We start from the raw sequence: 55,445 nt of genomic DNA, 5'->3' as shown, positions 1-55,445 counted from the left end.
GCGTTCATAGGGTTGATTCCGCCGTCAAGCGGCGTGCGCGGGCCGCTGCCGCCAACGTCGTCCTCATGCCGCCTCGCGAACCGGTCCCGAGACCGTTGCGCTGAGCTATCGGGCCTGTCGGCCTAGATCTCTCGTATAGACAAGCGGCTCAGCAGAAGGCTCCGCCCGAGCCTGTGCCGCCATCTCGCGACTGCAAGACTGGCGCAGGCTATCCAGCCTGCTCCGGGCCCAGGAAGGAACCGGGTCATTCCCCGAGCGCACTGACACGGCCCGCTCCAGAACATCGATCTTTTCAGGTCGCAATGCGTGCAGCAGCCTGGACGATTTGCCAGCAGGCAAAGACTGAAGGTAGTCGTCCAGCCTGGACGCCTTATTCGGAAGCAACAACAATGTGTCGTAGACTTCTTCCATATCCGCTGACTCTTCGCTAAGCAATACAGCCAGTCGCCATAGAGGCTCACGTACGGATTCCCGGTCCACGGCTTGACGAATTTGCTCCAGAACGGAGGATGCCTGGACGCGTAGCTCAGACGAAATCTCATCCAGGACTTTCGTGCGCTTCCTCTCGTTGTTCAACATGTCCTCACGCAAGATATAAAGATCGAGTCGCGTCAATTCCTGCAAATAGACGGACAGGAATTCCTGTCCGCCGCGCAGACTGGCGAGATCGCCTCCGGACAATTTGCTGACCGCCGCCAGGCTCCTGGCCATTTTGGTCGAACCCTGCATATCGGTGAACGGCGTCATCAGGCTGTCCAACAAATTGCCGATGTGGCGGTTGTTTTCGCATATCTTGCGCGCATTCCTGCGCGAGTCCCGCGCCTCCCTAGTCTCCAGGCTGACGGCAAACAGCAGTTCGCTGATGAAATGTTCCACCTGCGGCCACCTTCCAGGGCGGCTCGCGCCTGCCATGCTGCCGTGCTTTGGCTTGAACTGCAGGTTGCCGACGCCTCCCAGAGGCCCGGGTTCCCGGTTCCGCAATTGCAGGTCCGAATTACCTGACCGGCCATAATTGTGAATCTGCATGGTATCCCTTGATAAGTTCAGGTTCGGACGTCGAAACACGCCATGATTGTGCTTCAGTAACACATAGCCGCCGAGTGTTCCTTCCCCCTCGCTTTTCATGGACCAATGCAGCGCCGTCAAGGCAAGATTCCGGTTTTAGCGAGCGTCCGCATCCTTGATGATGCCTGACTCAGGGAGACGTGATGCGTGCGAGCCTGAAGGGGCGCAGAGCGCAGGAAAAACCCATCTGGGCTTATCCCCAAGGTCCGCAATGAAGCCGGCGCGAATACGCATGCTTGCGATAGGGGCAATTGAAAGATGTGAGCCTTCACGCATGCCTCACTTTACGCCACGAACTTCCGCATGGCGGCTCCGCGGAATTCGGCGTACATCCAAAGGCTCAGCCTGGACTTAATGCGGCGTGCTGTCGTGCTCGTCCCTGGCCTGGAACTCAATGCTCTCCAGCAGCCTGGCGCGTAGACAATCCAGGGTTTGGCGGGCGCGCACTTCGTTGACCTCCCGTAGAACCGTCAATCCGTTCTCAAGACGCCCCCGCATCACCAGGCTCTGCAAATCCTTCAGCGCATCCTTCGGCAGCCAATCCAGATAGAGGTGCAGCGGGTGCTCACCCGGCGTCACATCGGATCCCCTGCTTCTGCTGTTCGCGTACTGGTCCAGGCCCTTGGCCAGCCGCAGCAATGGATGCTTCAACTTATTCGCCTCGATTGAAGGGTCGGCCAGTAGTTCGTAAACGTCACCCAACGGCTCCTGTACGACTTTTTCCACAAAGCGCGACTGCACGGCGTCTGCAATCTGACCCCACATCGCTCCCGCCCGTTCACGCCTCACACCTGGGGGAATCTCGTTCAGCACGTTCCAGCGATCGAAGTCACTGCCAAGACTCCCATTGCGCAAGGCGATGAGAAATGAATCACTTGATTTTTTCAGGGCGTCGTCCAGATAGCTCAAGCTGCTTTTTTCATTGTCCGACTTTACCTTCGTCAGCTCGGCCAAACGCTCGAGTTGCGCACGAACTTTGTGAAAGCCTTCATGGTCGCCCTTCGCGGCCGTCAGGCTGCCCAGCAAATTGTCGATGGCGTCCTTGATCTTACGGGGTGGTTCCTGTTCTCCGCTTTGCGCCCGCGCGGTGAGCGACGCCAGACCGAAACAAAATTTCAGGTCGGCCGCAAAATTGCGCATACGGTGCGTGCGCGAGACGCCGCGCACCTCATCTTGCCCAATGGATGAGGAGAGAAGGCTCGTGGACGGATGCGGCGCTCCCAAAGTCGCCTGTTGAGTTTCCGCCAAGGCCGCAGGCGCAGTCCGCTTCTGAACCTGAAGAGCCTGAATTGGAATCTCGCGCTGCGCATGAGCTTGCGATACAGACGCCCAATTTCTCTGCTCCTCGCCGTGGACGTCTGCGTGGCCGGGGGGCCGAATATCCATAGCGATCATCCTCGAATTTGACTCTGTACGCCCCTACCGCGACCGGCCGAGCCGGCGCGGGGATTCATGCTCCAGCATGGCGCGAAGAGCCGCCGGCTCTTCGCAACTTGCCATCTGCCTGTACATTCAACTTTGACTTCTGGTGACGTTTAAGAAGGCTTCTCTTCTCTGATACGAAATATTCTCCATCAGCGTATTGCGCAGGCGATCCAGCGTTTGATGAGCGCGCAGTTCATCGGCTTCCCGTAGCGCCGACAGTCCTCTGTCAAGGTTGCCCGGCGTCACCAGGCTCTGCAGATCCTTCAACGCGCTCTCGGGCAAGCAATTAAGGTAGAGGTGCAGCGGGTCATCTCCCGACGACGCGCTAGTCCCCCTCGCTTTGCTGGCCGCATACTGATCCAGGCCTATGCCCAGCCGGAGCAGGGGTTCCTTCAGCTTATTCGCATCGATTGACGGGCCGACCAGCAGCTCATGAATTTCACCCAGCGGCTCCTGTACGACTTGCTCCACAAAGCGCGACTCTACGGCTTTCGCAATTTGGTCCCATAGTTTACCCGCCGCATGCCCGGCATCAGATGGAATCGTCTTCAGCACGTTCCAACGGTCCAAGCCATTGCCAAGGCTGCCATTGCGCAAGGCGATGAGGTCCGCATCACTTGACTGATTCAAAATATTGTGCAGACACTTCAGCCCGCCCTGCTCCTCGCCCAAGGCACCCCTCGACAAGCCGGCCAGTTGCACCAGTTGTGAACGAATTTTCGGAAAGCCGTCGGCATGGCCGCTCGCCGCTGTGAGCTTGCCCAGCAAATTGCCGATGGCGCTCTTGATCTTGCGGGATGGCTCCAGCTCCCCGCTTTGCGCCCTGGGAGCCGGCGATGCAAGACCGAGGCGAAACTTCAGATCGACGATCAAATTGCGTATATGCGAGGCCACGTTCTTGAGGCGCCCGATACGCGCCATACCGCCCTCCGCCGGGGAGAACTGCAGGTTTCCGGAGGTTCCATAAAGTTGCTTGGGAGCCTGTGCGGTCGGCTGCCGACTGGCGATCGGTATGTGGTTATAGTTTTGAATCTGCATAATGGCGTTCCTTGCGAAGAACAGGTTCGAAAGCAGAAACCCACAGGAAAACAGGCACCGATGTGGTACAGCATCAGTAACCCCTGGTTGCCGCAGGTTCCTTGTTTCTTGGTATCAGTCCCGCACCGGCCTGGTCTGGACCTGCACGGCCGCTCCCTCGGACATCACCCGGGAGGACGCGTCGCTGGGCAAATCCGCCTTGCCCAGGGCGGTGGATTGTATATAGGTCGGCCCGACGCGGACCGGGCCGGACATCTTCGCCTCGATCACGGCATCGAAGCGCACGCGCGTTTGCTGATCCCGGATGAGGTCCAGGTACTGGCCGGCCGACATGGGCCTGCCGTCCGAAGGCCAGGTGGCGCTGATGGCGGGCCCGGTATCGGCCGACTGCAGCCGCGGCAGCGTGACCGGTTCCCCCTGGATCGAGACGATTCGCGGACGCAGCAGGAACAGGCGCTCCCGGCGCTGCACCGTCTTGTTCTTGTTCGAGAAAAGAGCTCCCAGAAGCGGGATGTCTCCCAGCACCGGCACTTTATCCACGCGCTGACTGTCCTGGCTGCTGTTGTAGCCGCCGATCAGCAGCGTCTGGCCGTCGCCCACGATGGCCAGCGTGCTGATATTGCTCTTGCGCACGGTGGGCAAATTGTTGATGGAACGTTCATCCTGGATACGCCCGTCCTCGATGTCGACGGTCAGCTCAACCCGGCGCTGGTCATGATCGCCCTCGATGTAACGAGGCGTCACCCGCAGCGAGGTGCCCACGGTGATGGGGGTCACCTCGGCGACGCGTTCACCCGAGATCGGGATGAAAAAAGTGTCGGAAAGATCGATCAGCGCTCCCATATTGTCCGCCGTCAGAATCGACGGCTGCGACAGGATGTTGGCGGCGCCCTTGGTCTCCAGGGCCTGCAGGCGCGCTGCAAGCACATTGCTGACGGACAGCGCAAACGTCCCCGGAGACAAGGTGCCCGCCGACGTGCCGCCCAGCGGCAAGCCGTCGCTGGGGCTCAGATTGAAGTCGCCATAGCCGAAAGACGTCGTGCCGGCCCTCGCCCCCCAGGTGACGCCCAGCGCGCTGACGTCGTCGGAATTCACGTCCACGATCATGGCCTCGATCTCGATCAGCGTATTGGGCACGTCCAGTTGCTCGATCAATTCCTTGTAGATAGGGATCCGATCCGGAATGTCCTGCACGATGATGGCATTGAGGCGTGGATCCGCTTCCACGGTCGGCTCGCGAAACCGCAGGCCGGGGCGCGATCCGCGCTGCGGGGCCGGGCCGCCGGCATCCGCCGTCGCTCCGGATTCCTGGCCATTGGCGGCGCCGTCTGACGCGGCGGTAAACGTCGGCGGATTCTGGCGCAGCGGCGCCGCCACCGCCGACAAGGTTTCATTGCTTGCCCCTGAACCCAGAATCAGGTTGCGCAGCACGGTCGCCAGGCCCGGCGTCACGACGCTCTGGGACCGGTAGCTGACTTCCCGGTCGTTGACGGATGCATGTTTGAGACGAAACACGGCCACCTGCTGGTTGCCGCTTCCCAGAGGCAAGGCCTCGATCATCTTCTGGATCAAAGAAACATAGGCCGGCGGCCCCGAAACCAGGGCAATCCCTTGGTCGGCCAACTCGCCCCAGCCGAAACGGGGATCCAGCACTCCCAACTGCAGCAGGGCCTCGCGCAGGGCGCTGATGGACCCGCCCGATGCGCTGACGGATTTCGTCACCATGGCGCTGGCCGGGCTGACGAACAGCGTGCCGGCGTGGACGAACCAGTTGAATCCGTAAACCCCGCCCAAACGGTCCAGGAACTCGGAGGGCGTGGCCGTATTGAACTTGCCATTCACTGTGCCGGACACGCCCGGCGCCAGCTGCAACGCCAGGCTGAAGCCCCCGGCGAACTGCCGCAGAACATTCTGCAGGCTTTCGTCCTGGGCGTAATAACTATAAGGGGCGGCCGGCCAATTGGGCGCAGCCTGCGCCGTACCCGCCAGGCATAGCGCCAGCGCGCATGCCGGAATCAAATGCTTCACAATCCTCTCCCCCGCGCCAACGGCACGGCTTGTTCTCATTATCAATAAGCTCATACGGCGCGGCGCACGACATGCATCCAGAACGAGAGCGCGTTGGCGAAGCGTCCCACGGCCTCGTCCACGTCACCGGCGCCGGCGTCCGGGCGAACCATTTGCTGCAGCCACAGGGCATCGTCATCCGGGTCGACCACGCAGGTCGAGGCTTGCCGGCTGAGCATGCCGGCCGCGTGACCGCCGATCCTGACCAGGAAGCGATCGCGCTCCATGCCGGGCGGAGGCAAAGGACACAGGCGCGAACTGATCGCCAGCCAGCCATTGCTGGCGCCGCGCAAGTGGATGCGATACTTGTCATCCACCAGAAGGGTGGCGCGGCCGTCCGGGCGCATGGCGTCCTGAAGGCCATGCGAACTCAGGTATCGGGTAATCAAAGGATGAGCAGCGGCAGCCATGGGCTTACTCCGGTAGGTCGCCTGCGAGTTTGCGCACCAGCCGCAGCACTTCGGCGACGGGCTCGACAAGTTCGCTCGGGATGTACTGATCGGGCTCGCCATGGGCCATGAGGGCCCGGGCCAGCGGTATATTCTGCATGACGGGAACGCCTGCTTCACGAGCGGCCTGGACCATCTCCGCGGCCAGCGCGCCTTCGCCCTTGGCCAGCACCACCGGCAGCGGGGTTTCGTCCTGCTCGTAATACAGTGCGATGGCCAGATGGGTGGGGTTGGTCACCAGCACGGTGGCCTTGCGAGCGCTCTGCACCGCCCCCTGCATGGCCATTTCCTGGTGCAGGTGCTTGCGCTTGCCCTTGATATGAGGATCGCCTTCCATTTCCTTGTATTCCTGCTTGACTTCCTGCTTGCTCATCATGAGCTGCTTGCGATGCTGAAAACGCTGCCACACAAGGTCGGCCAGGGATATGATGACGTAGGCAACGGCCACGTTCGCGATCATGGTATACAGCATGCCTCCCACCCCGATCTGCAGCCCCGCCAGCCCGCTGTGCGGCACCGACATCAGTTGCGGCAGGGCGTCGCGCACCACCAGGGTCACGAGAACGGACAAGAACGAAATCTTGAGCACGGATTTCAGAAATTCGACCAGATTGCGTTTGGAAAAGATGTTTTTCAGGTTGCTGATCGGGTTCAGCTTCTTACCGGACGGGATCAGCTTTTTGAAAGCCAGCAGGATGCCCACCTGCAGGAATTCACTGAACATGCCTATCCCCAGCACGATCAGGACAATGGGCAGCAGCAGATAGAGCGCTTCACGCAGGGAAGCCTCCAGAGCCGTCTTGAGCGCAAGCTCGAACGGCATGCCGGACAGTCCCGCCGGCACCAGCAGAAGCCGCCCGAACGTCTCGATGATGTTGGATGCATTGCCCAGCAGATAGCCGAACAGGGCCAGAATCAACAGCGTCTGGGTGAAATCCTTGCTATGGGCGACGTCGCCCTTTTGGCGGGCGTCGCGCAGCTTCTTGGCGGTCGGTTGTTCGGTCTTTTCCCCGCTCACGGCTGTCTCCATTGATCGTTCAGAAAGGGCAGAATGCCCGGGATTGCCCGCACCGTCTCACCGGCATACTCGAACAGCGTGCTCATGTACAGGACCAGCACCAGCAGGGCCAGCGCGCTCTTGATCGGCATGGCCAGGAAAAACACCTGCAATTGCGGCGCAAAGCGGCTGATCAGCGCCAGGCCCAGTTCCGCCAGAAACATGGCGACAATGGCCGGAGCGGCAAAGAGCAGCACCAGGCGCATGAAGCGGCTGAGCTGGTCGAGCATGAGCGGCACGCTGTCCATGCGCAGCGCGGGCGACCACGACCACAGGTCCCAGAGCCGGAAGCTGTCGTACAGCATGGTCAGCATCAGCGTGAAGCCGCCCCCGACCAGAAAAAATACCATGAAGGCTTGATTGAACAGGATGCCCAGCGGCGAAGAGTCGTTGCCCGTCGCCGGGTTGATCACGGCGCCCAGGCTGGCGCCGCGCTGGTTGTCCACCACGAAGCCGACCGCTTCGAAAAGCCAGAACGGAATCGCCACCAGAAAGCCCAGCACCAGGCCGACAAAGACTTCCTTGGCCATCAGCAGCAGCAGGTCGATCGCCCCCAGGTCCAGCGCCGCATAGCTCGGAGCCAGCATGGGGACCAGCACCAGGCCCAGCGCGGCGCACAGGCTATAGCGCACGAGCCCGGGCAGCAACTGTCTGTTGAAAAGCGGCAGCATGCTGCACATCGCCAGGATGCGCGGCTGCGACAAGGCGAGAGTCCCCAGGAATGTCTGCACTTCTGCGTAAGTCGCGCCATTGACCATGATGACTATCCCGTCCCTATCGGATCTTGGGGAACAGTTCGAACACCGCAATGGCGTAGTTGTAAAGCTCTCCGCTGAGCCACCGGGCCGTCAACAGCAGCGTGATGAACACCGCGATCAGTTTGACGGTGAACGACAAAGTCTGCTCCTGGATCTGCGTCAAGGCCTGGAAAAGCGAAAACAGGGTCCCCACGATGGCCGCCACGGCAATCGGCGGCAGGGACAGCCACAGCGTCAGGTAGAGGGCCTGAGTCATGTACGAGACGATATCGACGGTTCCCATGGGCGCTCCAGGTCAGGAATACGACAGGACCAGGCCCTGGATCAAGCGGGTCCAGCCGTCGATCATGACGAACAGGAACAGCTTCAGCGGCATCGAGATCGTCACCGGGGACACCATCATCATGCCCATGGCAAGCAGGATGTTGGATACGATCAGGTCGATGATGACAAAGGGCAGATACAACAGAAAACCGATCTGAAAGGCGGAGGTCAGTTCCGAAACGAGGAAAGCGGGAATCAAGACGATCAGATTGTCCTGCTGGAGATCGCGGGCCTGGGCTTCGCCCCATAGCTGACGGGCGGTGCGCACGAAGAAATCCCGTTGCTCGGGCTTGCTGTTCTTGAGCATGAAGGCTCGCAAAGGCTCCGCCCCCCGCATCACCGCGTCAAGGACAGCGCCGATCTGGTCTCCCGCAGCCGGCGCGGCCGTCTGCGCGGAAGGGACCTGAACGGTACGCAATTCCTGCCCCACCTGCATCACCACCGGCCCCATGACATAGACCGATAAAATAATGGCCAAACCATAAAGCGCCATATTGGGCGGCACCTGCTGGACGCCCAGCGCATTGCGCACCAGAGCGAATACGACGGCCAGTTTCAGAAACGAGGTCGTCATTACCGCCATCAAAGGCAGCAATGCCAGCAAAGCCAGTATGACGGCCAGGCTGATGGGATCGAAATTGCCGCTCATGTGCCGTCCTTGCCGAGCGTGGCGATGCACACGCCGATGCGCCCGTCGATATCGACCAATGTCCCCGTTCCCAGCAAGGCGCCGTTGACCCGGATCATGACAGGGCCGTCGGTCAAGGGCCGCTGCAAGTCAAAGACGGCCCCCGGCTGCAATTGCCGCAGCTCGGACAAAGGCAACGTGCGATCGCCCAGATCGAAGGTGAGCTTTATCGGGATGGCGTCCAGCGCCAGCGGTTCCGCGGACGGAGCATCCGTCTCCGTGGGAATGGGGTCGAGGGAAGCGGGGGAATCCTGAGTCATGAGCGTGGTCCAGCCTTGGGTCACTATATAAGAAGAATGTTCGGCGCGCACACGCACCCCTTGCCCCTGGGGAATGCACAGCCAGAGTTCGCCGCGCGCATCCACCCAGTACTCATCCAGCAGGACCACGTCGCCGCCGGCCAGGGACCGCAGTTCGGACAAGGGCAGGACGGCCCGGCCCAGTTCCGCGCGCAAGGTCACCGGCAGGTCGGCATCGCCCAGTACGCCCGTCCCTCCCGGATTCGCCTGCTTCAGCATACGCGCCAGCAGCATCAGCCCCAGGTCATCGGCCTCCAGCACCATCAGGGCCAGTCCGCCGTCGGGCAAGGATCGGGCGCTGAAAGTCCAGGCATGCGGCAACGAAACCTCCGTCGCATCCACGGCCATCCGCAAAGGATCGGCGGCGGCCAGCGGCGCCAGCGCCGCCAACGCTTCACCGAGCGCAGCCTCCAGGGCCGCCTCCTGCAGGGCGGCGGGCAACGCGTCCAGGCTCAGATCCGGCGTCCTCGCATTCGCCCAGGCCAACAGGGCCCCCGGCGTCGCACGGACGCGCAGGGAAGCGCCCGCCCAGGTCAGATCGATCTTATGGCTCGCGGCCTGCCGCAAGGCGTCGGGCACGCCGGGAGTCAAGTCCAGCAGCCACTCTCCCGGTGCGGACTCGCCATCCCGCGCCTCGGGCAGCGACACCCGCATACCGGCGCCGTGCACCGCGACCAAGGTCAAAGCCTGCGCCTTGCTCGCACTCAGGCGCGGCAGGGCTGCAGGCAGGGGAAGTGGCAAACTCATTGCATCCATGAATCAGGTTTCATCCCGCGGCGCCAGCCGCTTCAAACGGGCGCAAATCGTCCGGATCATCCATATGCACCCGTACCATCGTCATACGATGGAGCGAATCGGCGAGCTGGTCGGCCAGCGGCTGTGCACAGCGGCAAAGTGTATCGCGCGAGGCGTCCAGCACACACGTGAACTCAACCACCAGGCGGGCGGCCTCTTCATAAATGGACATCGACACTCCCGGCAGGACCTCCGCCTTCAAATCAATACGGACTTCCCGCCGGCCGCTGCTGCCGTCCCCCACCAGCAGGCGATCCGCGATATCCGACAGTTGCCTGGCCAGCCCATGAGGGACGTCGCCGCACGCCTCTCCCGAGCGCAACGGCTCCGAGAAAAAAGCGAACGGTCTGGGCAGGTCCGGCGGGAGGCCGGATGCGGCGACAGGCGCGGTCGGAGCCTGGTCGGCCCCGGCGGCCTCCTCGTGAGCGAATCCCACCAGCCCCGGCAGGACCCCTGACTTCAAGTCAGCGCGGGTTTCCCGGCGTCCGCTGCCGCCGTCGCTCGTCAGCGGACGATCCGCCGCATCCGGCGATTGCTCATCCATGTCCCGGGCTGCTCCGGTACAAGCGTCGTCCGGGCGGGCCGTATCCGAAAAAAAGGTAAATGGCTTGGGCAGACGCGGCAGGCCCGGCAAGACGGCGGACTCGGCAAACTGGTCGGACTCGGCGGCCTCCTCGGCAGGACCCGACAGCGCCTGCTCGAAGGCCTGCCGATCGGCATCGGATGCTTGCCGCCGGGCTTGCGGCCTTTCCTTTTCGGGCAATTCGGATGCACCGGATCCAAGGCCTATGTTCAGGTTCGTGCGAGATTCGGCCATGGTCACGCGGGCTCATAGTCATCATGAAGCTGCCAATCATCGCGATCTCTGGCCATGGAGGCAGCCTCTTCCATTTCCAGGTCTTCCTTGCGTTCCAGTTCGCGCAGATGTTCCGCCGCGTGCACGCTGGTCAGCTCGACAAACTTCTGAACCACGCGAGATGCTTCGCGGTGCATGTCGCGGCATTGGTTCAGCGCGGCGGTCGCCTCGCGCTCCTGCTCGGCGGCCTGCTCGACACCGGCTTCCCGTTCGCGTTCGCCCTGGCGCAGCTCTGCCACGCCGTCCAGGACGTCTTCGATCTCGCCGACGCGGACCAGGCGACTGCACAAATCCTGGTACATGTCTTGCTCCCGCTGCAGGGAAAGCTCGCGGAACCGGGCCAGTTGCTCTCGCGCTTCAGCGCTGCGCTGCTGCATCTGAAGAAGCGACTGGCGCTGACGCATGACCGCCAATTCAGCCTGTCCCTCCCGAAAACGCTTGATTGCCAGCAAATCTTGAAAAATGCTCATGGATCACCTCCTCGTGCCAACGATGGCGGCCATGCGCTCCAGCGCCTGGTCCAAGGTCGAGTGCTCGTCAGTACCCTGCTTCAGAAATCGGTTGATGGCCTCGATCTTCTCGATAGCCTCGTCAGTGACGACATCTCCCCCTTGCCTGTATTCGCCGATCTTGACCAGCAGCTCGACCTCCTGGTACTTGGCCATCAGTTCCCGGATGCGCCCCGCCAGAAGCCGATGCTCCGGCGTGACGACCGCATTCATGACCCGGCTGGCCGAAGCCAGCACGTCGATCGCCGGATAATGGTTGGCGGCGCCCAGCCTGCGCGACAGCACGATGTGACCGTCCAGAATCGAACGGGTCTCGTCCGCGATCGGCTCTGTCATGTCATCGCCTTCCACCAGTACGGTATAGAGCGCCGTGATGGAACCGTACTGATTCATGCCCACTCGTTCCATCAGCTTGGGCAAGGTCGCGAAGACCGAGGGCGGAAATCCGCGGCGGGTGGGCGGCTCGCCGGCCGCCAGCCCGATCTCGCGCTGCGCACGGGCGAAACGCGTCACCGAATCCATCAGGAACAGAACCCGTTTGCCCTGGTCGCGAAAATATTCCGCGATGGCCGTGGCCACATAAGCGGCCTTGGCGCGCTCCATGGACGATCTATCGCTCGTCGCACAGACGATGACGCTCTTGCGCCGACCTTCCGGGCCCAGCTCGTGTTCCAGAAATTCACGCACTTCCCGGCCACGCTCGCCAATCAAGGCAACGACGGTGACATCGACATCGGCTCCTTTGACCAGCATGCCCATCAAGGTGGATTTGCCGCCGCCCGCGGCCGCAAAAATGCCCATGCGCTGCCCTTCGCCGCAGGTCAGCATCCCATCCAGCGCCCTCACGCCCAGCTCCAGGGGCCTGTCGATGATGCGACGCGTCAGGGGATCCGGGGCGTCCGCGAAGACGGGATAGAACTTGCTGGCCTCCAGGGGGCCCCGTTCGTCCTCGTCGAGCGGACGGCCCAGGCCGTCGAGCACCCGGCCCAGCAGGCCCTCGCCCACCGGAACCAGGTGGGCGCGGCCGGTCGGAACGACTTCGGTGGCGGAGGAAATGCCGTACATGTCTCCCAAGGGCGTCAGCAGGGCCGCATCGCGCGCAAAGCCGACCACCTCCGCCTTCATTTCAAAGTCTTCCCCGGGGTTGCGCAAAACGCAGACCTCCCCGACCTTGACGGTGGGCACCACCGCCTTGATGATGGTCCCGATGACCTGCGTCACCCGCCCCTTGATGCACAAGGTGGACGCATCATGCAAGGCCATTTCCATCATTTCGGTGATGTAATCGAACTGGCGCACCATTTCCGCTCCCTAGACCCGGCTGCCCAGCGTGCGCTCGAAGGCGGACCGCAGGGCGGCGATCTGGCCTTCCAGGCTGGCCTCGACCATGCCGATCTCGCTTTCCAGTATGCAGGCTCCCCGCTCCAGGCGGGCGTCGGGCACCAGATCCAGATAGCCGACCCCCGGATAAGCGGCCAGGATGTCGTTGATCCGCCCCCGCACCAGCTCGAGGTCTTCGGGATGCAGGCGCAGCGTTATCTGTTTCTGGTTGCGTACGACCGCCAAGGCATTGCGCACGACGATCATGACTTTATCCTGGTCATCGAAACCATCCACGACTTTGCGGACGGACGCCATGACCAGATCCACCATGCGATTTTCCACGTTGGCAAAATAATCCACTGTCCGACCGACGGTTTCAATCATTTTCTCGGCCTGACTCAGCAAAGCATCCTGCCTGCCATCTTCGTAGCCGCGCTGACACTCGGCCTCGAACGCCGCCTGCGCTCCGGAGAGAATCTGGTCAGCCTGGGCCTGGGCATGATTGATCAAGGCCTGCGCCTCAACCCAAGCGGCATATTCCCCGGCCCGCAGCACGCGAGTCGAGGGGGCCAGGGTGGCGGCCAGTCTCCAGGGCGTCACCGCAGAGCGGGAAATGAGGAATGCCATAAAGGTTCGAGATACTTGAGAATGTCGAGCGCCCTGCCCAGCAGCGCCTGCGGCCCGATCGCCACCCCTTGGGGAGGCTCGTCAGCCAGTTTGAGCTCGGCGCGCAGGCTGAGTTCCGGGCCTGCGCCCCGCAGAATCGTCAGCATGGCCGCCCGCCCCAGAGAATCCACATTGTCCGCCGAAATGCGTCGTTCCTCCTCGCCTGCCTTGCTGAACGAATCGACATCAGCGTCCATATCCTGCTTGCGGGCAAAATCCAGGACATCCGGGCCTAGAAGAGTCATCAAGCGCCGGATCTCGTCTCCTTCGATCACCTGACGCAGGCGTCGTCCATACAGGACCGCTCCCAGGTAACGCCCCACGCGAGCCAGCCCGTCAGGCGGCAACAAGGCCAGAGCCAGCTCGGGACGACGTGCATCCAGAACAGGCCGCTCGAACAGGTCCAGCCGACGCAAGATCAGCCGCGACCAATGTCTATGCCATACCGCTGCGGGGATAGCCTCCGGCACGGCTACCGTCGGCGCGTCAAAGAAAGCGTGCCGGCTGGGATGCAAGGTGACGCTGGGCAGGAAATTGAATTCCATCATACGCGTCGTGAACAGTTCCCGCACCGTCATTCAGCCCTCCGGGGCGCGGACGGCGCCAGGCTCGGCTCCTGGCGCATCCGGGAAATGAGACGTCCGGGCAGCCAGCCAGCACGCCACGACAGATACGCCAGAGCGACCGCCAGGGCCAGAATCGTCAGTACCAGCAAGCCCAGAAGCGTCGTCAAGCCGCCCGCCGAGCCCTGCGCCACCTGCAAACCGAACACGGGGGTCAGGACCGGCGCGGAATGGACCGCATCCGTCCGGGGCTGTGCCGACACCAGTACGATGGACACCCGATCCTCGGTCAGCCCCGGAATGGAGTGCGTCACCAACTGCCGGATCTGGGGCTTGAGCGCATCGAAGGAGACCCCGACCTGGTGCTTGATGAAGACCGCCGCGGTCGATGGCGAGGCCGCCTCGCCGATCTCGCCGCGCTCGGGCAGCACCACATGCACCCGCGCCGCCAGCACGCCGTCCATCTGGGACAAGGTGCTGGTCAGTTCCTGCGACAGGGCATAGACGTACCGTGCGCGTTCCTCCACGGGAGAGGACACCAGGCCTTCTTTCCGGAAAACCTGTCCCATGCCCGCAAACTGTTCCCGGGGCAGCCCGCGCGAACGCAGGATGTCCAGTGCACGCGCCACCTGGGCGCCATCGACCGACACCGACACCCCGCTCTTGTCGGCGACTTTTTCAGCCTTGATTCCCGAATCCAGCAGGACGGACAGCAGTTCATTGGCTTCGCCTTCGCTGACTGCCGAATACAGTGTCACGTTGGACCCGCATGCGGCCAACATCGACAGGAACATGACCATTAAGACGCGGCGCACAAGCCATACGCCGCCAGTCCTGGAAGAAAATAGCCGCATCAAGACATCCTGACCAGGGTATCGATATTCTGCGTGGACCTCGCCACGGCCTTGCCCACCAATTCATACTGCACGGACACCTGCAGCAATTCAGTCTGCAGGCGCAACATGTCGCTGATGGCCGGCTGCGCGCCCAGGCCGTCCAGGCTGTGGGAAATGTCTTTCCACTTGTCGGAAAAATCGCCCGCCACCCCGCGCAGCCCCGACAGGATCTGGCTGCCCAGCGTCGGCGCCGCCTCGGGCGGCGCTGCTGCGATGGCGGGCTGCAAAACCGCGCTCGCGCCGTTGAGTCCGGGCTCCTGGATTCCGTTCATGATGGCATTGAAGCGTTCGGTCGCCAGGCTGGAAGGCTCGGCCCTGACGCCTCCCCCGCTATTGTTGAGCGCCTGCGCTGCCAGTGCAGTCGAGAGAGCGGCGATTTCCATTATCAGTTTCCTTGCTCAGCTATTTTTCGGACACATCAGAAGCCAGCCCCAACAGTTGCCGGGCCAGCACAGCCCCGTCGCCGCGGCCCTGCGCGGCCTCGTGCAGCACATGCCGGCTTTCCGCGGAACGACCCGCCAACTGCAGAGCCAGGCCGCACCAGGACTGAACGACACCCTGCTCGTCCGCGTCAGGCAGGCGGATATCCTGCAGCAGCCGGACCGCTTCGGCCGGCGTGCCGGCGTTCAGGCGCGCCACCGCCAGCCCGATCAGAGGAAAGGCCCGGTCGGGGCGCTGGTGGCGCAAGAATGTAAAGACCTTGTCGGCGCGCGTGACGTCCCCGCGGCCGGCAGCCAGCATGCCCACCTCGGTCAGGAAGCGGGCTTCACGCGCGTCAAGCACAAAAGCCACCTCGGTGGAGGCGGCTTCGGATCCGGATATCGCAGTTCCGGGCGGAGGATGTCGACCCATTCCCATCAAGTAACCTGCTTCTGCGCCAAATCCCGGAGCACCTGAGCGCGCGGCCGCAGCGCATCAAACCGCCCCTGAGATTCAGCAATAATGGCCAGCACCTGATCCAGTTCCTGTAGAGCCTCCGCATGCTGGCCCAGCTTGAGCCGGCACTCCGCCACCTGCATGGCGGGCTCCAGGCCATCGGGATACAACAGCGTCAGCACGGAGTACATATGTATCGCCTCGTCGTAGCGCCCGCACATCTCCAGACAGAGCGCCAAGCCCGCCAGATAGTGCCGGCGAGTCGGCCCATAGACAGCCAGGATGGAAAAGATCGGCAGCGCCTGGGCGTACTGCTCCTGCATCACATGGGCATACGCCAGGGCGTAGATGACTTCAAGCTGCTCGTCCGTCAGGCGGGAACTGCCCGGCAGAGCCTGCAATTCGTCGTACAGCTCCTGGGCAAACTGACTGCGAGAAACTTCGGCTGCTATCGTGCGGGACATTGAACTCTCCTTTCGAGCAGAATCAAACCGATCTGCCGCTCATGTTCTTCGTGACCTGCTCCATACTGTCCGTCGCGGAGGCCAGCATCTGGGTGACCAACCGGGCGCCTTCTTCCATATCCTGGATGATTCTCTTGATGTCATCCATAAATCCGTCCATTGCCTTCTTCAACTTGGTCATCTGGACTTCCAGCTCTTTCTTGTTCGAGAGGGCGATCTGGGACTTCTGTTCCAGCCTGGCCTTGGCTATGCCGAGCCCCCCGGTGGTGATCTGAGTCGACCCCGTCATGACGGCCGAAGCGCCGTTGACAGTCGAACTGAAGATCTTCAGGCCGGAAGTCAACATGCTGCTGCCGGCTTGAGTAACGCTACTGGCCAGAGAAGTTCCAGCCGTCAGAACAATCATGGCGATCGCCACCCCGATGGCTGACAAGATGGATGCGGTAAGACCGAGCGCATTGGCCGCCTTTTCACTCGTACCCGCCTCCAAAGCGAGCGCCTGAACCATATCGCCCATCAGGGAAGGCTCGATGAGCAAGGCGACGGGCATATTGATCGCCAGGAATCCCCCGCAGATCTTGGTGATGTTCTCGGCTTTCTTGGCGTCCACTCCGCACGCACCCGTCAAAAACCATCCCAAGGTGTTTCGAAGCAGATTGGCGATGGAGAACTCAGGCCCGCCCTTTTCCGCGGAGATTGCATTGATCAAGGATAGGGAAGCGCCGGCGAAACCCACGACGGCCACTGCCAGCAAAGGCACCGCCGCCCCGCCGGTCACCACGGCAGCCACCCCGGCAGCCAGCACGGTCACAGCAGATGCCACGAATGCCACGGCCCGGCCGATCCAACTGAAGACCTTGGCTACCGTGCCCCTCTTGGCAGCGCTCTTGCATTTGCTGATCCATTCCTTGATCAACTTCTGGGATTCTTGGTTTCCCGTCTTGAGCTTGATGCCGACCGACCGCACGCCTTCCTGGGCGGTCTTGAGCATCTCATCCTGCACTTTGCTGCGCAGGCTGCGCAGCAAATCGACGATATCGTTGACGCTGAATACCCGCGCGGGAGCCTCGAGCTTTGGCGCCCCGAACGACCCCACCCGCGAGGCTTCATTTTCCGACCGCCCCGCGCCATCAAATTGACTGACGTATTTTACGCTTTCGGCATGCAGCTTCTCAAGGCCGCCGATCAGGTCGTCAGCCGACATTTTGCCAGCCGGCCGGCTTTCAGGCTGACCCGCCGGCGCCGGATTATATCCGGGCCCCGTTGAAGAAATCGTCGTACTCATGAAAACCCCTTTATCTGAAAGTCAATCAGAGGTTGCGATAGATGGCGCGGTTGGTATCGCTGTTTGACTGCTGCACGCTGGCGTACTTTTCGCGCAAGTCGCGGATGATATCCATCATTTGCTGCATCAGTTCATTCGCATGCTGCACGCCCTGGTCGCGCACTTTGGCATCAGCCTCGCGCTCGGCCCTCTTGGCGTCGTGGCCCGCCGCGGCTTGCTCCACACCCGCCGAGGTCGTCGTCCCGATACCGGACACGGCCTGGCCGCCTCCCTGACCCACACTGGACAATATGGCACCCACGCCGTCCCACCGTTTTCCCAAGGCCGTAGTCGGCCCGTCCGCCAAGCCACTCTTCACGCCGAACACGCCGCTGGCAACGCCGAAGCCCGCAACGACGATCCCGGCCGTCATCTGCAAGACACCTTGAGCTGTGCCAGCAGCAGCACGGTCTTTGGCGGCAGCCCGTATTTCCTTTGCGGAAGCCATCAAGCTGGACACCTGCCCCTGCATTTCGGAATTGCGCATTTCACGGGCCTGATCACGCATCAGCTGGGCAAGCTGCTGAAACACAGCCATGAGCGCGTAGATATCGCCCAGAACAACGGCCGAATCACTCAGCTTGTCCAGCGCATCCCCCAGCGAGCCGCCCTTGGCGGGCTCGGGCAGCAGAGCCCCTATCAGCGTCTTGCGATGCCCCGCCAAGGGATTGTCGCCGCCCACTCCCATGTACTTGGACAACTCCTCCAGGGCGACTCCCGCTTTCGCCCCTTTCTTCGTCGTCGCATGCAAGCGCTCGGAATCCGCTCCGGCGGAAGCAGGACCAGGAGGTAAATTGGTTTTCAGTGAAATGTTCATTGTGAGCTCCGGTATTCGTGTCCAGGTTTGCCTGCATCCATTCCGACACTGGAAGGTTACTTATGTGTTAAGTGGCGGAGTGCGGCAAAATCGTTCCATGCCAGGGCGCGCTACTTCGCCTTGGCCTCCAGGGTCTTGAGCAGCGCCTGAGCACGGGCCTTGATCCCGTCATGCACCCCTGGCTGACACAGGGCATCTATCAGCAACTCCAAGGAATCGCGGGCCTTTTCCGGCTGACCCAGAGCCAGTTGGCATTCCGCGCTATGGAAGACGGGCACAGGATCGTCCAAGCGCATGACGGTCACCACGATGTACTGCTGCAGGGCCTCCTGGTAGCGGCCGGTCATCTGCATGGCCGAGGCCAGCGCCATCTGATAGCGCGACTCCATGTGGTTATAAGTCACCAGCCGCGCGAATATCTTGAAGGCGTCTTCATACTTGCCCTGACCATATAGCGAATGGCCAAAGGTATACATCGCCTCGCATTCATCGGCGGTAATGCCTTTGGCCTGAGCCACCGTGGCGCCCGACGTCCACATATCGACGACAGCCGCGGCCAACGCATCCGTATCCTCTTCGGTAAATCCCGAATCGATTTGTTCGCTCATGACGACTCCTGCACAAAGGCGGTCAAATCATATTGCGCAGCTTGCGCGGAACACTGGCCCGGGGGCTGGCGGCCGCGAAGCTGAGCCGCGCGACTTCTTGCGCGACCTCGCGCTCGACATCCTCCATGTCCTTGCGAAACAAAGCCTGGGATTCAGCCCAAATCCGCTCCTGCACATCGGCAGGCAGCTTCTCGGGATCCAGGCCTTGATCGCGGAAGGCCTCAACCGTTGATTCCAGGCTGCGCTGCACCTGCTCGATCAAAGCCTCGGCCTCACGCATGACCTCGTCAGTCGTCTTGCCCATGGTGTCGCACCCCGGTCTATCAATAGTTGCGGATGATGTTAGACGAAACATCCGAGTATTTCTTCACCGAAGAAGTCTGCATATCGAGGGCTTCGTTCTTCTTGTTGTTCAGGCTTTGCATGCGGATCATGTCCATCTGCTGGTTGTTGCTTTCGCCGTCGATCAAACCCTTGATCTTGGCAAGAGCCGCATCGACTTGACCTTTGGTGGTGCCCGAGTTGGCCACCCCGTCCGTCATATGCCCGCCCGCCGGACCGTCCGCAGCCTCGCCCGGCCTTGGCGTGACCTGCCCCCTGCCGGTAAAGCCAAGATCTCCGATGCCTGCTTCGCGGATCGCATCATTCAACGGAATCTCCAGGCGCTTCTGCTTTTCGACATCCCAGTCCTTGGGTTTGCTGCCGGGATCGGTGCCGCTGATGGCGCCCTGAAAAGCGGTCAGCTTGGCCAATACATCGTTCAGCTTGGCAAGCTGCTGGTTGCGGTCCTGCATGGCCTTGACCTGAACCTCCAGTTGCCCGTCCATCAGCCTGACCTTCTGGGCCAGCACCAATTGCAGGAAGGTATGAACATCAATAGGGCCCTGGGGAATCTGCACGAGCGAGGAAGCACCGGAGTTGTTGACTGTCATATTCATGATGAATCGTCCTATGTCTGAGTCTGGGTACGATGCGCGGCCGGAATTTCGCCTCGCACCTTGCTGAATAGGTGACAAACAAGGCTCAACAGTTCCATCGCCGCGCCACGAATCAGGGCGAGCGCTGAAACTGACAAAATTGCGGCCCGCCCCCCGCCTGGGAATGCAAAAAATATTTTTTTGAAGCAGGGAACTATTCACGCCCCGAGGTTACTACCTCGGGACAGCAATCAAAGGACGTTTTTTTCACTATGAACCGTATTGATACCGGCGGCCTCGCCTCCGCGCCCTCCATATCGGGCCAACCGGCGGACATCAATTCCGGACAAGCTCAGACGGGCTTCCTGATGGGCGAGCACGCGATCGTACTCAAGGACGGGCTGATCTCCCTGGAAGACTCCGCCGAGGAAATCAGCTTGCACATGGCGGAAAAAACCGAAGATAAGCATCACGCCGAGCGCAAGGTCAAGCCCGACCGCGCCATGACGCTGATGAAGCCCGCCGAAATCATCGAAATGCTGCAACAGGGCCGCGACCCTGACGCGCAAGCCAAACTCGACGTTCTGGTCGATAAACTGCTTACCGGCCGGGGATCCCCCCGCCAGCAGAGCTCCGCGGCATTCGAAGACGTATCCCAGCAATACCTGGCCCTGCAGTACGCCCTGCGCAAAGGCGAACAGGAAGACGTCCCCGCCGAACGGCTGGAGGCCTTGCGCGATGCCTTGGCCGACCTGGAGATCGACAGCGGCCCGCAGATACGCGCGGGCTTGAACGCCTTGGGCGACGCCTCGGCCTTTGCATCCGACGCTGCGGGCGTCCGCACCTTTCAAAACACCTACCGGGACATCGTCCTGGGCGAGAACACGTTGAGCAAGACGCTGAGCCTGGCCCTGGAACGCTTCGGAGGCAGGAATATCGCGCGCGGTCTCCAGCAATTGATCGCGGCTCTTGGGCACGACTTGTCGTCCGCCCGGCCGTCCACCTCGCCCAGCCGCTTGCTGGCCCTGACCAGCGACTTGTATCATCTGCAAGTTGCCGCCACCGTGCTAGAAGGTTGTACAGAGTTGTCCGGCAGCCTGCAGGCCCGAAAGCAGGGAGCGCCGGACAACGAGCGCCTCATGCGCGACCTGGTCTTTCTGACCGGCGAAAAATGGCTGGGCGAATCCCGCCTGACCAGCATGGCGCAACAGCACGGCGTCTCGTCGCCTGAAGGGCGCGTGAGTTTTCTGACTGGCGTCAAAGCCATGCTGCGCGCGCTTCCCATCCAGGTTTTCCCCGATGACGACGCCCGGCGGTCGACTCTGGACGCCGTCCAGGATGCGTTGGACATCGCCATAGACGAGGAAGAGGCACAATGACAGCCACTGATGACACTTTGCGGCAGTTTGGCGAAACCGCCGGCATGACCGATCTCTCGTTCGACAGCCGCGGGCAGGTCATCTTCCGCACAGGCCAGGGACGCTTGCTGGGGCTGGAGCGCGCCACCCCGAACATATTGGCCTATGCCGCCCTGCCCGTGCGCTACGAAGCGAGCGAGTGGCTGCTGAAAGCCTGCAAGCGCGCCCACTACAGCCGCCTGGAAGACTGGCCGGTGCAGTCGGCGCTGCGCGAATATGACGGCATTCCTTACCTGCTGGCGCTGGTCCGGCTGAGCGAGTCGGAATTCACCGAACGGCGACTGCTTGCTGTACTGCATTATCTGTCGCGCTGGCTCGACGCTCTGCACAACGAACCCTGAAAGGAGGCTCCTGATGCCCAACCTGAACATCGACCGGCGCATGAATCTGGATTACGGAATCGACGGCATAGTACACGCCCGGGGAAGCCAGGCCGAAACCCAAGGCCTGCCCGAGCGTCGCAACCTGACGCCGACCGACGACCCCGTTCGCACGCAGCTTACGCAGTTGCTGGAGAAATCCAATATCGGCCATGTCCTGGAAGAAGCTCTGCGCCCTGAAATCGGCAACCGCGATCTGCTCATGCCTGCGCGGTTTCGCGCCGTCCTGCAGCAAGTCCAGAGAGACCTGGCGGCATTGGCCGATCAAAGCGGGAATGACAGCCGTATCCTGAGCCGGGCGGTCCGCGTATTGAAAAACGAAGCCGAGCTGCGGGACCTGGTAGCCATGTACCGCAGTGTTCTGTATCAGGGGTGAACGCTCTCTCATGACCCTTTTGCATCACGACGCGCACCCGACTTCCCCCGAGGAACAGCTCGAACAGAACGGCGGCGCGCTGCTGGACCTGCTCGCGCACGTATACCTGGAGAACAACCGCCCCGAAAAGGCGGCTGTCCTGCTGGCGGCACTGGAAACGCTGGGTCTTGCCGACGGACGCCGGCTGACGGCATTAGCCTGGGCGCAATTGCGCTCGGGCAAGCCGTCCGCCGCTCTGGACACCCTGGACCAAGTCGCCTTGCAAGGGGAAATGGGCATCGCCTTTCATCTGGTGCGTGCCCAGACACTGGTCGCCCTGGACCGGATTGCCGAAGCCAACGCCGCCATGCAAGCCTATATCAAGCTGCGCGGCGATGATCGTGGCGCACCCGACTCCCCCCCGATCTAGGCTCGATCATGCAACATACTCTCAATCGCGTCGTCAGCCTCCTCACCAGCCGCAACGACGTCGTCCTGGCGATACTGATCGTCTCGATCATCTTCATGATGATCTTGCCGCTGCCCACCTCGCTGGTGGACGTACTGATCGGCACCAACATGACATTGTCGGCCATCTTGCTGATGGTCGCCATGTACCTGCCCTCGCCCTTGGCCTTCTCGTCCTTTCCATCGGTGCTGCTGATCACCACCCTGTTCCGCCTGGGGATCTCGATTGCCACGACGCGGCTCATCCTGCTGCAAGGAGATGCCGGCCACATCATCGAAACCTTCGGCAACTTCGTGGTGGGCGGCAACCTGATCGTCGGCCTGGTCGTCTTTCTGATCCTGACCATCGTACAGTTCGTAGTGATCACCAAAGGCGCCGAGCGGGTTGCCGAAGTGGCCGCCCGCTTTTCGCTGGACGCCATGCCGGGCAAGCAGATGTCCATCGACGCCGACCTGCGGGCAGGCACCATCGATATGGACGAGGCTCGCAAGCGGCGCTCGCTGGTGGAGAAGGAAAGCCAGCTTTACGGCGCCATGGACGGCGCCATGAAGTTCGTCAAAGGCGACGCCATCGCAGGTCTGATCATCGTCGCGGTAAACCTGCTGGGCGGCATCCTGATCGGCACGCTGCAGCGCGGACTAACCGCCGGCGAAGCCGTCCAGGTCTATTCCATCCTGACGATCGGCGACGGCCTCATCGCCCAGATTCCGGCCCTGTTCATCGCCATCTGCGCAGGCATCATCGTGACCCGGGTGCAGACGGGCGAAGGCGGTCCGTCCAACGTCGGCAAGGACATCGGTGCGCAGGTGCTGGCGCAGCCGCGCGCCCTTCTGATCGCTGCCGCCGTGGCGCTGGGAATGGGCCTGATTCCCGGCATGCCTACCTTGACCTTCTTGTCCCTTGCCGCCATCGTCGGAACCATCGGTTTCGTCCTTCTGCGCGGCACGCGCAAGGTTGTCGACGAGAAGACGGGCGCGATCACCGAAATTCCCGCACTCGCGGCCGACGGCCAACCCGCTCCCAGGCCCGGTTCCGAAGGCGGCGCGGAATTCGCGCCTACGCTGCCGCTGATGATCGATGTCGCCTCCGGGCTGCAGCAGCACTTCAATGCCGAGGAACTCAATGAGGAACTCATCAAGATCCGCCGGGCCCTGTACTTCGATCTGGGCGTTCCGTTTCCCGGCATCCAACTGCGCTTTAACGACGCCTTGCCCCAGAACACCTATCTCATCCTGCTGACCGAAGTGCCGGTATCCCAGGGACAACTGCTGCCCGACCATGTCCTGGCGCGGGATTCGGAACAGAACCTGCAGGCGCTGCAAATCCCCTACACCACCGACAAGCCGTTTCTGCCGGGCATTCCGACCCTGTGGGTCGGCGTCGACCAGGCGGCCACTTTGACAGCCGCCGGCATACCTTGCCTGGATGCCCATCAGATCCTCGCCTGGCATCTGGCCTTCGTCCTGAAGAAGTATTCGTCGGACTTCATCGGGATTCAGGAAACGCGCTTCCTGCTCAATGCCATGGAAGATCACTTCCCGGATCTGGTCAAGGAGGTCCTGCGTATCATGCCTGTGCAGAAGATAGCTGAAATTCTGCAGCGGCTCGTTTCGGAAGACATATCGGTGCGCAATCTGCGCGCCGTTCTCGAGGCCTTGGTCGAATGGGGCCAGAAAGAGAAGGATTCGGTCCTGCTGACCGAGTACGTGCGCATATTCCTGAAGCGGCACATCAGTTACAAGTACTCCAGCGGGCAGAATATTCTGCCTGCTTACCTGCTGGCCCCCAATATCGAGGAAACCATCCGGGAAGCCATCCGGCAAACGTCTGCCGGCAGCTATCTGGCGCTGGACCCAAGCACCACCAAGAAGCTTGTCGAGAACATCAAGGCCGCCGTCGGGGACATTTCCGGCAACGTTCGCAAGCCGGTCCTGCTGACATCCATGGACATCCGCCGTTATCTGCGCAAGATGATTGAACAGGACCTCTATGAACTGCCTGTCCTGTCCTACCAGGAACTCACCCCCGAAATCAATGTACAACCGCTGGCCCGAGTAGAATTATGACGCCGCAAATAGCTGGCCGAGCCCTGTCGGCCGCAATGTCGGGGGGCCCGCAATGAGCCGGCCCCTGGAACTGCGCATTCTTTCGGGACTGCACCAGAACGCCCGCTGTACGGCCCGGCACGATGCGCTTGTGGGCACCCATCACGATTGCGACATCGTGCTGGCCGATGCGGGCCTGCCGGAGCAGGCGGCCAGATTGAAGCTTGGTCCCGACGGCTGGGGCCTGTTTGCGGAGCCGCAGGATACGGAAGAGGCCATCGACCCGGCGACCCCTTACAATCAGCCGGTATCTTTCGGATCGGTCTGGGTGACCGTCGCGCAACCGTCCGACCCCTGGCTGCCGCCGCCCCCCGCTGACGACGAGCCTGGCGAGCCGGAATCGGCGTCCGTCGACAAGCCGGCCGCTTCGCCTGCTCCGGACGACGCTTCCCCGCCCCCGGGCGGTGCGGCAGCCACGACGACAGAGGCCTCCCCCCCTGTTGCGGCGCCAGGCTCACGCCGGCGTCGTTCGCGGAGCGCCTGGATCGGCCTGATCGTCCTGGTCCTGGCCGTTGCGATCGCCCTGCTGCTGGCCGTATTGTTGCCGCGCACTCCGCCCGAGCCGCTCCCGCAGGCCGACCCGCGTCTCGCGGCCGAGCAATCCATCGGCAAGATCACCGCCGCGATCGAACAGTTGGGCTTGGCCTCCCGCCTGCACGTGGCGATCTCAACGGACGGAGTGGTTCAGGTTTCAGGCTGGGTGCGCAACGAGGAGGAACGCAACCGCCTGGCAGCCGCCCTGGTGCAGATCTGGCCCATGCCGGCCATGCAGGTCAGCAATGAAGCCGAAGCGCTGAGCGCGGCCGACCAGGCTCTAAAGGGTTTCGGGGTCAAATATGAAGCACGCTATGAAGGCGACGGCCGCCTGAACGTGACCGGCGTTGCCAGCGACTCCGAAACCCGGTCCAACGCCATGGAGGCTGTTCGGGCGCAGCTCCCCGGAATGACGATCATGGACAGCGGGATACTGCTGGCGTCCGAGGTGGCCGCAGAGCTCAGCCGAGAACTGGCCGCGGCGGGACTGGGCGCCATGGCGCTGGTATGGCAGCGGAATCAGTTGAAGGTGGGCACCGATACGCTGGATGCGGAACAGATGAGCACGGCCCAGTCCGTCCTGGACCGGTTCAACCAGACGCATTTTGGCGTGGCCGCCCTGTCCCAGTCCGAAAAGCCCTACGCGGACGCTGTGCCTTTCAAGATCCGCAGCGTCGTGAGCGGCGACACGCCCTTTCTTGTGCTGGAAAATGGAACTAAACTGCTGATAGGCGGCACTTACCAGCACTATCGCCTGACTAAAATCGATGATCGCCAGTTGATCTTCGAAGGTCCGCGCCCCGCCATCGTGCTGCGCTGAATGGATGAGAACCATGACGACAAACGTCACTGAACTGGAAACCCGGCTGGCCGACCCAGGCGGAGCAGTCCTGAAGGCTTCGTTGCTCGAACACGCCAAGGAACTGGAACAGTCCTGGCGCGCACGCATGGCGGCCGGATTGCCTCGCGGTGCGTTCGCCCAATGGCAGGCGGCGGCCGATGCCGCTGCCGCCGCAGTTGAAATCCTGCAGGATTGGCCCGCCAATCCCTTGCCGCCAGGAGAGGCCCCCACACATCCCCCCTCCCCTTTTCGCCTACCCAGGAGTCAATCATGACCAGCAGCATTGCCGGCTCAGCCGGAATGAACTTCAACGCGCTCAATGACACGATCTACAGCAGCATTCGCAGTCAGGAAACCAAGCTGCGCAGTACGATTTCCAGCATCAGCACCGATGCGGATGGCAATATTTCGCAGACCGATCTGCTCAAGCTGCAACAGCAAACTCAACAGTGGACGATCATGATCGACTTGCAGAGCACGATCACCAAACAGATTGCCGACTCCATTAAAGGCGTCATCCAGAAATCATCCTGACACGCGCCGGCCGCCATGATGTCAGCCTGCCTGAATCAGACAGACTGTACAAGCATGGCGGGGTCCGCATCGCCTCGACCCTGCTTGGGCGAGACATCTTGCGTGTCGCCTCCGCGAGTCCATGCTTCGACCTGGTCCAGCAGGCCTTCCAACTCGGCAACCAGGGTTTCGGCCTGGCAGGCAGCGCGCTCCAACGCGAGCTGCATATAGGGCCGTCCGTCGGGACCCACGCACAAGACCACCCCGCGCCCCGCCTGCAAAAAATTGGCGCGCGCCATGCGAACGGCCTGAGCGTCGTCGATCCCGTGGTCAGCCAGGCGGCAGGATAGGAAAACCAGGTCGCGCTCACTCGCATCCACGATATTGACCATGTGCCGGCCATCGATCATGAGCTGGCAAACGCCATCAGCGGTGGGGACCAGATCGGCAATGCCCAGCGCAGAGCCGAAATCAGCCATCAGGGTGGCGAACAGGGAGTCATCGGACATGGTTGTACCAAAAAAACAAGTTGTTCATGCTAGCGTACCGCCGGGCGGCAAGCCGTTCAAGCCTTCGCCCGGCGTTGATTCATCCAGGCCGTCCGCATCGCCGAGCGGGCCGCCGTCGTTGACCGCGTCGATCCGGTCGCGCCAGTAGCCCGCCACGTCGGCAAACGCCTCGATCCAGGCCGATGCCGCATCCACATCCAGGCTGTCCAGGGCGCGACGGTCCGCCAGAAAAATCCGTCCGGTGTCGAAATCGATGCTGAACGTTGCCCCGCGGGTCCCTTGCCAGAACAGATTGGCTCCCAGCAGCAGCGTATAGATGCCCTCCCGACGATCCGGGTCGGCTTCCTGCAGGCGCGTGAACAGTATGACGACGCTGTCTTGCCCGTCATACTGGATATGGATTTCATGGCCATCGACCACCAGTCCGACATAACCATCGTCTCCGGCGACCATGTCTGACAGATTCAACGATTGGCCCAATTCAGCGATCAGGCCCTGATAGGTGGAAATCAACATGATGTGGTCCTGGAAATTTTGAGTGGATATCGAGATCAGGCCCGGGCGAATTTGCCCAGGCCGCACAAGAACTGACGAACTTCGGGACCGGGCAGACGGGCCTTCAAGTGACGCGCCTCCTTGCTGCCTGCCAGGCCGGTGTTCCAACGCTGATTTTCCAGTTGCCCCGACCCGGAGCTGACCGTGTAGTAGACGCCCTGATCATCTCCCTGCAGGCGATCATCGGGGTTCATGCCTGCGCCCAGGTCCTGCAGGATCAGCTTGGATTTCAACTCCACGTCCATCACGCCGCCGCGGTCCTTATCGCTTTTGCACCCTTTGGACATGGTGGCCGCGAGATCGGTGGCGCCCACCAGGTCCAGGGCCCGTTCGGCCAAGCCCTGCAGCACCAGAATTTCACGCCCCATCTTGGCCGTGTCGCCGTTACCCGTGCGAAAGACCTTCTGAGTGAACATGGATCGCACGAGGTCCGTCTGGCCTCTGAGCTGCGCCATCAGATCCATCGCCTTCTGTCGCGAGACGGAATTGGCATCTGGATCAGACTGCAAGGCTTGCAGTCTGTCGTAGACTTCTCCGATGAACCCGCCGGGCCGCGCACCTACGGCTCCGAAGCGGCCATTGCCCAGGTCGCCGACAAGCTTGATCATATTGCGCGTATTGTGCTCGTGCACATTGGCCCAGGCGCCAAACAGGAAATGCTGCGCAGTTCCCGTGGCGATGCCGTTGATACCAAAAGAGAATGTTATGGTCTCCACGTCCACTTCCATGGTCTCATCATCATTCTGGTGCTTGCCGCCCAGCAGGCGCAGCGTCCGGCTCGGGCCTGAATTGGCCTCGAATGCCTGGAACTGATTGAAAGTATAAGTTTTTTCTTTGTAATCCCTCAGGCCCGGCAGTCTCTCCCGCACGCTGTCAGGTGAAATCAGGTTCACGCTGACATGTACCAGGCGTTGAGGCGACGCCTCTCCGGCCTGATAGGGCTTTGACGAGCCGCCCATAAGGCGGGCGTTGGTGGACAAAGCCAGCTCCAGCACTTCCTTTGCGCCATTTCGATTGGCTTGGCCGCGCAAATACTCGTCTTTGATGCCCCACATGTCGAGTACGCCGTGGCCGATAACGGTTGTCATGGCCTGGCCGGACGGACCGAGCAAACGGCTGATCTTCAGGCTGCGCGCATGAGCTGCGCTGTCTGTGAATCCCGAGGACACGCCGCCAATGCGGGCGTCGCCCGTCTCGACACCAAGACGACGATCAAAATGATGCGCCGGCGTGATCTCGCTCTGATAGATGCGCAGCGCTCCGTCTCGCATCACGGGCATATCGCGTCTCAGCGGCTGCCAGGTATGGATTCCTGCCAGAGCCGCTCGTTCAGCCCGAGCCAGTGAGTTCTTGGAAAACAAGGTGTTCAGCGTGCCTCGAGTAAAACCCGCGTCGCTCAGCAGCCGCCTCAAATCCTCAAGCACGGCGCGTTTTGCCTGCACGACGGGATGCGCGTCCCTATTGCCCTTCTCAGGAACCGCAATGGGTCGCAACGCGTCGAGGTCCCGATCGCCGGCATCGTAGTCCTGCATGCACTTGAGGCAGGCATCGACCCACGCGCTCCGGATCCGGTCCAGGGCCGTCCATGATCCTTCCTGTTCACTGGCGCCGCCCTGGGCGCGCATCTCGTCCAGTTGCCGCAGCAGGGATTGCCCTGCTTGCATCCAGACCATCTTGTTGTGCTTGACCGAACGGTCCGTCAACGGGTCGATCAAGCGCATTTCATTCACATATGCGCTCTTGGCGTGCAGGAGCTGGACTTGCCGGTCAATATCGGCGCATAGTGCGTGATGGAATTCCTGCCCGGCTTGCGCCGGGCTGTCTGAATTGCAGAGCTCAGTAGCCACAGCCTCCAGATCCCGCACCTGCCTCTCGAGCGCCTCGGCAAGGGCCTTCAGACCATGCGTGGTCCAAGCCAGACGCCCCAGCAGCTCTGTAGTCTGATTGATTTGCTCGAAGGCCCGCGACAGTGCCGGCGATTGAAAACCCAGTTCTTGAGAAGCCCTGCGCAGATCGCCAATCAGAGTGGCCGGATTCAATGCCACTTTGCCCAAGGGGTCGGACTGCGGCGCCTCCCGGATGAATCGACTGAGCGCGGGGAAGCGCTCCTGGCATTGTTCAAGGCGCACGGCAAGCAACTCATTCTCCGCAAACGCGCTTAAGGTCGACAAATCAGCATCCGTCATACGCTGACTGCCGTAACGCAAATCCATCTTCACAGCCCGGCTGAGGGCTGATCGCAGGTCCCGGTTTTCCATGCCGGGCAACTGAGCCAGTTTGGCGGACAGCAGGCCATCGTTATGGCGCACCGTGCTTTGGCGAAATTCCTGAGCCTTGTCAAGAATCCTTTTAACCTGGCGATTGGTCAAAGGCCGATCGTTGTCAGCCCAATTGCAGGGCAAGCTGCACGCCTCCAAGGCGCGCAGCGCGCCTTCGTCGCCTTCGGCGCGCCTGAGCAGATTCAAAAATACTTGCTTGACCTGCATGCGTTCCTGAGCGCGCAGCTGGACCGGCTGTTGTCGTCCCAGTACATTCGCACTGACCCAACCTCCAAGGCGCGACGCCAGGCGAGACAGGCGGCTTTGGCGAACCGCATCCTCGCCCTGATCCAGTTTTATTTCACGCAGCAAGAGGCCGCCGCTGGCCTGCCTGAAATTGTTGAGCCCTATGGCCATGCCCACCTCCGCCAGATTGCACCGTTTTGTTTTTGGTTTTAGTAACACCGGCGCGGCCGCAGTTCCGATCCGCTCACGCTTCTGTCCGCGTTCGACATTAGTGGCAATCATGGCTTGCGCCGGGCGTTTTAACCACTACAATTCCTTGAATTCACACCGACTTTCATCGCGCCTCAGATCCCGGATTCCGTGCAGGCTTTCATCATGTCATTGACTACTCGAGCTTTACTTCCTTCCCTCCTGGCTGCCGTGCTGACGTTGGCGGGCTGCCAGAACATGCCGTCGACCTCGCCACAGGCGTCCTCGGGCGGTGCCCCCCCATCGGCAGCCGACTCCCGTACCGTACAGCCGGTCGCCATTTATCTGGCCCAGCTACAGCCCGGCCCCGAGCTGGTGACCGTCCAGGTTCCGGAGGGCATCATCTATCTGCAGCCACGTCCGATCCTTACCCGCAAGGACCTGACGGAAGCCGCCGCCCTGGCCGATCGACAAGGAGGGAATTTCGTCGGCCTGCGTTTCACTTCCGACGGAGCCGAACGCCTGCGCGGCGCCAGCCGGGAAAATGCCGGCGCCATGCTGGCGCTGGTCATCGGTCGCGAACTGGTGGCGGCGCCTCGCATCACCGAACCGCTGGAGCGCGGCATCCTGGCCTTCAAAGTTCCCTCCGTCCAAGCAGCCGAGAGCCTGGCCGCCCGTATCCGGGGAGACTCGGCCCGCTAAGATGGCGCCAGTCCAGGAGCTGCCATGTCAGATCTCAACAACACCCTCGAGTTGTCTGCTCATTCCCAGGCAGTAGCCCAGGCCCTGGAATGGCTGGAATCCATCGCCGAACGACAGGATTGGCCTCCCCGCGCCACTTTCGGTCTGACTTTGTGCCTGGACGAAGCCCTGACCAATGTCATGTCGTATGCGTTCCAGCCCTGTGTTGCCGCGGGCCGGCCCGCCATCACGCTGGCCTGCCGGGCGAGCGGGCGCCACATCGTGCTGGAATTGCGCGACAATGGCCACCCCTACGATCCTACCGCCGAGACGCCCCCGCCTCTGGCGACCTGTCTGGACGACGCCACCCCGGGCGGACACGGCCTGCGCCTGATGCGCCACTACCTGGAAGACCTCCACTATCAGCGGCAGGGCGATTGGAACTGTCTGACCATGGTCATGCCTCTGCATTGATGGAACCAGTCAGGCCGTTCGGGTACCCACTCATTGGATTCCGTCCTAAAGACCCGAACGCATGTCAACACATAGTCTGCTCCAGGATTCAGACCGCATTCGCGCATGCGTCGATCCTGCCGCCGTCGCGCACAATCTGGCGCAGATGCGAAAACGTCTGGGGCCCAGCCCCGCCCGCATCTGGGCCACTGCGAAAGCCGATGCTTACGGCCACGGGCTGGCGCAAGTCCTTGCCGGCCTGCGTCAAGCCGACGGCATCAGCGTGGAAACGCTGGCTGAAGCCCGTCAGTTGCGTGGCCTTGGGTGGCAAGGTCCCATCCTGGTTCACGCCGGGCTGTTGAGTCGGCCGGAAGCCGACACGCTGGATATGCCGAACCTGCATCTGATCATCAGCCAAGTCGATCAACTGGAATGGCTGACGCAAGCCCGTCCTTTCGCGCCGCCCACCGTCTGGCTGCGCTATGCCGGCGACACGCGCATGGGCGGATTCGATGACGTCCGGTACCGTCGGGCCTACATGCGCGCCCTGTCCCTCCTGGCCCGCAAGCACATTCGCTGCATCGGTCATCTGAACCACTACGCAGGGGCCGAGCGCACGGACGGCATTCAGGAGGCCGACGCGCGCTTTCGCCATGCCATCGCGGGTCTGGAGGGGCCGATTTCCTGCGCCAATTCGGCCGCCATGCTGCAGCATCCTTCACAAGCGGCCAGGACGAACTGGGTCCGCCCCGGCATCACCTTGTACGGAGTCAGTCCGCTACACGGCCTGACCGGCCTCGATCTTGGCCTGCGTCCGGCCATGACCCTGCAAGCTCGACTGGCCGACGTCCAACTCTTGGAGGCAGGAGCCAGCCTGGGCTATAGCGGCGCCTTCGTCGCGCCGCACACCATGACCATCGGCCTGGTGACTTGCGGCTACGCGGACGGCTACCCCCGCCATGCACAGACCGGCACGCCGGTCGCGGTCGCCGGACGGATCACCCGCCTGCTGGGCCGTCCGAGCATGAACATGCTGGCCATCGACCTGAGCGACATGCAGGATGCGCGGCCCGGAACGCCAGTCACGCTTTGGGGAAAGGAGCTGCCCGTCGAGACCGTCGCCCTTCATGCCGCGACCATTGCGGCGGAACTGTTGACCGCCCTCACCGCCCGCGTACCCTTCACGGTTTTGGCGGACGTGGGGTGAACATCATGAACAGCAGGGTCGCCAACAGATAAATCATCCCCGTCAGGGCCAGGCCGGCGCCCATGCCCACCGCCCCATACAAGCTTGCAACCACCAAAGGCCCGGCCATCTGTCCCAGCTTGTCGGCGGCCTTCACGATGCTGGTGGCCCCCGCCGCCCCGTAGCGCTGGACATCCGGCAAAGCCAGCATGTAAGGAGATTGCGACGCCCCGATCAGGCAGCTGGCGACAGCCAGCGACAGCACGGCAAGGACGGCCATCGTCAGGCCATCACCGTCATGCAGGCCCAGCAAGCCCAGGCTGCCGACCAGGCCCCCTGCCACGATCCAGCGCTTCTTGATGGACGTGCGATCGGCCAGCTCTCCCATCAAAGGCCCGAGATAGATCACGCACAAGCCGTAGACCATCAGTACGCGCCCTACGCTGGAGGCCGACGCGCCCTGGGCATCCATATAAAGAGGCAAGGCATAAGAGAGCAGGCCGACTTGCGCGATCGAAAACGGCACGACGCTGCCCAGTAGCAGCAAGCCGAAACCTGGCGTGCATATCAGACGTATCGTCTGCCGCAACCTGGACAATGTCTGCCCCTCGTCAACCTTTACCGGGGCGGAGCCGGAATTCGGCGTAGCCCGCTCCCCGGTACTCATCCTGTACGATCGCATGAGTACCGTCACGCCCAGCAGCGGCAACAACAGGAACGCCACGCCGACCAGAAACACAGCCTGCCCCCCCAACTGCTCCATCAGCATGGCGCCCACCGCCGCGCCGGCCAGATGACCCGCGAACAGCCCGGCCAAGACGTTGCTCATGTTGCGTCCCCGGTAGTTCGCTGGACTGCGCATGACGACAAAGCCCTGCAGCCCCATCCAGGTCAGGCCATACCCCAACCCCACCAGGCCGCGGGCAGCCGCAAACCACAGCAGGTTCGGCGCCATTGCGCTGGCCAGAAAGCCCAGGCCGCAGACGCCCAGCCCACCTAGAACGGGGACCGACCAACCTTTGCGGTCCGTCAGGCTGCCCGCCAGCAGGGCCGTCAGCAGTCCGCCGCACATTTCCACGGATATAGGCAATGCCATCAACAGATGGGTGGGCAAAGTCAAACCATCAGCCGGCAGACTACGGGCATACACGGGCAAAAACCCCAGCGGCAACGCCCAGGAAAACAAGAATCCAAACATGACCGGCCTCCCGACCTGCCCGACTGCTTTCCCGCTGCTTTCCGCGCCGCGGGGACGCTGCAGCAAAAAGGACAAGAGCAGCAGCATCTCGATTGCCGCCACCAAGGCGACCACCACGACCGTAGCGGCATCAAGCATGCGCGCCCGCACGCCGGCCGCGACCAGGGCATCGTCCAGTTCCAGCCTCAGGCTGCCGGCCAGGCGCCGTCCGCCTTCCGTCATGAGAGGCAAAGACAGCGACGCTTCTGCCGCGCCCGCATCGGCCGGCAACGACGCGGACGGCTGTGCATCCACTCGCTCCAGGACCTTGCCCGAAGCGTCCAGCAGCTCGATGGACCGGATGATCGGAAATGTGCCTGCCAGCCGCGCAAGCGGAGCGTCCACTCCTCGCAGGCGGTCAATGGCCATCCCATACGCCAGCACGCGCTCCAGGTCGCGTTGCAGTCCCTGAGCCACGATGGCGGCATTGTCGCGTGTCACTTGCAAGGATACGGACCGGAACGTGGCGATCGTGTCCCCAGCGTAGACTCCCTGAGCCAGCATCAGGGCTCCCAGGGGCAAGAGGAAATTCAAGCGCCCTTCGCGGCCCAGCCGCTCCGCCGGCACCAGATACTTGTACACGGCCGCCAGCCCTAAGCCGACCAGCAACGTCACCGTCCCCAGCATGCCCAGGTTACGAAGGACGAGCGGCTGACTGGCTGCGGTGTCCCGCGCCACGGACAGCAGGGCCACTCCTTGGGTCGACGCAGCCGCATCCCGCAGCGCTACGGCCACCGTGATGCGATGCGCGGTAAAGAAAGCCGCTGCGTGATTGGGGCGCCGGACGACGCCCGGCGCCAAAGGGGCTTGCGGATCCGTCACTGCACGTAACAGCGCCGGCGATTCCGGTATGTCTTCCCCTTGAGCCGCGACGGATTGACCATCGGTCAGCCACACCGCCGCTCCTCGCCCATCCCGCAGCTCCGCAAGGCCCTGGCCCAGCAGCCGCCCCAGACCAAAGAACTGGGCGAGCGGCTTGCCCAGGCGCAGGCCGCTCTCTATATCGACGGCCATGCGACGAACCTCGACCTCCACCCGGTCGGCCACCATGTCGCGGTTCAGTCGATCAAGCGCCGCCAGGCTGAGCGCCCCGATGAGCGTCTGCGCCAGCAGCAGCACGGCAAGACAGGCCAGGGTGATCTCGAGCGCCGGACGACGCCGCAGCCCATCCTGAATACGTTGGAAAATCGCGTTACGCATAAAAACCAACCCTGGCGGTAAATAAAGTAGACGCGATTTTACAATTGAAGTAATTTGTCTTGCTCATCTTTCTACCTCGGCTCCATATGTTTCTGCATTCCCTTCGTGGCAAGATCTTCCTGGCCGTGCTGGGCCTTCTGCTCGTGATCGCCGGCGCGGTCATGCCAGTGACTCAGCGAGACATGACGCGCGCCGTCGAAGCCAACGAGCGCCATGCTGTCCAGAACGTCCTGCAACTGGTACTGCGGCACACCGAAGTGCGCTGGGAAACCTTGCTGGACGACAAAATCTACAACGTGCGCACTGGCCGGGCGCAATTGATGGAGCTGGGGGCCACCATCCAGTCCGTCCTGTCGAGCTACGAGTCCAAGGCGCAACTGGGCGTGCTCTCCGACGACGATGCCAAGCAGCTTGCTCTCGCCTGGCTGAATCGCCTGCCGCTCGGGGATCGACGTTACGCCTTTCTCTACGATGCCCACCACCAAGTCCTGGCCAGCAGTTCGCCCGCCATGATCGGCCAGGACATCTCTTCCCTGCTGGATATCAAAGGGCGCCCATTGGCGCAGGCCCTGTACGAGGAAAGCCGGTATTCCGGCTACGGCTTCGCCCTCTACCGCTGGCCCGCGGACCCTGCGGCCGGCCCTAAAGAGACGCGCTACGCGTATTTCAGCTACTTCCAGCCCTGGAACTGGATGCTGGCTGTTTCCGATAACGCGCAAGGCATCACCAACCAGGTTCAGGCCCAGCAGACCCGTATGGAAGCCGCCCTGCGCAATGCCTTGTCCGGCCTGACGCTGGCTCAATCGGGCTTCCTGTTCATCATGACGGACAGCGGCCGCTTTGTCGTACCGCCGCCCGCGGAGCATGCCGACCTGCTTCAGGCGCCCGAAAGAACGTCCGGTCGCGCGCTTCAAGACATCCTGCTCACCCCGGCCGCCGAACAGCAAATCACCGTGCAGCCCAAAGGCCATCAGCCCTGGAGCATCCATACTCTCTATTACAAGCCGCTCAAATGGACGCTGGGCGCCGCAGTCCCGCAGAGCGATCTGACAGCGCCCGCGCGACGGCTCATCCAACGCCAGGCCATGATTTTCGCGGGCGCGCTCCTGCTGGCTCTGGCATTGGCTTGGCTCATGGCCAGCCGTATCGCCAAACCCCTGGATACGCTGACTCGTTATGCGCTCAAGCTGCCCAGCCAGGACCTGACGACCCATGTCCAGCCCCCCGAACGCATCACGCAGATGCCCACGCGCTATCGCGACGAGGTAGGCCGTCTGGCTGCGTCATTCCTGTCCATGCAGGACAAGCTCAGCAACAACATCAAGCATCTGATGCTGGAGACGTCGGCCCGGGAGCGATTCAAGAGTGAACTGAACATTGCCCGCGACATCCAGATGGGCATGCTGCCCAAGCCCTTGCCGGCCGAAACGCTGGGACAGATCGATCTGCACGCCGCGATTCAGCCCGCCAAGGAAGTGGGGGGCGACTTGTACGACTACTTTTTCCTGCCCGACGGCCGCCTTTGTTTTGCCATCGGCGACGTGTCCGACAAAGGCGTTCCCGCCGCCCTGTTCATGGCGGTCACTCACACGTTGATCCGGGCCACGGCCGAAGACGAAACCGATCCTGCACTGCTCCTGCAGCGTATCAACAATCGCCTGGCCGAAAATAATCCGAACATGATGTTCGTCACCCTCTTGCTGGGCGTCATCGACTTGTCCACGGGCTCGCTGGTCTGGGCAAACGCAGGACATCCCCCTCCCGCCCTCATCCGCGCCGATGGAACCGTGCGTCTGCTGCCCGGACGCAGCGGCCCCGCTTGCGGTGTCCAGGAGGGCCTGCAGTACCAGTGTTTCACCTACCAATTGGATCGGGGCGAGACCCTGTTGGGTTACACTGACGGCATCACTGACGCCACGGACCGCCAGGATACCCAATATGGCGAAACCCGCATGATCGCGCGCTTGTCCGCACCTGTGACCAGCGCCACCACCCTGACCCAAGGCCTGCTTGACGACGTGCACCAGTTCACCGACGGCGCCAGTCCCTTCGATGACATCACCCTTATCGCCATTCGCCGCCCTTATGCTTAGAGCCTGCTCGACCCTGCTGACCCTCGTCCTGGCGCTCCCCGCCGCAGCCCTGGCGCCGACCGCCGGGCCCGTGCCGCCGTCCCACCCGGCCTGGACGACGGCATCCGGTTCGGCGAAACAGGCTGTGTTCCCCACCACGCCGCGCCTCAAGCCAGACGGCGGCAAATGGCGCCTGGGTTATCTTGAAAGCGGAGATTATTCCGAATACCCGGACACGTTGCGGGCGATCATCCAGGGGCTGCAGAAGCTGGGCTGGCTGAGCGTCCCGGACATACCCGAGCAGCTCAACGGTCGCCAGATGTGGGACTTCCTGGTCAAGCATGCCCGCAGCGACACGCTTGAATTCGTCGCCGATGCCTGGTGGCAGCCGGGGAACTTCGATCCCGCACAGCGCCCCGTCGTTCGTGAAGCGATACGCCAACGACTGCAGGAACGCCACGACATCGACCTTATCCTTGCCATGGGCACCTGGGCCGGGCAAGACATGGTCGCACTGGGCGCCCCGGTCCCGACGGTGGTGGCCTCGGCCAGCGATGCCGTGGGTTCCCGCATCGTCGCCAGCGCAAGCGACAGCGGCCTGGACAATCTGCACGCCCGTGTGCAGCCGGAACGCTACCAACGCCAGGTCCAGCTTTTCTTCGACATCGTCAAGTTCAAGACTCTGGGAATGGTTTACGAAGACAGTTTGGAAGGACGCAGTTATGCGGCGGTGCCCGCTGTCGAGCAAGCAGCCAGAAAAGACGGCTTCCAAATGAAATCCTGCACCACCGGCACCAATGAGCTGACCACGGCCCAGGCCACCCGCAACGTCGTCGAGTGCTACCGCAAGCTGAGCCAGGAAGTCGATGCGGTGTATGTCACCACGCACAGAGGCATCACGACCGAGAACATCGGAGAAATTGCCGGCATCCTGCGCAAGGCCAAAGTCCCCAGTTTCGCCATGCTCGATCCCGCTCAGGTGCGCGCAGGCCTGCTCATGAGCCTGGCGCAAGCCGACTACTCTTACGTCGGGCTTTTTCATGCCGAAGTCATCGCGCGCATCCTCAACGGAGCCAAGCCCCGCCAGTTGAGTCAGATCTGGGTGGACCCCGCCAAGATCGCCTTGAACCTGGATACCGCCCGGATCATCGGCTTCGATCCTCCGGTAGACATTCTGCTGGCTGCGGACGAGGTCTACACCGAACAGGGCGCGTTGGCGCCCTGACCCTTGAGCAATCCGCGGGGCGCTCATGCCTGCGGCACGGATTTCTCCGTCGTGCCACCCAGCTCCGCTTTCGCCGTTCGGCTCAAGGCAAGCTGGGCCGGAACTGCAAGGCCTCGGCCACATGCGCGCGCTGCACGTCGGGCTCGTCCGCCAGATCGGCTACGCTGCGCGCCACGCGCACGAGCCGCCCATGGGTGCGTTCGGACCAATGCCAGCGGCGCCGCGCATCGAGCAGCATCTGGCGCGCATCGCCAGCCAGGCGCGCATGCTCGGCCAGCGCCGCCGCGGACAGCCGTGCGTTGCAGCACCCTTGGCGCGCCAGTTGCCGCTCCCGCGCCCTGGCGACGCGCACACGCACGCGGCCGGAGGGTTCCGCAGCCAGTTCCGGATCCTGAGACGGTTCTGTCATGGTCACGCACAGATCGATGCGATCCAGCATGGGACCCGAAAGGCGCTGTCGATAGAGCTCCCGGCGCAGGGGCGAACAACGGCAGGCCTGGTGCCGGTGCCCCGCCCAGCCGCAGGGACAGGGATTCATGGCGGCCACGAACTGGAAGCGGGCCGGATACGTGGCCCGCTTCTGGGCGCGGGAAATGCGCACGCAGCCTTCTTCCAGCGGCTCGCGCAAGGCCTCCAGCACGCGCCGGTCGAACTCCGGCAACTCGTCCAGGAACAGCACGCCGTGATGCGCCAGGGATACTTCTCCCGGCCTGGGCTGCGCCCCGCCTCCAATCAGCGCGGCCGCCGACACGCTGTGGTGCGGCGCCCGGAACGGCGGGCGGGCGCTGAAGCGCGGCGACGCGTGCGCCAGGGCATGCAGCGCGGCCAGCTCAAGCTGCGCCTGCTTGTCCAGCACAGGCAACAATCCGGGCAGGCGCTGCGCCAGCATGGTCTTGCCCACGCCCGGCGAGCCGCTGAGCAGCAGGCTGTGGCCGCCGGCCGCCGCCACTTCCAGGGCCCGGCATGCCAGGGGCTGGCCGAGCACATCGGACAGGCAGGGTTCGGGGCCGTGTTCCTGCTCCGGCCAGGGTAAGGCCGGCATGAGCCCCAGGTCCAGCTCGCCGCGCAGATAGGCGGCGGCCTCGGCCAGGCTGGCCACGCCGCGCACCGGCAGATCCGGCACGTGCGCCGCCAGCGCCGCGCTGTCCGTGGGCAGTATCAGGCACAGCCCCGTGCGGCGACGGGCCATGCCCAGGGCGATGGTCAAGGCGTTCTGCACCGGCACCACCGCGCCGGTCAGGGACAGCTCGCCGGCCATGACGTAGCGCTCCAGGTCCGGAACGGCACGTTCCCGCCCCTGCCCGTCGGGACGGCCGAGCTGGCCGCTGGCCAGCAGAATGGCCAGCGCCACCGGCAGGTCGAAACGGCCCGAGTCCTTGGGCAGATCGGCGGGCGCCAGATTGATGGTCAGGCGCGCCGCGGGGAAATCGAAGCCGCTGGCCTGCAAGGCGGAGCGCACCCGCTCGCGGCTTTCGCGTATGCCGGCATCCGGCAGTCCGACAATGTGGAAGGCCGGCAGGCCCGGCGCCACATGGGCCTCCACCCGCACATCAATGAAATCCAGGCCCGACAGGGCGCAACTGTTCAGCACGGCCAGGGACATGAGCCCTCCCCCCCCTTATGCGCAAATCCCCAGTCTGCCTGACGCCGCCGGCGGATTCCATACGGCGGACGCTGCAAGACGATGCGGACTTGTACCTATGCGCCGTGTTTCCTGAACCAGTACGCTACAAGAACGCCCAGCCCGCCAGGGCGCTGCACAGTACCACCAGCCATGGCGGCATCCGCCATTGCGTCAGGACGAGGAAGGCGATCAGGGCGAGGGAAAAATCAGGCGCGCCGCGGATGGCGCTGGTCCAGACCGGATCGTAGAAAGCCGCCAGCAACAAGCCGACCACGGCGGCATTGACGCCTTTGAGGGCCGTCTGCGTCCTTCGCATCTGGCTCAGTCTGTCCCAGTGGGGCAAGGCCGCGACCACCAACAGCATGCCCGGCAGGAAGATCGCCAACAGGCACAGCGCTCCGCCCGCCGCGCCGCCCGGCCCCACAGATGCGGCCGCGCCCAGAAAACCCGCTAGGGAGAACAAGGGGCCCGGCACGGCCTGGGCCGCTCCGTAACCTGCCAGGAATGTCGGCGCATCCACCCAGCCGGACGCGACGACTTCGCTTTGCAGCAAAGGCAGCACCACGTGTCCCCCGCCAAAGACCAGTGAACCCGTGCGATAGAAAGCGTCGAACAAAGGCCAGACCTGCCCGCCCTGCCCCGTCAACCCCGGCGCAAGCAGCAAGGCCAGGAACAGCACGCCGGCGACAAGGCTGGCTCGCCAGCCCTGGCTCAGACTTGCAGGCTGGGGCACGGAGGCTGGCTCAGCCGGAAAAAACAGCAAGCCCGCCAGCGCCCCCAGCACTATGCCCCCCAGCTGCCCCCAGGCAGATGGCACGGCCAGAGCCAGAACCGCCGTCAAGCCGGCCAGCGTGAGACGGCCGCGGTCGGGACACAGACTGCGGCCCATGCCCCACACAGCCTGCGCCACCACCGCTACGGCGGCGATCTTCAACCCTTGCAAAAACCCATCGGGCGTTGCTCCCGCCCAGGACTCCAGCCCCCAGGCCAAGGCAATCATGATCGCGGCGGATGGCAAGGTAAAGCCCAGCCAGGCGGCAATCGCCCCGCCCAGCCCCGCCCGCCGCAAACCCAGGCCCATGCCGACCTGGCTGCTCGTGGGACCCGGCAAGAACTGGCACAGAGCGACCAGGTCCGTATAGCGCCCGTCATCCAGCCATCGGCGCCTGTCCACGAATTCCTGACGAAAAAAGGCAAGATGAGCAATGGGCCCGCCAAAGGACGTGCAACCCAGCCGCAGGAATATCCAGAAGATTTCCGCCGCAAGCCGCCAGGGCGGCCGGGCGGAATGTGTCGATGACGCCATCCCTTCCCCCGTTTCAGTCATGGCGCAGTATACGGGCGCTTGATGACGACCGGAGCATGCGGCAAGACTATATGCTTATTCGGAAAGCATGAATCCGGAGCAGGAACGCACCGCGCGCGGCGGGGCTGGGCAAGCGCGGGCGCGAAATGATTCAGACGCTTTTGGCCGGGCGCAGACGAGCCAGCCGCAGCGACATCGACAAACCGACAATGGCAAAGCCGGCCGTGGCGACCCAGGCCCATTGCCAGCCGCCCAGCATCTTGACCGTCCAGGCCACCACGGGCGGGCCCACGAACTGGCCCAAGGAAGAACACTGCTGGACCCAGCCCACCGAGGAGGACGTGGTCTGCGGCGACGGCGCGACCGTGACCGCCAGGAAGAAAAGAGTGGCCGGTATCAAGCCGCCCATGATGGAGAACAGCAGGACGGCGACGAACTGGACCGTAATGTCCTGCGTCAGGCCGAACGCCGCCACCGCCGCGCCCATCATGCTCAGGAAGCCGATCTGCAGCAGCCGGTATGCCGCCATCCCGGCATGAAGCAGGCGCCCGGCGCCCAGGTTGCCGATCACATTGCCGCCGGCGATGACGGCCGTGAGCAGACCCGCGACGGCCACCGAGATATTCGCCTGGTTGTAGATGGTCGGCATGAAGCCCACCACGGCCGCCCATTGCGCGGCGTAGACCCCGAAGCTCAGGGCCACGAGCCAGACGCGGCCCGAGCCCAGCGTCTCGCGCAGCAGCAAGGCCAGCACAGGCCTTGCGCCCGATGCCGCAACGACACGGGCGGGATCGCGCGGGACCAGCCGGAATGTCAGCAACAACACGGTAAAGGTCAGCGCGGCCAGCGCCAGCCACAGGACGCGCCAGGAACCTGCGCTCAGCCAGCCGGCGCCCGCCCACAGCATCAGGACCGCGCCGGCCGGCATGTAGCAGCCCCACAGGCCCATGATGCGGCTGAGCATGGCCGCATCGGTCGTGCGCTTGATGAGCGCCGGCACGGGCAGCACGACCATCAGAAAGCCGCAGCCTTCGACGGCGCGGCTGAGCAGGATGAGACTGCCGTGATCGAAAAAAGGCGCGGCCAGGGACGTCAGGCTCAGGATGCCCAGGCCGATCAGGATGCAGCGGCGCAGGCCCACTCTTTCGGACAGCAGCCCGATCAGCAGGCCCAGCAGCATGCCCGCCATCTGCACGCTGGAGAGCAGAAACCCCGACTGGACCAGATCCAGCCCCAGTTCGCGCTGCATGGCGGGCAAGGCCGGCGGCACTTTCCAGATATGCAGCGCCGCGCACACGCCCGTCAGCACCAGGAACAAGGAACTGAAGAACCTGGATGTCGCCGTGCCGCGGGCCGGCATCACGATGGCCAAGCTGCCGGCCGAATCAGTCTTGGCCCGGCTCCTTGTCCATCAAGGGCACATCAGGCTGCACAACCGGCGTCTGCCGGCCTTCCAGGGCCTGCAGGCGGGTCTCCAGGGCGGCGATGCGCGCCAGGGCGCGCTCCAGCATCAGCTTGTAGGTGTCGAACTCGTCGCGCGTCACCAGGTCCATGCGATTGAACGTCTGGCCCATGAAGGCCTTGACGTTGCGCTCGATGTCGGCGGCCGGACTCTTGGCGATCAGCTCCGATACGTTTTTCTGCAGATCTTCCAGCCAGTCGCTACGATTGATCATGACCTTCTCCTGTAAACATTCACGATATGAGCAGTATAAAAAAAGCGGGCGCCAAAGGCACCCGCTTTTATGGTCGAACGACCGGAGCCGGTTCTGCTCTATCAGGGCTTGGCCTGCTCGGAAGGCACGTTCGATGGCGCAGAGTTCACGCCATTGCCCAGTTCACGCTGGATGGCGTTGTCGGCCTTGGCGGCGCCTTCCTTGATGGCGTCGCCGGTGCGATGAGCGGCGTCGGCCACGGCATCCTTGGCTTCACCCGCCTTTTCCGACACCTTGTCGGCGGCGGCCTTGGCATCTTCCTTCAGGGCGGCCGTGTTGTCTTTGGCATTTTCCTTGGCTTCGCGAGCATCTTCCTTGACCTTGTCGGCCGTGTTGGCAGCGGCCTGCTTCAGCTCTTGCGTCTTGTCGGCGGCCGACTGGTCAGTCGATGGAGCCGGCGCGGAAGGCGCAGGCGTGGATGGAGACGAAGTTCCAGGAGTAGTGGCAGCAGGCGGCGCGCCGTTGGCTGGAGCGGCGTTGTCGTCCTCTTTGGAGCAGGCTGCCAAAAGAGTCATCGAAGCAGCGACGGCCATCACAGCAAAATGAGCACGAGTCGTTTTCATAAGATTTCCTTCCTACTAGTCCAAAGTCGCTAGAAAAAATGATGCCGGGCCTGAAGCGACTGCCGGCTCGGCAGTGGGTCTGTTACAACTCCCCTAAGCACCATTCTAGCGAGGCGGACGGACGCGACCAGCCTATTAGTGTAAATCCTGATTTCAATATTCCCGTGCCGTACGGCCGTCAAGCGCCGGAAACCCTTTAAGGACAAGCGACTGCGTCCCCAAGCCATATGACGGGGTTGTTACAGACGGAATCATCGGAAAAGCCGCAAGCTCGCCCTGTTACAAAATAAAGGCGAGAAACAGCAATGATTTCACATGCTTAGGCGGCTAATGTGGCCAGATCGATGCGCTCGGCCCGGTTCAGGGCGCTGGCCACCTTCACGCGCAAGGCATTGGAATGGGAAAGGCGCACTTCTTTCTTGACGTCCAGCAACTGCTGCGGATGCATGGAGAACTCCTTCAGGCCCAGGCCCAGCAGCATGCGCGTGACGGATGCATCGCCCGCCATTTCCCCGCACACGGCCACGGGCTTGCCTGCGCGTTCGGCGGCGTTGATGGTGTGCGCGATCAGGCGCAGGACGGCAGGATGCATGGGATCGTACAGATCCGCGACCTCGGCGTCGCCGCGGTCCACCGCCAGCACGTACTGGATCAGGTCATTGGTGCCTATGGACAGAAAGTCCAGTTCCTCGACGAAGGGATCGATGGCGATGGCGATGGCCGGCACTTCCACCATGGCGCCCAGCAGGTAATTGCGGGCGAAAGGCGTGCCGGATCTTTCCAGCTCGCGCGCCGCGGCCTCGATGGCCTGGCGCGTTGCGTAGACCTCGCTCATGGAGGAGATCATGGGGATCAGGATGCGGATCTGGCCATGCACGCAGGCGCGCAGCAAGGCGCGCAACTGGGTGGCGAACATCTCGGGCCTGTCCAGGCAATAACGGATGGCGCGCAGGCCCAGGGCCGGATTGGTGGCCACGGTGGCATCGCCGTCCAGCGTCTTGTCCGCCCCGATGTCCAGGGTCCGGATGGTGACGAGCTTGCCGTTCATGGCCTTGACCACGCGCGCGTAGGCTTCGTACTGCTCCTGTTCGGAAGGCAGGTCGCTGCGCCCCATAAACAGGAATTCGCTGCGGAACAGGCCGATGCCGTCGGCCCCTGCCTTGAGCGCCAGTTCGGCCTCTTCAGGCAGCTCAATATTGGCCTCCAGACGGATGGGAATGCCATCCAGCGTCACGGCCGGCGCATCGTGCAGTGCTTCGAGCTCCTCGCGCTCGCGCAGATAGGCCCGCTGGCGATCGCGGTATTCGGCCAGCACCGCCGGCGAAGGATTGACCATAACCGCGCCGGTGAAACCATCCACGATCAGCCAGTCGCCATCCCGGATCAGGCTGCGAAAGCCTCCCAGGCCGACCACCGCCGGCACGTTCATGCTGCGCGCCACGATGGCGGTATGGGAAGTCGGGCCGCCCAGATCGGTCAGGAAGGCGGCGAAGTGCCCGCCGCGCAGGCGCAGCATGTCGGCCGGGGATATGTCGCGCGCCACCACGATCAAGGCCTCGTCCTGAGCGGCGGAGAAGCCCGGCAGCAGGGCCGGCTTGCCCGCCAGCACGCGCAGCACGCGCTCGATGACCTGGCGCACGTCCGCGCCGCGCTCGCGCAGGTAGGCGTCCTCCATCTGGGAGAACTGCTCCACCAGCATCTGCCCCTGGGTGGTCAAGGCCCATTCGGCGTTGTACTGACGTTCGGCGATGATGGCGCAGGTCTGCTGCGTCAGCATGGGATCGTCCAGCAAGAGACTGTGCACCGTCAGGATGGGCGCCAGCTCGCGCGGCGCATCGGCCGGCAGATGATCCACCAGCGCCTTGAGCTCGTCGCGGGTGCTGGCCATGGCGCTGAGCAGCCGCTGGCATTCCGAATCCACGTCTTCGACGCCGATGCGGTAGTGCGGCACCTCCAGCGCCGCCGCGCTCATCACCGCCGCCTTGGCGATGGCATAGCCCTTGACCACCGCCTGGCCCTGGGCCGTGAACATGGCGGTGAAATCGGACGCGGAGGGACGAGCGGCAGCAGAATTCATGTCGGACTACGTTGTTTTATTCGTTTTCGCCAAACTTGGCGTCGAACAGGGCCTGGATATCGCGCAGCGCCTGTTCGGCGTCCTCGCCCTCGGCGTCGACCACCACCGTCACGCCCATGCCGGCCGCCAGCATCATGACGCCCATGATGCTCTTGGCATTGACGCGCTGCGAACCGCGCGAGATGAACACTTCACTGGCATAACGGCCCGAAAGCTGCGTCAGCTTGGCAGCGGCCCGGGCATGCAGACCCAGCTTGTTGCTGATGACGATGGAGACTGTTGGCATAAGGTCGATCTGGAAAAGTGAAAAGAAAAATCCGGCTCAGCAATGGCAATCGGCGTCGACGATGCCGCGCATGGCGCCTTCCATGACGTCCTGGGCCAGGCGCTCGGGATTGTCGCGGCGCTCGGTCAGGGCTTTCAGAACCATGCACATATTGGTGCCGGTCAACAGATGCACTGCCTGTCCCTTGTCCTGCAGGCCCTGCTGCACGCGGCGCGCCACATTGAAGGGCGTGGCGCCGTACAGGTCGCACAGGATCAGGGTGGCCGGCTCGGTCCGGGCTTCCAGTTGCGCGAGCAGCCGCTCCACCGCCTTGTCCGTGCACTCGTCGGCCTGTATGTCGAAGACGAACAGGTCGGGCTGCTCGCCCAGCACATGCTCGGCGCAGCTGGCAAAAGCGCTGGCCAGCGGCTCGTGCATGATCAAGGCCAGGCGGATCACGTCCGCTCCGTCGCGTTCTCGACGGCCTTCACGAAGAATTCGGCGACGTCAAAGCCCGTCTGCTGCGTGATCTCCACGAAACAGGTGGGGCTGGTGACGTTGATTTCGGTGACATAGTCGCCGATCACGTCCAGGCCCACCAGCAGCAGGCCGCGTTCGGCCAGCCGGGGCCCCAGCGTGCGGGCGATGCGCCAGTCGTGCTCCGACAGCGGCTGCGCGACGCCGCGCCCGCCCGCAGCCAGATTGCCGCGCGTCTCGCCGGCCAGCGGAATGCGGGCCAGGGCATAGGGGACGGGCTCGCCGCCTATGATCAGGATGCGCTTGTCGCCGTTCACGATTTCCGGAATGTAGCGTTGCGCCATGATGGTCTGGCTGCCATTGGCCGTCAGGGTTTCCAGGATGGCGCCCAGGTTGGGTTCGGGGTCGCGCAGGCGGAAGATGCCCATGCCGCCCATGCCGTCCAGCGGCTTGACGATGACGTCCTTGTGCTCCTGGTGAAAGGCGCGCAGGCGCTGCATGCTACGGGTGACCAGGGTTGCGGGCGTGAATTCGGGGAATTCGGTGATGGCCAGCTTTTCCGGATGGTTGCGGATGGCCGCGCCGGCGTTGAACACGCGCGCGCCCTGGGCCTGGGCAAAGCCGAGCAGGTGCGTGGAATAGGCGTATTCCATGTCGAAGGGCGGATCCTTGCGCATGATCACAGCATCGAACACGTTCAGCTCGTCGTCGCCCGCCGGGCCCGGATGGGTCCACCAGGAGCGGCCCTGCAGGTCGGCATCTTCGGCGATGTCCACGCCGATGTGGCTCGTGCGCACCCGGCTGTCGGCGATGTACAGCTCGGACTGCAAGGCCACGCTGACCTGGTGTCCGCGCGCGAGAAAGGCGCGCATCATGGCGACGGAGGAATCCTTGTAGGCCGACAGGCTGGGCAAGGGGTCAATGATGAACAGAACGTGCATGCTCACACCTAGAGAAAAACGCCTTTGCAGGCGGACTGCAAAGGCGGTTGCGTCCTGCCCGCCTGAAAGCGGCGGGCAGGACGGACAGCGGCCGCAGGCTGGGCCGGGGCGCTGAAATACGGAAGATCAGGCGGCCTTCTTGCGAGGAGCCAGCACCATGACCATCTGGCGGCCTTCCAGCTTGGGCATGGCTTCAACCTGACACAACTCGCTGACATCGTCGCGAATACGCTCCAGAACCCGCATGCCCAGCTCCTGGTGCGCCATTTCGCGGCCGCGAAAGCGCAGCGTCACCTTGACCTTGTCGCCATCGTCGATGAAGCGTTTCACGTTGCGCAGCTTGACCTGGTAGTCGCCCTCGTCCGTGCCCGGACGGAACTTGACTTCCTTGATCTGGATGACTTTCTGCTTGGCCTTGGCTTCCTGCTGGCGCTTCTGTTCCTGGTAGCGGAACTTGCCATAGTCCATCAGGCGGCAGACGGGCGGCTGCGCGGCGGGCGCGATCTCCACCAGGTCCACGTCGTGCTGTTCGGCCATGGCCAACGCCTCGGACACCTTCACGATGCCCAGCTGTTCACCCTCGATTCCAATGAGTCGCACCTCTGGGATACGGATTTCACCGTTGATGCGATGTTTTTTCTCGGTTGCGATGTCGAAAACTCCTAAAAATGTCGATAAAAACGATGCCGTCCTGATTTAGTAACGGCTATCGATCTCTTGCTCCAATCGTGCGGAAAAATCGGCCAAAGGCATCACGCCCAGGTCCACGCCGCCTCGCGCGCGCACAGCGACCGTGCCGTTTTCGCGTTCTTTTTCACCCACGACCAGGATATAGGGCACTTTCTGCATACTATGCTCACGGATTTTACGAGTGATTTTTTCACCGCGCAAATCGGAGGAGACGCGCAAACCCCGTTTCTTCAATTCCTGGGCCACAGCCTGGGCATAATCGGCCGAGCCCTCGGAGATGCAGCAGACCACGGCGTGCTCGGGCGCCAGCCAGGCCGGCAGCGCGCCGGCATGGTTCTCGATGAGCATGCCGATGAAGCGTTCGAGCGAGCCCAGGATGGCCCGGTGCAGCATGACGGGCACGCGGCGCTGGTCCTGCGCATCGACGAATTCGGCGCCCAGGCGGGCCGGCATGGAGAAGTCCACCTGGATGGTGCCGCATTGCCAGTGGCGGCCGATGGCGTCTTTCAGGGTGTATTCGATCTTGGGGCCGTAGAAGGCGCCCTCGCCTTCGGAAATCTCGAAGTCGCAGCCGGTGCGGCGCAGGCTTTCGATCAGGGCCTGTTCGGCCTTGTCCCAGACGGCGTCGTCGCCGATGCGCTTCTCCGGGCGGGTCGCCACTTTATAGAGGATCTCGGTGAAGCCGAAATCCGCATAGACTTTCTGCAGCAGCGCCGTGAAGGCGGCGCATTCGTCCTGCAGCTGGTCTTCCGTACAGAAGATATGGCCGTCGTCCTGGGTGAAGCCGCGCACGCGCATCATGCCGTGCAGCGAACCGGAAGGTTCGTTGCGGTGGCACTGGCCGAACTCGCCGTAGCGGATGGGCAGCTCGCGATAGGAATGCAGGCCGGCGTTGAAGATCTGGACGTGGCCGGGACAGTTCATGGGCTTGAGGCCGTAGACGCGGTTCTCCGACTCGGTCGTGAACATGTTTTCGGCATAGTTGTCCCAGTGGCCCGTCTTCTTCCACAAGGACAGATCCAGGATCTGGGGCGCCTTGACCTCCTGGTAGCCGTTGTCCTGGTAGACCTTGCGCATGTACTGCTCGACCTGCTGCCAGACGACCCAGCCCTTGGGGTGCCAGAAGATCAGGCCGGGCGCCTCTTCCTGGAAGTGGAACAGGTCAAGTTCGCGGCCCAGCTTGCGGTGGTCGCGGCGCTCGGCCTCTTCCAGCATGGTCAGGTAGGCCTGCTGCTCTTCCTTGGTGGCCCAGGCCGTGCCGTAGATGCGCTGCAGCATCTCGTTGTTGCTGTCGCCGCGCCAGTAGGCGCCGGCCACCTTCATGAGCTTGAATACCTTGAGCTTGCCCGTGGACGGCACGTGCGGGCCGCGGCACAAGTCGATGAAGTCGCCCTCGCGGTACAGGCTGATGGGTTCGTTGGACGGAATGGAGGCGATGATCTCCGCCTTGTAGTCCTCGCCTATGCTCTTGAAGAAGGCCACGGCGTCGTCGCGCAGCCACTCCTCGCGCGTGACGACCTCGTCCTTCTTGGCCAGTTCGGCCATTTTCTTCTCGATGGCTTCCAGGTCTTCGGGCGTGAAGGGGCGCTTGTAGGAGAAGTCGTAGTAGAAGCCGTTTTCGATGACCGGGCCGATGGTGACCTGGGCGTCGGGGAACAGGCTCTTGACGGCATAGGCCAGCAAGTGCGCCGTGGAGTGCCGGATCAGATCCAGGCCTTCGGCATCCTTGGCCGTGATGATGGCCAGCTCGCTGTCATGGTCGATCACATAGGAGGTGTCCACCAGGCGCGACTCGGCGCCGGGCGCGCCCACGCGGCCGGCCAAGGCGGCCCGGCCCAGGCCGGTGCCAATGGAGTTCGCGACATCGCTGACGGAAACCGGACCCGGGAACTCTCGCTGGGAGCCATCGGGCAGTGTGATTCGGACCATAACACTTCCTGAAATGAAAAACGCGGCCTTGAAAAGCCGCGCTTTTGAATTGAACGTTCTTGGAAAGCAAACGAAACGCTACGCGGCCACGGCTAGACTTGCCGACGGGTAGTTCGCGTGGTTTTCATAAGATTCTGCTTCCCGGATAACACTTTTGATTGCTTAAGTTTATCACCTTAGCCCATCAGTGCGGCCAATATCGCCACAAAAACCACATTCGGACATCAATCAGTCCCGGCGCGGGAACCAGGTGCGGTAGAAAGCCCACTCCTCCGCTTCCGAGCCGTCCTGCATCCGGCAGGTGCCATAGTTGCCGCGCGGCCCCTGGTACAGCAAGGTCTGCCCCCCCATGCGCTGACAAAAGGCCGCAGCCGGATTGGACTGCGCCACGGACCTGGGCTGCTCGGCGGATGAGGCGCACGCCGACAGGACCAGAGAACCTGCACACACCGAAAACAAGCGGTAAAACATGATTTCCCTTCCTGAGCGACCTGGGTTTGCGGCCCCGGCGAACGGGCCGCCGGAACGAAAACAAGAAGTCCAAGAAATCCGCGTTCAACGGATGTTCGGCCGGGCCCTGAGCACAGGCGGGGGCCGGACCGTGAAAAGCAGCTTACTACACTTGCTTGAAGGCTGAAGCCTTTGTGCACAAAATTGCAGAAAAAGCAACACCGGGAACGAAGGAAGGGCGTACGAAGTCGGCCGCCGGAGCGCAAGGCATGACGGCAGACCGATCAGGCGCGATGGAACCAGAATGAGGCCAGGATGAAGCCCAGGATGCCGGCGCCGGCCAGCATCAGCGCCATGGGCACATAATCGATCAAAAAGGTGGCGTTACTCATGACATCGATCCGAAACAAACAGTCAAATACAGGGATTGACGACATGGTAGCCGCGCCCCCGCCAGACATGAAGTCAACGATTGTGAAGACGCCCCGGCTTGCGTGCGGAGCATGTACGCCGCGGGTCCGATGCGCCGTCCGGCCTAGCCCGCCCTAAACCGGACGGCAGATGCCCGGCTTTCGTGAATGACGTTAAATGAAGTCCTGGCCAGCGCAGTCCGCCTGTCCCGGACCCATTTTTCAGACGAGAGCCACCATGCCCATCGAGCTTTACCGTTTCTATATAGGTGGCAGCTTGGCAGGCGTGCCCATCTATGCGGCATGGAGCCCCAGTTCACCGCTGCCGTCCTGGCTGCATGGCCTGCAGCAAGACCAGGAATACGTGCTGACGCAGGTTGAATTGAACACGCCGCAGGGCGGACACTGGCGCTGGATGGCCTACCGCAGCCGCGCATGCACGCAGGACCAGGTCCGTTCGGAGATTCAGCAATACATCATGCGCCGCTCTCGTGAACAGGATGGCGCCTGAGGGCGGGTCAGCGCTCCAGCAGCGTCACGATGCCGTAGATCACGGGCACGGCCAGCGGCGTGACCATCAGCAATGCCGTGTCGCGCAGCCAGGTCCGCGGGCGGGTATGGTAGAGCGTAAGCCCCAGAATGCCGGAGATCAGGACATACAGGACGACGATGATCACGATATGCGCCATGGCACAGCCTCTTTCTTGAGAAGGAACTACGCTTTGGGCCCTTCGTCCGGGCTTTCCCCCAGCATGGGGGCAAAGAGGTTTCCGGACCATTGCCCCAGGACGTCCGCGGCAGCCTGGGTGGCCTGCCGCAAAGCATAGCCCGGATCGCGGCGCCGGCACCAGGCCTGGGCGAAACGGGAGTTGAAGGCGTCCCCCGCGCCCACCGTCGAACGCACCGCCACCTGGCGGGCCGGCTCGAAATGGCGCTGGCCGTCCAGAGCCAGCACCGCGCCCTGCACGCCCAGGGTGATCACCACGGCCTGCCTGGCATGGCGCTGCAGGCGCTCGGCCAGCAGGCCCGCCTGGGCCACGGGAAGATCGGCAAGGATATCGGCCGGCGCCACCCCGGCCAGCATCTGCGCCTCGACGGCGTTCAGGCCCAGCACGTCGGCGCGCTCCCAGACCTGGCGGAAAGCCTCGTCCCGACGCTGCACGCTGGACACGCCGGGATTGACCATCAGGCAGGCGGCGCGCTTGCCGCCCTGCGCCAGCGCCACGGCCAGGCTTTCCATGGGCGCCCCAGCCAGCGGCGCCACGTACAGCAGGTCGGCGGCCAGGTCCTGCGGCCGCACGCGCAGGCCGCCGTTGGCGCCCCGCCGGGCCAGCACCGATGCGCCGCCCGTCGGCCCCACCAGCACGATGGCCCTGCCCGTCTGCTGGTCGGCGCACATTTGCACGCCGCTCGTGTCCACGCCCAAGCCGTCCAGATGCGCGCGCAGGCGCGCGCCCAGCTCATCCCGCCCTACCGCGCCCAGCAGGCGCACCTGCTCGCCCTGGTCCAGAAAGCCCGCCGTGGCGTTGACCGCCCCGCCGCCCGGATACAGCTCGATCGCGGCGACCTCCTGCTTGTCGCCGCGCGCCAGCTCCGCCGGCATGCCGGATACGACGATATCGACGGTGATGCTGCCCATGACCACGACCTGCACGACACACCTCTGGATTCGGAATGCAACTGGCCTGGGAGTATACCCTTGCCGCCCCTGTCGCGCAGCGCCCTGCCCCGCCGATGGGATGCCGTCCCGCGCCCCGGCATATACCCCATTTTGGCTATATCCGAAAACATGGCCGGCTCGTACCATACGCGCAATTTCTGACAGGCGCATCGCCTGCCACGCCTCCGGGAGCCTTGTCATGCCTTCATCGAAACCTTCACCGAACCGGCGCCGGCTGCTCGGCGCCACTGCCTGCCTGGGACTGAGCTGCGCCTGTGGCGCCGCTTTCGCCTGGCCCACCGACGACTATGCCTCCCCGCCCGGCCAGGATCCGCCTCCCGAGGAGGCGGCGCAGGGCGACATCGCCTGTTCCTGGTCCGCCAGCTACGGCGGCGCGGCAGGCCCAGGCCCGCAACTGTTCAGCTCGACGGGCAATCCCATGCTCGATCAGGGCATGACGCTGGAGCATGCCATACTCAGCCAGACCTTCGGCGTGCGTCCGGGATTGTTCATGCTGAACGACGGCAATCAGGGCAACGCCTTCGCCACCACCGCGATCCTGGGCAATCATTCCTTTCCGCATGGCACGGTGGTCTTCGGCATGACCTTGATGATGGAAGAGTTCATGAAGGCCGGCCCCATGGGCGGCAGGGCCGATCATGCCATGATGGGCATTCTGGCCCATGAATGGGGGCATATCCTGCAATTCATGAACGTGAAGGCCCGCCCGCCCGGCAAGGCCATGGAACTGCATGCGGACGGACTGGCGGGCTGGTACATGGGTATGCGGGCCATGCAGCTGGCCCAGTGGAATCCCGTGGATCTGCGCACCACCATGCTGTCTTTTTTCGGCAAGGGCGACTATGCCTTCAACGATCCCTCGCACCACGGCACTCCCCAGGAGCGCGTCCAGGCCTTCCAGGGCGGCCTGCAGGCCGTCCACCAGGGCGCCAGCCTGCCGTCTTTCTTCCAACAGTCGGCCGCCTGGCACGGCCTGCCGCTTTGAATCGCATGGAGCCGCGCATGAAACCGCACACCCTGTCGCTGGGCCTGGTCCTGCTGGCCGCCCCCTTGCTCGCCTGGAGCCAGTGCAATGAACTGAACCAGTTGGGCCTGCACGCCGATTCCTTGTTCAACGACATCAAGGGCGCCGAGACGGACGAAGATCTCTACGAAACCACCTTCCTGCTGCCAGGCGCCGACGCCGAAAACTGCTATGTCACGCAGTTTGAAGAAAGCGGCGAGATCGAATCCGCTTACTACCAATGCTCGTGGTACAAGAGCAGCGAAGACCGCGCCCGGCAGGAGCTGGCCGACTTGATCGCCCTGGTGCAGCGGTGCGCCGGCCGGGCGCCCGCCTGGACGTCGAAGAACAACCGGCAGCAGGTCTACAAGGCCCGCTTCGACATGCCCAGCGCCCATCGCAAGGCGCAGCTGTACATCCAGCGCAGCCCGCCGGACGGCAAGACCGTCGAGCTGCAGTGGAAAGTGGGCAAGTGAACGCGGCCGGGCTCAGGCCTGCCGGTCCGAGGGGTGGTTGACGCCGTCGTTGACCGGCACATCCGGGATGTCGAAGGGATTGACGCCTTCCAGGCAGCCCACGTTGAAGCCGTATTCCTGCGGATTGGATCGACGCTGGTGATGCGTGTGCACGCCGCAAATCCCGCAGAAATAGTGCCGGGCTACCCGGGTGTTGAACTGGTAGAGCCGCAGGTGTTCCTGCCCCTGGACGATGTGGATGCGGTCCAGCCGGGTGGAGCCCATGATGAAACCCTTGCGCCGGCACAGGGAGCAGTCGCAGCGGCGCGGGTCGACCACGCCGTCCGGCAGGTCCAGCTCCAGGCGCACGGCGCCGCAGTGGCAAGATGCTTTATGACGCGCCAGAACAGGCACGCCGCCGATTTCTTTCAAATTCACGGACATGGCGACTCCAGTGTCAGCCGGGGCAGGATGCGGCAGTGCCCCGGATCAGCTTTCGATCATAGCGCAACCACGGCATGACAAGGCCCTTTGAAAAACGCTCGCCAACACATCTGGCCCGTGCTAAATTACTGTTCATCCATACAGCAATAAAAAAGGATCCCGACATGTCCTACAGCATAACCCTGCACGACGCCCCTTCTGATATCACCGAACGCGCCCGGCGCGACGCCGAAGAACGTTTCCGGCGCGCGCTGGAAAAAGCCATGCGCGGCCCCGAGGCCGTCGTGCAGGCCTATCGCGCCTGGCAGTTGGCGGAAGAGACCGCCGAAACGGAACTGTCCGCGGACGATATCGCGCTGGCCAAGCAATGGATCGCCGCCGCCACCCGCGCCATGACGGACGGCTTTCGCGACCTGGGCGAATCAGAAGCCTACTTCGAGGTGCGCATCGAGCGCTGAATCCCGGCCGCCCCCGACCAGGGGACGTTTTTTATCAGCAATTGCCTTTCTTGGCCTGCCCCGGCGGGCAGAACGAGCCATTGCCATGCGGGCGGTCGGGATCCACCACCACGGAACCGTGGGGCGTATAGACGGCGCAAGCGCCCAACCCCAGCAAAACGCACACAGCCAGCCATTTCTTGATCATGATGTGATCCTCCTTCCGTGGCGCTGATTCTGACAGAACGGCGAAGCTCTGCTGTAACAATGCGTACTTGCGGCCCTGCCGTGCGCCGCCTCCCAGGCCGGCTTCAGCCGGTCGACAGGCGGCCCATGCTATAGTCGCCTCTTTCCAAAACCCCTGCCCCATGGCCGAAGCCAGCCTCGCTTTCGGGACCGGCCGATACGACTCGCCCTGCACTTCTTCCTCCTCCTTATTTCAATGTCTGCTCTCAAGCAAATCTGGTTCTTCAACACCCGACGCGATCTCCTCTCGGGCCTGCTGGTCGCCCTGGCTCTGATTCCTGAAGCCATCGCCTTTTCCATCATTGCGGGCGTGGACCCCAAAATCGGCCTGTATGCCTCGTTCAGCATGGCGACCGTGATCGCTTTCGCGGGCGGCCGCCCTGGAATGATCTCCGCCGCCACCGGCGCCATGGCCCTGGTCATCGTGACGCTGGTGCGCGACCACGGACTGCAATACCTGCTGGCGGCCACCTTGCTGACCGGCCTGTTCCAGATGCTGGCGGGGCTGATCCGCCTGGGCGG

At 63.1% G+C, this 55,445-nt stretch carries 62 protein-coding genes (1 of these 62 only partly in view); 18 read left to right on the top strand and 44 right to left on the bottom strand.

Going from position 1 to position 55,445, the window contains the following annotated elements; genetic code table 11:
- Positions 1-105: 105 nt before the first annotated feature.
- From ACF3ND_RS08520 to ACF3ND_RS08405, 24 genes are all read right to left on the bottom strand, one after another.
- On the bottom strand, positions 106-1,146 hold the full coding sequence (locus tag ACF3ND_RS08520; protein ID WP_394065643.1) for a hypothetical protein: 1,041 nt from the start codon (positions 1,144-1,146) through the stop codon (positions 106-108).
- A 270-nt stretch (positions 1,147-1,416) separates the two neighbouring features.
- Positions 1,417-2,451 (bottom strand): hypothetical protein, encoded by a 1,035-nt coding sequence (locus ACF3ND_RS08515; RefSeq protein WP_394065642.1) that lies wholly within the window; start codon positions 2,449-2,451, stop codon positions 1,417-1,419.
- A 126-nt stretch (positions 2,452-2,577) separates the two neighbouring features.
- On the bottom strand, positions 2,578-3,528 hold the full coding sequence (locus tag ACF3ND_RS08510) for a hypothetical protein (RefSeq protein WP_394065641.1): 951 nt from the start codon (positions 3,526-3,528) through the stop codon (positions 2,578-2,580).
- Between the two features lie 114 nt (positions 3,529-3,642).
- The gene (gene sctC / locus ACF3ND_RS08505) at positions 3,643-5,556 is read right to left on the bottom strand and encodes a type III secretion system outer membrane ring subunit SctC (protein WP_394065640.1); all 1,914 of its coding nucleotides are present in this window, start codon (positions 5,554-5,556) and stop codon (positions 3,643-3,645) included.
- A gap of 50 nt (positions 5,557-5,606) precedes the next feature.
- The gene (locus ACF3ND_RS08500; protein ID WP_394065639.1) at positions 5,607-6,005 is read right to left on the bottom strand and encodes a hypothetical protein; all 399 of its coding nucleotides are present in this window, start codon (positions 6,003-6,005) and stop codon (positions 5,607-5,609) included.
- 4 nt (positions 6,006-6,009) lie between these two features.
- The gene (sctU, locus tag ACF3ND_RS08495) at positions 6,010-7,062 is read right to left on the bottom strand and encodes a type III secretion system export apparatus subunit SctU (protein ID WP_394065638.1); all 1,053 of its coding nucleotides are present in this window, start codon (positions 7,060-7,062) and stop codon (positions 6,010-6,012) included.
- Positions 7,059-7,859, bottom strand: a complete 801-nt coding sequence (sctT, locus tag ACF3ND_RS08490) for a type III secretion system export apparatus subunit SctT (protein ID WP_394065637.1) — start codon at positions 7,857-7,859, stop codon at positions 7,059-7,061. The genes sctU and sctT overlap by 4 nt, the downstream gene beginning before the upstream one ends.
- A gap of 16 nt (positions 7,860-7,875) precedes the next feature.
- Positions 7,876-8,142, bottom strand: coding sequence for a type III secretion system export apparatus subunit SctS (gene sctS, locus ACF3ND_RS08485; protein ID WP_394065636.1), 267 nt, complete (start codon positions 8,140-8,142; stop codon positions 7,876-7,878).
- A 12-nt stretch (positions 8,143-8,154) separates the two neighbouring features.
- Positions 8,155-8,832 (bottom strand): type III secretion system export apparatus subunit SctR, encoded by a 678-nt coding sequence (sctR, locus tag ACF3ND_RS08480; protein WP_394065635.1) that lies wholly within the window; start codon positions 8,830-8,832, stop codon positions 8,155-8,157.
- Entirely contained in the window at positions 8,829-9,917 is a 1,089-nt protein-coding gene (gene sctQ / locus ACF3ND_RS08475; RefSeq protein ID WP_394065634.1) for a type III secretion system cytoplasmic ring protein SctQ, read from the bottom strand. The genes sctR and sctQ overlap by 4 nt, the downstream gene beginning before the upstream one ends.
- Before the next feature lie 19 nt (positions 9,918-9,936).
- Entirely contained in the window at positions 9,937-10,788 is an 852-nt protein-coding gene (locus tag ACF3ND_RS08470) for a hypothetical protein (protein WP_394065633.1), read from the bottom strand.
- The gene (locus tag ACF3ND_RS08465) at positions 10,785-11,291 is read right to left on the bottom strand and encodes a type III secretion protein (RefSeq protein ID WP_394065632.1); all 507 of its coding nucleotides are present in this window, start codon (positions 11,289-11,291) and stop codon (positions 10,785-10,787) included. The genes ACF3ND_RS08470 and ACF3ND_RS08465 overlap by 4 nt, the downstream gene beginning before the upstream one ends.
- Before the next feature lie 3 nt (positions 11,292-11,294).
- Positions 11,295-12,629 (bottom strand): type III secretion system ATPase SctN, encoded by a 1,335-nt coding sequence (sctN, locus tag ACF3ND_RS08460; RefSeq protein WP_394065806.1) that lies wholly within the window; start codon positions 12,627-12,629, stop codon positions 11,295-11,297.
- A 12-nt stretch (positions 12,630-12,641) separates the two neighbouring features.
- Positions 12,642-13,280, bottom strand: a complete 639-nt coding sequence (locus ACF3ND_RS08455) for an HrpE/YscL family type III secretion apparatus protein (RefSeq protein ID WP_394065631.1) — start codon at positions 13,278-13,280, stop codon at positions 12,642-12,644.
- Complete coding sequence (locus ACF3ND_RS08450; RefSeq protein ID WP_394065630.1) at positions 13,250-13,897, bottom strand: SctK family type III secretion system sorting platform protein; 648 nt, start codon at positions 13,895-13,897, stop codon at positions 13,250-13,252. The genes ACF3ND_RS08455 and ACF3ND_RS08450 overlap by 31 nt, the downstream gene beginning before the upstream one ends.
- A complete protein-coding gene (sctJ, locus tag ACF3ND_RS08445) occupies positions 13,894-14,736 on the bottom strand; it encodes a type III secretion system inner membrane ring lipoprotein SctJ (RefSeq protein WP_394065629.1) in 843 nt (280 codons plus the stop codon). Before sctJ ends, ACF3ND_RS08450 begins: the two co-directional genes overlap by 4 nt.
- Entirely contained in the window at positions 14,736-15,161 is a 426-nt protein-coding gene (gene sctI, locus ACF3ND_RS08440; RefSeq protein WP_394065628.1) for a type III secretion system inner rod subunit SctI, read from the bottom strand. The genes sctJ and sctI overlap by 1 nt, the downstream gene beginning before the upstream one ends.
- A gap of 19 nt (positions 15,162-15,180) precedes the next feature.
- Positions 15,181-15,561, bottom strand: coding sequence for a hypothetical protein (locus ACF3ND_RS08435; RefSeq protein WP_394065627.1), 381 nt, complete (start codon positions 15,559-15,561; stop codon positions 15,181-15,183).
- Between the two features lie 74 nt (positions 15,562-15,635).
- Positions 15,636-16,118, bottom strand: coding sequence for a SycD/LcrH family type III secretion system chaperone (locus tag ACF3ND_RS08430; RefSeq protein ID WP_394065626.1), 483 nt, complete (start codon positions 16,116-16,118; stop codon positions 15,636-15,638).
- A 22-nt stretch (positions 16,119-16,140) separates the two neighbouring features.
- Entirely contained in the window at positions 16,141-17,403 is a 1,263-nt protein-coding gene (gene sctE, locus ACF3ND_RS08425; protein WP_394065625.1) for a type III secretion system translocon subunit SctE, read from the bottom strand.
- A gap of 25 nt (positions 17,404-17,428) precedes the next feature.
- Entirely contained in the window at positions 17,429-18,259 is an 831-nt protein-coding gene (gene sctB / locus ACF3ND_RS08420; RefSeq protein ID WP_394065624.1) for a type III secretion system translocon subunit SctB, read from the bottom strand.
- 110 nt (positions 18,260-18,369) lie between these two features.
- Positions 18,370-18,867: a SycD/LcrH family type III secretion system chaperone gene (locus ACF3ND_RS08415; RefSeq protein WP_394065623.1), complete on the bottom strand. Its 498-nt coding sequence runs from the start codon at positions 18,865-18,867 to the stop codon at positions 18,370-18,372.
- A gap of 22 nt (positions 18,868-18,889) precedes the next feature.
- Positions 18,890-19,171 (bottom strand): hypothetical protein, encoded by a 282-nt coding sequence (locus ACF3ND_RS08410; RefSeq protein WP_394065622.1) that lies wholly within the window; start codon positions 19,169-19,171, stop codon positions 18,890-18,892.
- A 19-nt stretch (positions 19,172-19,190) separates the two neighbouring features.
- A complete protein-coding gene (locus ACF3ND_RS08405; RefSeq protein ID WP_394065621.1) occupies positions 19,191-19,805 on the bottom strand; it encodes a hypothetical protein in 615 nt (204 codons plus the stop codon).
- Between the two features lie 251 nt (positions 19,806-20,056).
- Here ACF3ND_RS08405 and sctW point away from each other — a divergent pair, with 251 nt between their 5' ends.
- Genes sctW through ACF3ND_RS08365 form a run of 8 tightly spaced genes read left to right on the top strand, consistent with a single transcriptional unit; the run spans position 20,057 to position 26,420 of the window.
- A complete protein-coding gene (gene sctW, locus ACF3ND_RS08400; protein WP_394065620.1) occupies positions 20,057-21,163 on the top strand; it encodes a type III secretion system gatekeeper subunit SctW in 1,107 nt (368 codons plus the stop codon).
- Entirely contained in the window at positions 21,160-21,543 is a 384-nt protein-coding gene (locus ACF3ND_RS08395) for a hypothetical protein (protein WP_394065619.1), read from the top strand. The genes sctW and ACF3ND_RS08395 overlap by 4 nt, the downstream gene beginning before the upstream one ends.
- Positions 21,544-21,556: 13 nt before the next feature.
- Entirely contained in the window at positions 21,557-21,958 is a 402-nt protein-coding gene (locus tag ACF3ND_RS08390) for a hypothetical protein (protein ID WP_394065618.1), read from the top strand.
- Positions 21,959-21,968: 10 nt separating this feature from the next.
- The gene (locus ACF3ND_RS08385) at positions 21,969-22,367 is read left to right on the top strand and encodes a hypothetical protein (protein ID WP_394065617.1); all 399 of its coding nucleotides are present in this window, start codon (positions 21,969-21,971) and stop codon (positions 22,365-22,367) included.
- Positions 22,368-22,375: 8 nt separating this feature from the next.
- On the top strand, positions 22,376-24,472 hold the full coding sequence (sctV, locus tag ACF3ND_RS08380) for a type III secretion system export apparatus subunit SctV (RefSeq protein WP_394065616.1): 2,097 nt from the start codon (positions 22,376-22,378) through the stop codon (positions 24,470-24,472).
- Between the two features lie 52 nt (positions 24,473-24,524).
- Positions 24,525-25,865, top strand: coding sequence for a type III secretion system inner membrane ring subunit SctD (gene sctD, locus ACF3ND_RS08375; protein WP_394065615.1), 1,341 nt, complete (start codon positions 24,525-24,527; stop codon positions 25,863-25,865).
- 13 nt (positions 25,866-25,878) lie between these two features.
- Positions 25,879-26,160, top strand: a complete 282-nt coding sequence (locus tag ACF3ND_RS08370; RefSeq protein WP_394065614.1) for a hypothetical protein — start codon at positions 25,879-25,881, stop codon at positions 26,158-26,160.
- A complete protein-coding gene (locus ACF3ND_RS08365; RefSeq protein ID WP_394065613.1) occupies positions 26,157-26,420 on the top strand; it encodes an EscF/YscF/HrpA family type III secretion system needle major subunit in 264 nt (87 codons plus the stop codon). The genes ACF3ND_RS08370 and ACF3ND_RS08365 overlap by 4 nt, the downstream gene beginning before the upstream one ends.
- A 35-nt stretch (positions 26,421-26,455) precedes the next feature.
- Here the strand turns inward: ACF3ND_RS08365 and ACF3ND_RS08360 are convergent, their stop codons facing one another.
- The 3 genes from ACF3ND_RS08360 to ACF3ND_RS08350 are packed head-to-tail and all read right to left on the bottom strand — an operon-like array spanning position 26,456 to position 30,249.
- Entirely contained in the window at positions 26,456-26,908 is a 453-nt protein-coding gene (locus tag ACF3ND_RS08360) for a type III secretion system chaperone (RefSeq protein WP_394065612.1), read from the bottom strand.
- Between the two features lie 24 nt (positions 26,909-26,932).
- Entirely contained in the window at positions 26,933-27,424 is a 492-nt protein-coding gene (locus ACF3ND_RS08355) for a type III secretion system chaperone (protein WP_394065611.1), read from the bottom strand.
- Positions 27,425-27,459: 35 nt separating this feature from the next.
- On the bottom strand, positions 27,460-30,249 hold the full coding sequence (locus ACF3ND_RS08350) for an inositol phosphate phosphatase SopB (RefSeq protein ID WP_394065610.1): 2,790 nt from the start codon (positions 30,247-30,249) through the stop codon (positions 27,460-27,462).
- A gap of 93 nt (positions 30,250-30,342) precedes the next feature.
- On the opposite strand from ACF3ND_RS08350, the gene ACF3ND_RS08345 reads away from it, so the two are divergent.
- The 3 genes from ACF3ND_RS08345 (at position 30,343) to alr (ending at position 32,497) form a co-directional block, all read left to right on the top strand.
- Complete coding sequence (locus ACF3ND_RS08345) at positions 30,343-30,858, top strand: preprotein translocase subunit SecD (protein ID WP_394065609.1); 516 nt, start codon at positions 30,343-30,345, stop codon at positions 30,856-30,858.
- A gap of 24 nt (positions 30,859-30,882) precedes the next feature.
- Entirely contained in the window at positions 30,883-31,311 is a 429-nt protein-coding gene (locus ACF3ND_RS08340; protein ID WP_394065608.1) for an ATP-binding protein, read from the top strand.
- 61 nt (positions 31,312-31,372) lie between these two features.
- Positions 31,373-32,497 carry an alanine racemase gene (alr, locus tag ACF3ND_RS08335; protein ID WP_394065607.1) on the top strand — a complete coding sequence of 375 codons (1,125 nt, stop codon included), beginning with the start codon at positions 31,373-31,375 and terminating at the stop codon, positions 32,495-32,497.
- On the opposite strand, the gene ACF3ND_RS08330 is transcribed toward alr, so the two are convergent.
- Entirely contained in the window at positions 32,472-34,913 is a 2,442-nt protein-coding gene (locus tag ACF3ND_RS08330) for an MFS transporter (protein ID WP_394065606.1), read from the bottom strand. The genes alr and ACF3ND_RS08330 overlap by 26 nt on opposite strands.
- An 86-nt stretch (positions 34,914-34,999) precedes the next feature.
- Between ACF3ND_RS08330 and ACF3ND_RS08325 the strand changes: the two genes are divergently transcribed.
- Complete coding sequence (locus tag ACF3ND_RS08325; RefSeq protein WP_394065605.1) at positions 35,000-37,006, top strand: SpoIIE family protein phosphatase; 2,007 nt, start codon at positions 35,000-35,002, stop codon at positions 37,004-37,006.
- A complete protein-coding gene (locus ACF3ND_RS08320) occupies positions 36,999-38,210 on the top strand; it encodes an ABC transporter substrate-binding protein (RefSeq protein ID WP_394065604.1) in 1,212 nt (403 codons plus the stop codon). Before ACF3ND_RS08325 ends, ACF3ND_RS08320 begins: the two co-directional genes overlap by 8 nt.
- An 82-nt stretch (positions 38,211-38,292) precedes the next feature.
- On the opposite strand, the gene ACF3ND_RS08315 is transcribed toward ACF3ND_RS08320, so the two are convergent.
- The 12 genes from ACF3ND_RS08315 to ACF3ND_RS08260 all read right to left on the bottom strand — a co-directional run bounded on the left by ACF3ND_RS08315 (position 38,293) and on the right by ACF3ND_RS08260 (position 50,268).
- The gene (locus ACF3ND_RS08315) at positions 38,293-39,813 is read right to left on the bottom strand and encodes a YifB family Mg chelatase-like AAA ATPase (RefSeq protein ID WP_394065603.1); all 1,521 of its coding nucleotides are present in this window, start codon (positions 39,811-39,813) and stop codon (positions 38,293-38,295) included.
- A gap of 124 nt (positions 39,814-39,937) precedes the next feature.
- Positions 39,938-41,140 (bottom strand): chromate efflux transporter, encoded by a 1,203-nt coding sequence (gene chrA / locus ACF3ND_RS08310; RefSeq protein WP_394065602.1) that lies wholly within the window; start codon positions 41,138-41,140, stop codon positions 39,938-39,940.
- A gap of 151 nt (positions 41,141-41,291) precedes the next feature.
- Entirely contained in the window at positions 41,292-42,503 is a 1,212-nt protein-coding gene (locus ACF3ND_RS08305; protein ID WP_394065805.1) for a CynX/NimT family MFS transporter, read from the bottom strand.
- 22 nt (positions 42,504-42,525) lie between these two features.
- Complete coding sequence (locus ACF3ND_RS08300; RefSeq protein ID WP_394065601.1) at positions 42,526-42,816, bottom strand: accessory factor UbiK family protein; 291 nt, start codon at positions 42,814-42,816, stop codon at positions 42,526-42,528.
- Between the two features lie 101 nt (positions 42,817-42,917).
- A complete protein-coding gene (locus tag ACF3ND_RS08295; RefSeq protein WP_394065600.1) occupies positions 42,918-43,418 on the bottom strand; it encodes a hypothetical protein in 501 nt (166 codons plus the stop codon).
- Positions 43,419-43,737: 319 nt separating this feature from the next.
- A complete protein-coding gene (gene ptsP / locus ACF3ND_RS08290) occupies positions 43,738-45,426 on the bottom strand; it encodes a phosphoenolpyruvate--protein phosphotransferase (protein ID WP_394065804.1) in 1,689 nt (562 codons plus the stop codon).
- A gap of 85 nt (positions 45,427-45,511) precedes the next feature.
- Positions 45,512-45,781, bottom strand: a complete 270-nt coding sequence (locus tag ACF3ND_RS08285) for an HPr family phosphocarrier protein (RefSeq protein ID WP_394065599.1) — start codon at positions 45,779-45,781, stop codon at positions 45,512-45,514.
- 36 nt (positions 45,782-45,817) lie between these two features.
- Entirely contained in the window at positions 45,818-46,219 is a 402-nt protein-coding gene (locus ACF3ND_RS08280) for a PTS sugar transporter subunit IIA (protein ID WP_394065598.1), read from the bottom strand.
- Positions 46,216-47,178 (bottom strand): glutathione synthase, encoded by a 963-nt coding sequence (gene gshB / locus ACF3ND_RS08275; protein WP_394065597.1) that lies wholly within the window; start codon positions 47,176-47,178, stop codon positions 46,216-46,218. Before gshB ends, ACF3ND_RS08280 begins: the two co-directional genes overlap by 4 nt.
- 126 nt (positions 47,179-47,304) lie before the next feature.
- Positions 47,305-47,874 (bottom strand): translation initiation factor IF-3, encoded by a 570-nt coding sequence (gene infC / locus ACF3ND_RS08270; protein WP_394065803.1) that lies wholly within the window; start codon positions 47,872-47,874, stop codon positions 47,305-47,307.
- Entirely contained in the window at positions 47,875-49,797 is a 1,923-nt protein-coding gene (thrS, locus tag ACF3ND_RS08265; RefSeq protein ID WP_394065596.1) for a threonine--tRNA ligase, read from the bottom strand.
- A 228-nt stretch (positions 49,798-50,025) separates the two neighbouring features.
- Positions 50,026-50,268: a DUF333 domain-containing protein gene (locus tag ACF3ND_RS08260; RefSeq protein ID WP_394065595.1), complete on the bottom strand. Its 243-nt coding sequence runs from the start codon at positions 50,266-50,268 to the stop codon at positions 50,026-50,028.
- A gap of 627 nt (positions 50,269-50,895) precedes the next feature.
- Here ACF3ND_RS08260 and ACF3ND_RS08255 point away from each other — a divergent pair.
- Positions 50,896-51,168 carry a hypothetical protein gene (locus ACF3ND_RS08255; RefSeq protein ID WP_394065594.1) on the top strand — a complete coding sequence of 91 codons (273 nt, stop codon included), beginning with the start codon at positions 50,896-50,898 and terminating at the stop codon, positions 51,166-51,168.
- Between the two features lie 7 nt (positions 51,169-51,175).
- On the opposite strand, the gene ACF3ND_RS08250 is transcribed toward ACF3ND_RS08255, so the two are convergent.
- Both ACF3ND_RS08250 and ACF3ND_RS08245 read right to left on the bottom strand, forming a co-directional pair.
- Positions 51,176-51,346 carry a hypothetical protein gene (locus tag ACF3ND_RS08250; RefSeq protein ID WP_394065593.1) on the bottom strand — a complete coding sequence of 57 codons (171 nt, stop codon included), beginning with the start codon at positions 51,344-51,346 and terminating at the stop codon, positions 51,176-51,178.
- Between the two features lie 26 nt (positions 51,347-51,372).
- Complete coding sequence (locus tag ACF3ND_RS08245) at positions 51,373-52,296, bottom strand: carbohydrate kinase family protein (RefSeq protein ID WP_394065592.1); 924 nt, start codon at positions 52,294-52,296, stop codon at positions 51,373-51,375.
- Positions 52,297-52,516: 220 nt separating this feature from the next.
- Between ACF3ND_RS08245 and ACF3ND_RS08240 the strand changes: the two genes are divergently transcribed.
- Positions 52,517-53,323: a hypothetical protein gene (locus ACF3ND_RS08240; RefSeq protein ID WP_394065591.1), complete on the top strand. Its 807-nt coding sequence runs from the start codon at positions 52,517-52,519 to the stop codon at positions 53,321-53,323.
- A 17-nt stretch (positions 53,324-53,340) separates the two neighbouring features.
- Positions 53,341-53,817 (top strand): hypothetical protein, encoded by a 477-nt coding sequence (locus tag ACF3ND_RS08235; protein ID WP_394065590.1) that lies wholly within the window; start codon positions 53,341-53,343, stop codon positions 53,815-53,817.
- 12 nt (positions 53,818-53,829) lie between these two features.
- Here ACF3ND_RS08235 and ACF3ND_RS08230 read toward each other — a convergent pair whose 3' ends face one another.
- Positions 53,830-54,240 (bottom strand): GFA family protein, encoded by a 411-nt coding sequence (locus ACF3ND_RS08230; RefSeq protein WP_394065589.1) that lies wholly within the window; start codon positions 54,238-54,240, stop codon positions 53,830-53,832.
- A 164-nt stretch (positions 54,241-54,404) separates the two neighbouring features.
- Between ACF3ND_RS08230 and ACF3ND_RS08225 the strand changes: the two genes are divergently transcribed.
- Complete coding sequence (locus ACF3ND_RS08225) at positions 54,405-54,698, top strand: hypothetical protein (protein WP_394065588.1); 294 nt, start codon at positions 54,405-54,407, stop codon at positions 54,696-54,698.
- Between the two features lie 34 nt (positions 54,699-54,732).
- On the opposite strand, the gene ACF3ND_RS08220 is transcribed toward ACF3ND_RS08225, so the two are convergent.
- Positions 54,733-54,885 carry a hypothetical protein gene (locus tag ACF3ND_RS08220; protein WP_394065587.1) on the bottom strand — a complete coding sequence of 51 codons (153 nt, stop codon included), beginning with the start codon at positions 54,883-54,885 and terminating at the stop codon, positions 54,733-54,735.
- Between the two features lie 234 nt (positions 54,886-55,119).
- Here ACF3ND_RS08220 and ACF3ND_RS08215 point away from each other — a divergent pair, with 234 nt between their 5' ends.
- On the top strand, positions 55,120-55,445 hold the beginning of the coding sequence (locus ACF3ND_RS08215) for a SulP family inorganic anion transporter (protein ID WP_394065586.1). It continues 1,135 nt past the right edge of the window; the window shows 326 of its 1,461 coding nt (coding positions 1-326); it begins with the start codon at positions 55,120-55,122; the stop codon falls past the right edge of the window.

It is taken from the genome of Alcaligenes sp. WGS1538 (assembly GCF_043187505.1).
Taxonomy (GTDB): domain Bacteria; phylum Pseudomonadota; class Gammaproteobacteria; order Burkholderiales; family Burkholderiaceae_B; genus Alcaligenes.
The sequence above is the reverse complement of the archived record's forward strand: the minus strand, read 5'-3'. Positions and strand labels throughout refer to the sequence as shown.

Coding starts and splice junctions, on each gene's coding strand:
- sctS (WP_394065636.1), bottom strand. CDS start 8,142: ATGGGAACCGTCGATATCGTCTCGTACATGACTCAGGCCCTCTACCTG.
- sctQ (WP_394065634.1), bottom strand. CDS start 9,917: ATGAGTTTGCCACTTCCCCTGCCTGCAGCCCTGCCGCGCCTGAGTGCG.
- ACF3ND_RS08225 (WP_394065588.1), top strand. CDS start 54,405: ATGTCCTACAGCATAACCCTGCACGACGCCCCTTCTGATATCACCGAA.
- sctV (WP_394065616.1), top strand. CDS start 22,376: ATGCAACATACTCTCAATCGCGTCGTCAGCCTCCTCACCAGCCGCAAC.
- ACF3ND_RS08260 (WP_394065595.1), bottom strand. CDS start 50,268: ATGTTTTACCGCTTGTTTTCGGTGTGTGCAGGTTCTCTGGTCCTGTCG.
- ACF3ND_RS08450 (WP_394065630.1), bottom strand. CDS start 13,897: ATGACGGTGCGGGAACTGTTCACGACGCGTATGATGGAATTCAATTTC.
- ACF3ND_RS08350 (WP_394065610.1), bottom strand. CDS start 30,249: ATGATTGCCACTAATGTCGAACGCGGACAGAAGCGTGAGCGGATCGGA.
- ACF3ND_RS08405 (WP_394065621.1), bottom strand. CDS start 19,805: ATGAATATGACAGTCAACAACTCCGGTGCTTCCTCGCTCGTGCAGATT.
- gshB (WP_394065597.1), bottom strand. CDS start 47,178: ATGCACGTTCTGTTCATCATTGACCCCTTGCCCAGCCTGTCGGCCTAC.
- ACF3ND_RS08430 (WP_394065626.1), bottom strand. CDS start 16,118: ATGTCCCGCACGATAGCAGCCGAAGTTTCTCGCAGTCAGTTTGCCCAG.
- ACF3ND_RS08385 (WP_394065617.1), top strand. CDS start 21,969: ATGACCCTTTTGCATCACGACGCGCACCCGACTTCCCCCGAGGAACAG.
- ACF3ND_RS08325 (WP_394065605.1), top strand. CDS start 35,000: ATGTTTCTGCATTCCCTTCGTGGCAAGATCTTCCTGGCCGTGCTGGGC.
- ACF3ND_RS08500 (WP_394065639.1), bottom strand. CDS start 6,005: ATGGCTGCCGCTGCTCATCCTTTGATTACCCGATACCTGAGTTCGCAT.
- ACF3ND_RS08340 (WP_394065608.1), top strand. CDS start 30,883: ATGTCAGATCTCAACAACACCCTCGAGTTGTCTGCTCATTCCCAGGCA.
- ACF3ND_RS08390 (WP_394065618.1), top strand. CDS start 21,557: ATGCCCAACCTGAACATCGACCGGCGCATGAATCTGGATTACGGAATC.
- chrA (WP_394065602.1), bottom strand. CDS start 41,140: ATGGCGTCATCGACACATTCCGCCCGGCCGCCCTGGCGGCTTGCGGCG.
- thrS (WP_394065596.1), bottom strand. CDS start 49,797: ATGGTCCGAATCACACTGCCCGATGGCTCCCAGCGAGAGTTCCCGGGT.
- ACF3ND_RS08300 (WP_394065601.1), bottom strand. CDS start 42,816: ATGATCAATCGTAGCGACTGGCTGGAAGATCTGCAGAAAAACGTATCG.
- ACF3ND_RS08330 (WP_394065606.1), bottom strand. CDS start 34,913: ATGCGTAACGCGATTTTCCAACGTATTCAGGATGGGCTGCGGCGTCGT.
- ACF3ND_RS08355 (WP_394065611.1), bottom strand. CDS start 27,424: ATGTTGATTTCCACCTATCAGGGCCTGATCGCTGAATTGGGCCAATCG.
- ACF3ND_RS08410 (WP_394065622.1), bottom strand. CDS start 19,171: ATGGGCAAGACGACTGACGAGGTCATGCGTGAGGCCGAGGCTTTGATC.
- ACF3ND_RS08315 (WP_394065603.1), bottom strand. CDS start 39,813: ATGTCCCTGGCCGTGCTGAACAGTTGCGCCCTGTCGGGCCTGGATTTC.
- sctB (WP_394065624.1), bottom strand. CDS start 18,259: ATGAACATTTCACTGAAAACCAATTTACCTCCTGGTCCTGCTTCCGCC.
- ACF3ND_RS08455 (WP_394065631.1), bottom strand. CDS start 13,280: ATGGCATTCCTCATTTCCCGCTCTGCGGTGACGCCCTGGAGACTGGCC.
- sctD (WP_394065615.1), top strand. CDS start 24,525: ATGAGCCGGCCCCTGGAACTGCGCATTCTTTCGGGACTGCACCAGAAC.
- ACF3ND_RS08510 (WP_394065641.1), bottom strand. CDS start 3,528: ATGCAGATTCAAAACTATAACCACATACCGATCGCCAGTCGGCAGCCG.
- ACF3ND_RS08370 (WP_394065614.1), top strand. CDS start 25,879: ATGACGACAAACGTCACTGAACTGGAAACCCGGCTGGCCGACCCAGGC.
- ACF3ND_RS08295 (WP_394065600.1), bottom strand. CDS start 43,418: ATGAAAACGACTCGTGCTCATTTTGCTGTGATGGCCGTCGCTGCTTCG.
- sctR (WP_394065635.1), bottom strand. CDS start 8,832: ATGAGCGGCAATTTCGATCCCATCAGCCTGGCCGTCATACTGGCTTTG.
- ACF3ND_RS08255 (WP_394065594.1), top strand. CDS start 50,896: ATGCCCATCGAGCTTTACCGTTTCTATATAGGTGGCAGCTTGGCAGGC.
- ACF3ND_RS08345 (WP_394065609.1), top strand. CDS start 30,343: ATGTCATTGACTACTCGAGCTTTACTTCCTTCCCTCCTGGCTGCCGTG.
- ACF3ND_RS08465 (WP_394065632.1), bottom strand. CDS start 11,291: ATGAGCATTTTTCAAGATTTGCTGGCAATCAAGCGTTTTCGGGAGGGA.
- ACF3ND_RS08220 (WP_394065587.1), bottom strand. CDS start 54,885: ATGATCAAGAAATGGCTGGCTGTGTGCGTTTTGCTGGGGTTGGGCGCT.
- ACF3ND_RS08230 (WP_394065589.1), bottom strand. CDS start 54,240: ATGTCCGTGAATTTGAAAGAAATCGGCGGCGTGCCTGTTCTGGCGCGT.
- ACF3ND_RS08415 (WP_394065623.1), bottom strand. CDS start 18,867: ATGAGCGAACAAATCGATTCGGGATTTACCGAAGAGGATACGGATGCG.
- ACF3ND_RS08240 (WP_394065591.1), top strand. CDS start 52,517: ATGCCTTCATCGAAACCTTCACCGAACCGGCGCCGGCTGCTCGGCGCC.
- ACF3ND_RS08245 (WP_394065592.1), bottom strand. CDS start 52,296: ATGGGCAGCATCACCGTCGATATCGTCGTATCCGGCATGCCGGCGGAG.
- ACF3ND_RS08235 (WP_394065590.1), top strand. CDS start 53,341: ATGAAACCGCACACCCTGTCGCTGGGCCTGGTCCTGCTGGCCGCCCCC.
- sctJ (WP_394065629.1), bottom strand. CDS start 14,736: ATGCGGCTATTTTCTTCCAGGACTGGCGGCGTATGGCTTGTGCGCCGC.
- ACF3ND_RS08395 (WP_394065619.1), top strand. CDS start 21,160: ATGACAGCCACTGATGACACTTTGCGGCAGTTTGGCGAAACCGCCGGC.
- ACF3ND_RS08285 (WP_394065599.1), bottom strand. CDS start 45,781: ATGCCAACAGTCTCCATCGTCATCAGCAACAAGCTGGGTCTGCATGCC.
- ACF3ND_RS08515 (WP_394065642.1), bottom strand. CDS start 2,451: ATGGATATTCGGCCCCCCGGCCACGCAGACGTCCACGGCGAGGAGCAG.
- sctW (WP_394065620.1), top strand. CDS start 20,057: ATGAACCGTATTGATACCGGCGGCCTCGCCTCCGCGCCCTCCATATCG.
- ACF3ND_RS08360 (WP_394065612.1), bottom strand. CDS start 26,908: ATGTCCGATGACTCCCTGTTCGCCACCCTGATGGCTGATTTCGGCTCT.
- sctI (WP_394065628.1), bottom strand. CDS start 15,161: ATGGAAATCGCCGCTCTCTCGACTGCACTGGCAGCGCAGGCGCTCAAC.
- ACF3ND_RS08320 (WP_394065604.1), top strand. CDS start 36,999: ATGCTTAGAGCCTGCTCGACCCTGCTGACCCTCGTCCTGGCGCTCCCC.
- sctT (WP_394065637.1), bottom strand. CDS start 7,859: ATGGTCAATGGCGCGACTTACGCAGAAGTGCAGACATTCCTGGGGACT.
- alr (WP_394065607.1), top strand. CDS start 31,373: ATGTCAACACATAGTCTGCTCCAGGATTCAGACCGCATTCGCGCATGC.
- sctE (WP_394065625.1), bottom strand. CDS start 17,403: ATGAGTACGACGATTTCTTCAACGGGGCCCGGATATAATCCGGCGCCG.
- ACF3ND_RS08250 (WP_394065593.1), bottom strand. CDS start 51,346: ATGGCGCATATCGTGATCATCGTCGTCCTGTATGTCCTGATCTCCGGC.
- ACF3ND_RS08365 (WP_394065613.1), top strand. CDS start 26,157: ATGACCAGCAGCATTGCCGGCTCAGCCGGAATGAACTTCAACGCGCTC.